The organism is Nocardioides sp. ChNu-99 (assembly GCF_029493445.1).
Taxonomy (GTDB): domain Bacteria; phylum Actinomycetota; class Actinomycetes; order Propionibacteriales; family Nocardioidaceae; genus Nocardioides.
This window is the reverse complement of sequence record NZ_JAHWBL010000024.1, coordinates 1-52659: the sequence shown is the minus strand read 5'-3', so window position 1 is coordinate 52659 and position 52659 is coordinate 1. Positions and strand designations below refer to the sequence as shown.

Sequence of the window (52659 nt, the reverse complement as noted above, 5' to 3'; positions counted from 1 at the left end):
CCCCCAACCGGTGGCGGTCGAGGTGCAGCGCTTTCACCCCTCGCGCGCCAACCGTCACGAACTCGAAGAGGAACTCACCTAGCCCGACCATGCTCACGCGAGCTGCAGGCTCCACAAACGGTCGTTTGTGAGCCTGCGGATGTGTCGACTGTGAACCTGGGGGTGTGTCGACGGGGCGGCCCCGCCGCCTGTGGTCTAGATGGCGGGGCCTAACGACCATCGATGTCCGGACACCGGGGCCACCTGTGGTGCTGGTACCCCTCTGCACACCTGGTGCTCAGCCTCGAGGTCGTACATCAGTGGGTCGGTCCGCCGGGCGGTGGTGGCAGGGGCTTGTCGGCGAGGACGTGCTCGGCGACCTCGCGCAGCTTGAGCTGGTGGGTGGAGGAGAGCCGGCGCAGGTACTCAAAGCTGCTGTGGGGGTCGAGTCCCAGGCGTTCGATGAGTCGCCCCTGGGCCATGCCGATGAGGTGGCGGCTGCTGAGGGCTGTGCGGAGCTCGCTAGTGAGTCGGGCACTGTTGAGGGCGGTGGAGGCGTGCATGGCGTAGATGCAAGCGGTGTCGATCAGCTCGCGGTCGGCGAAGTGCCCGGCCTGGTCGCTGAAGATGTTGATGGCGCCCGAGAGGTGGTCGCCGTGGGTCAGCTGTAGCGCGAGGATCGAGCGCACTCCGGCGCGCTGAGCGACCTGTGGTCCCCAGGTCGGCCACCGGGGATCGACGCCCACGTCGCCGCTGCGCACCCAGCCGGCCTCGTTGGTCGCTTCGAGGCAAGGGCCTTCGCGAAGCGCGTACTGCAGGGCGTCGGCCTGGCGGGCCGTTTCGTCGGTGAAGGCAAGGCTCTTGTAGCCGCCGCTGACCCGCAGGGTGAGGCTGACGTGCTCGGCGCCGGGGATCAAGCTCAATGCGCGCGCCACGATCGCTTCAGCTGTCGTGTCGGCCGTAGCGCCGACTGCCGTCGCACCCCGATCACGGTTACGGCCACCGACCGCCTCGGCGGTGTGGAGCTCTTGCGCGACCTTCGCGAACGTAGCCGGATCGGAAATCAGTTCGCTCACTGGTGCTTCTCCTGTCTCGACCACCGCGCAGCGTCGAGCAAGTCGACGAGCAGAAATGTAGCGGGCCAGACATGCGTTGGCGCGAAGTTGGACCGCCGCGGCCGTGGACAGCTGGTTCGGGCTACTGGCCCCCTTCCCCGCCTGCGCGGATCAGCCGACGCTAAGCACCGCCGAGACAGCAGTCGTGCCCGACGTGGGGTCCTGCTCGACGGCCCATCGCTCGCTGATGACATCGACCATCATCAGACCCCGTCCGCGGGCGGAGTCCAGGTCAAAGATGTCTCGCGCCTCGTGGGAGAACCCGGGGCCGCTGGTGGAGTCGACGACGCAGACCTCGACACGGGCGCCGTGCAGGCGCCAGCTGAACTGGATCGCCCCGAGTGCGCTGGGCTCGCCGTGGTCTACGGCGTTCTCCACCAGCTCGCCAGCCACGATCAGCACGTCAGCCAGCGCGTGGTCCGGCAGGGCTGCACCGTCGGGACCTAGTGCTGCGCGCAGGAGCCCACGCGCCTGGGGCCCCGCATCGCGGCCGTGGGGAAGGTCGACGCTGTGCCAGGACTGGTCACCCACGGGCGCCTCCCGCGCCGATCCGACGCGCTCGTGACGCGCCGGCCGCGCGGCACTGGGTCACAAGATGACCTCGTGGGGGATGCCGCACACCTCGAGTACACGCTTGGGCACGGTCGCTGCTCGAGCAGTGAACGTCACCGTGACCCCGTTCCGGACGGCGAGCATGCGCGCGCGGAGCAGAGTGCCGACGATCGAGCTGGGCAAGAACGTGACCGCGGTCAGGTCCAGCAGCAGGTCGTGACGATGGCCGTCGCTGTACCGGCTGATGAGGTCCGTGAGCTCACTGTCGTGGTGAGCTTCGATGTCCCCGACCAGCGCTAGCCGACCCAGCTCAGCGTCGAGGGCGATGGAGTCCGATTCCACTGCATCAGCCTATGCATCCTGCGCGCCCGGCCTGTCCCTGGACGGGTTGGCGGCCGAGGTGGAGGTCCAACTCGCACGGCGAAGATGCGCGGCAGAAGCACAGAACCGCGGCAGGGTCTCGGGTCCCCACCGCGGTTCAGATCCCATTATGCAGCCCCACGCACGACCCGACACCACCACTCCCGGTGGCCGGCTGGTGTTTCACGTGTTCGGCGCGCTGAGCGAGTTCGAGCGCGAGCTGATTGTGGAGCGCACGCGCGCCGGCCTGACGGCCGCCCGGGCGCGTGGTCGACGTGGCGGCCGGCCCCGGGTGATGACCCCGGAGCGGGTCACGACCGCTCGCCGGCTGCGCGACGAGGACCGTCTGACCCTGGACCAGGTCGCGGCCACCATCGGGGTCTCGCGGGCCAGCGTTGTGCGCGCGCTCAGCGCCAACTCGACGCCCCGGCCGGCGACGGCGACGGACACCACCGCGGCCGAGACCGCCGACCCAACCACGGACGCCAACTAGGACGACGAGAAGAAGAGTGGGAGTCATGGGGGAGACGTTGGACATTGAGGAGCGGTGGCCCGAGTTCTTCGAGCCCTTGACCGCTAGTCAGCGCAATGGGGTGCGCCAGGCGTTTGCCGCGTCGTGGCATGAGGGCCGCGTGATCGAGCGCGAGGACGTTGAGCTGCTGACCGCCTACGCGGGGGGCGCGATCGACTACGAGGAGTACCTACGCCGCGGTACCGCTCGCGCTGAGCAGTTGGGCGAGGGTCCACACCCGTAGGAGTGATTCCACGGAATCAGAAGAGCGCTCCCTGATCTTGATCGGGGTCTCCGGCCTGTAGGACCTCAGCGAGTGACCCTCCGCCGAGGATCACGGCCCGCGCCGCTCGTGCGCGCCCGGTTGCCCCTCGCACGTCACGCAGCGGACCTCCGGTGCGGTGGCGGCGGACGGACCATTCCCACGCGTTGCTGAACTCCGTCCCGGGTCGCAGGTGCTCGACGTTCTGGCACAGGGGGTTGTCGCACGAGTGGGTCAGCAGGGCTGCCTGGTCGAGGGCCTCGGGGCCGTAGGCGAACGCGTAGGCCACGCGGTGCGCGATGGCCACGACGTCGCGACGCCTCGCTGATGAGCCGAGCCAGAACCGGCCGTGCCCCCCGTCCGCGATCGCGCCGACCCACCACGCGCACGAGCTGCCGGGCACCAGGACGACCTTGCTCCAGAACCGCTGCCGCACCCCGGGCTGACCTAACACCGCTCGCAGGAACGTGTCCTCGGCGTCGACGTCACTCACTGTCTGACGGCGGGTCGGAGTGAAGGCTACCGCTGGACCGGGCCGCGGCTGCGGTGTCGGTGGTCGGCGCCAGCGAACTGACGTTCGGCGGCGCTGGTGTCCATCTGTGCGACCGCTGCGGAGGACAGTCGTTCGGCGACACGGTCGAGCCGGGTGGCGGTGTTGCGCATCCCCCTGGCGGTTGTGCGCACGGCAGAGACGAGCGCTGACCGGGCAGCGGCCCGCTGCCCGGGGTCGGAAGGGTCGGTGACGTGCTGGCGGTACACCGCGTCCGCCAGGTCGTCGGGCAACGCATCGAGGGCGCCGCCGTCCCTGTCCCCGTCCGGGCCCCCGTCCGGGCCCCCGTCCGGGCCCCCGTCCGGGCCCTCGTCGACAGCCACGTCTCGCGTGGCGGGTGCTGCGGACACGACTTCGACGATCTCGCCCTCGTCGTCGACGGGAGTCCTCACGGTGGGACGCAGCTGGGGCTCGCCCACGGGGAACGGAGTGCGCGCGGCCTCGTGCTCGTCGGGGCTCATGCCGGCACGCTCTCGGGGGCGTCCGGCGCTCCATGGTGCTCGGTGCTGTCTCCGTCGCCCTGTTGCGCCGTGGCCTCCGAGTCGTCCTTGCCCCCGCCGCCGCCAGCGCTGTTGTCGCTCTGACCGGACGCCGACGCGGGCGCTGCGTCCACCTCGCTCGCCACCGCCCGCTTGAGTCGGTTGACCTCGCGGACCTCGACGTCGAGCAGAGCCGCGACGTCGGCGGGCGACTCCCCGAGCTCGTCGATGAGGCGGGACACGGCCTCGCTCATCAGGCGCGTGCCTTCGTCGACCTTCTCTTCACCCGCGAAGTAGTTGGTGAGTTCCTGATGTACCTGGCGCTCGCGGGCCGCGCGCTCGGCCTCGCGGCGGCGGACCGCTTCGCGTGCGCGCTCACGGGCGGTGACCTGTGCTGACCGAGCCATAGCCGTTCTCCCCATCTCCCGAGTGATGTCGAGTTCTCACGCTACAACTCGACCGCCCCACGCCATAGCCCCACGCCGCCTCAAACACTTCGCAGCAAGCACCACATTCTGAAACCTTAAAGTCCTACACACCTCTTGCACTCTGCGAGACGCGGTACCGTCGTGCTCGTGATGTCGCTGCACAAGCTGTCTGCGGGGGACGGGTATCAGTACCTGGTCCGTCAGACCGCTGCGGCCGACCAGGACCTCACCGGGCGGCAGTCACTCAGCGACTACTACACCGAGAAGGGCGAACGGCCGGGCCACTGGTTCGGCCGTGGACTGTCGCACCTGGAGGGCGTGAACGCCGGCGCGACGGTCGACGGAGACCAGATGCGCTCCCTGTTCGGGGAGGGACGCCATCCCAACGCCGAGGCGCTGGAGCGTGCCGTGGTGCAGGCCGCGGTGGCGGCTGGACGGGAGCCGTCGGCAGCCGCCCGCCAGGCGAGCGCAGCGTCTGCGCTCGGCAGGAAGTTCGCTGCCCCGAGCCGTGAAGGTGCGCTCGCGATCGCCTGCTCGCGCGCCTACGAGGCCTACAACGTCGAGGCGGGGCAGCCGCGCAACGCCGCGGTCCCGGACGACGTCCGGACCGAGATCCGAACGACTGTTGCGCGGCAGCTGTTCGAGGAGAAGTACGGGCGCCCGCCCGCACCTGGTGGCCGCGAGCTGTCCGGCTTCATGGCCCGCGAGTCCCGCCCAGCCGAGCAGGCCTGCGCGGGCTACGACCTCACCTTCTCGCCGGTCAAGAGCGTCTCAACGCTGTGGGCCATCGCCGACAGGGGCACTGCTGCGGCGATCGAGGAGGCCCACCAGGCGGCCGTCAAGGACACGATCGAATGGCTGGAGAAAGAGGTCATCTACACCCGACGAGGGGCCGGTGGAGTCCGGACGGTCGACGTCGACGGCGTGATCGCCGCCGCGTTCCTGCACCGCGACGCAAGGTCCGGGGACCCCGACCTCCACACCCACGTGGCCATCGCCAACAAGGTCCGCGACCCCAGCGACGGAGCGTGGCTGGCCATCGACGGACAGGTCCTCTACAAGCACACCGTGGCCGCGTCCGAGCGCTACAACGCGCGACTGGAGGCCGAGCTGAGCACCCGTCTCGGCGTGCGGTGGGCCGAGGCCACCGAGGCGCGACGCGACGCCAAGCGGGCCGTGCGCGAGATCGTCGGGGTGCCCCGCGACCTGATGCAACGGTGGTCGCAACGACGCACCGCGATCGACGCGCAGCTCGCCGTGCTGACTGCGGACTTCCGCGCCGAGCACGGCCGCATCCCGAGCACGAAGGAGATGCTGGCCCTCGCCCAGGAAGCGAACCTGGCGACCCGTGAGGCCAAGCACGAGCACCGCTCCGAGGCCGAGCAGCGCGAGCAGTGGCGACGCGAGGCCGTCGACATGCTCGGTGCCGAGGAAGCCGTCGATGGCCTCGTAAGCAGCCTCGTGGAGCAGGGCCGGGGGCAGCGGGCCGCGCAACGCGACGTCGTCGACGACCAGCAGCTGCGGACGCTCGCGGCGTCGGTGTTGGCCCGGGTCATCGAGGATCGAGCGACGTTCCAGCGGCCGCACGTGACCGCCGAAGCGTTGCGACAGGTGCGGGCTCTGCAGGTGGCGCCGGCAGCGCTCGATCGCACCGTGCGCGCCGTCGTCGACCTCGCGCTGTCCGGTCAGCAGCTCGCCGGGACCGATGACTCCGGGACTCTCGGTGGCGTCGAGGCGGCCGTCGCGTTGGGAGTCGGCGCAGGAGGCTCGGAGAGCGGCGCGCCCGTGCCCGAGGCATTCGCTCGAGCCGACGGGACCTCGCAGTACTCGACCCCGGGCGCCGCGCTGTTCACGACCACCAGCGTGCTCGCCGCCGAGCAGACCGTGGTCGCTGCCGCGACCGAAGAGACAGATCTGCGGGTCCCGCGAACCGCGGTCGCGGTGGCCCTCATGGAAGAGGTCGCCAACGGCGGTGTCGACCTCAACGCGGGCCAACGGGCACTCGTCGACGACTTCGTCACCGGCGGAGCGCGCGTGCGTCTCGCGGTCGCTCCGGCCGGCACCGGCAAGACGACCGCCATGCGCGCCGCCGCCTCCGCGTGGCGTCACAACGGGGGCGGCGTCCTCGCGCTGGCGCCCTCCGCTGCCGCCGCAACGGTGCTCGGTGACTCCATCGGAGCCCGAGCCGACACCCTCGCCAAGCTGCGTTACGAGATCCTCAACGGCGCCTCGCCCGACGGGCCGCTGGCCCAGGTCCAGCCCGGCACGATGATCGTCGTCGACGAGGCCGGCATGGCCTGCGCCCGCGACCTCGCAGTCGTCGTGGAGGCCGCTCAACGCCGCGGCGCGGTGGTCCGACTGATCGGTGACGACCAGCAGCTCGCCGCCATCGGCGCAGGCGGAGTCCTACGCGACATCGAAGCCGCCGCGGGCGCGAACCGCACGCTCGTCGACGTCGTACGGTTCAAGACCGCGGGCGAGGCCGAGGCGTCCCTAGCGATGCGCGAGGGACACGCCGAAGAGGCGCTGGGGTGGCTCCTGGACAACGACCGCGTGCGCACCACCAGCACCACCACCGCCACCGACGACGTGTTCACCGCGTGGCGCCACGACGTCGACCAGGGCCTCGACGCGCTCATGATCGCGGCCACCAACGACGACGTGACCGCCCTCAACCGCCTCGCCCGGCTCCACCGCCTCACCGGCCCCGACAACGCACCCCACCAGGCGCACACCAGCCCTGCAGGGCCGCCTGCTGTCGCCCTCGCGGCTGGCCTCGAGGCCAGTGCCGGCGACACCATCGTCACGCGTCGCAACGAGCGCACCTTGACCGTCACCGCCACCGACTTCGTCAAGAACGGCGACCGATGGACGGTCCAGCGCGTCCTGTGCGACGGGGGCCTTCGGGCCCGCCACCACGGCACCGGACGCACCATCACGCTGCCCGCCGACTACGTCGCCCGCGACGTCGACCTCGGCTACGCCACCACCGTGTACGGCGCCCAGGGCCAGACCGTCGACACCACCCACGCCCTCATCGACGGCCGCGAGGACCGTCAGGCCGCCTACGTCGCACTGACCCGCGGCCGGGCCTGCAACACCGCGCACGTCGTGGCCAGCGGCGACGGCAACGAGCACAACATGCTGCGCCCCGAGAACCTCCAGCAGCGCTCGGCCGCCGAGACCCTCTACGCGGTACTGCGTCGCGACGGCTCCGCCACCTCAGCAACCAGCACCCACCGCGACGAGACCTCCGCGCCGAAGCGGCTCGCCGCGGCGGTTGCGGTCCACCTCGACGCGACCGCGCGCGCCGCCGAGCTCCAGCTCGGCGCCGACGCGATGACCCGCCTGGCCCAGCACGCAGACCAGGCCTACGCAGAAGCCAGCGGTGTTAGCCCCGACAGCCCGGAGGGCCGGGAGAGCGCCGTCGGGGCGCTCAGCGAGTCCCGGTCGTGGCAGCACCTAAGCGCGTGGCTCGCGCTACGCGACCTCGAGGACGGCCCCGGCGCAGGCCTCGCGCGACTCCGGCCCGCTCTCATCGACCTGCCCGCCGAGCTCGACGGCCGCCCCGTCGCCGATCCCGCGGCGCTCGTCCTGACCCGCCTGCAGCGCAGCATCCCCGCCGGCGGTCCGCTGCCCTGGCTGCCGCCAGTTCCCGAGGCCCTTCGCGACCGGCTCGAGCACAACGACCCGGTTACCGCCGCCTGGCTCGCACGCCGCGTCGATGACGTGCGCGAGCAAGCGGCCGACGTCGCCGGCGAGGCCGCCACGTGGACCCACGAGAACGCGCCCGCCTGGGCACAGCCCTACCTCCCACACTCCACTGCGGTCGACGGCGCAACGACCAAGGGCGGCGACCCCGCACGCGCGCTCGTAGCCGATCTAGCGGTCTGGCGAGCCGCCCACGACGTCCCCGAGGAGGACCTGCGCCCCGCAGGCCCCCGACCCACGGACCGCGCGGAACGGACCCACTACACGCGGCTCCTCACCCGCGCCACGCGACTGCAACCGCGCGCCGGAGGCCGCTCGGCCGACGCCTGGGCACGCCGCTTCGCACGTCTCAACGACGCGGGCCTGTTGCCCGCCCTCGGCGCCGGCACCGCACCCGCGTCGACCGCTGCGCTCGACGCCCTCGTTTCCGACCCGTGGTGGCCCGTCCTCGCCGCCCGCCTCGAGGACCTCGCCGGCGACGTCGACACCTGGGCAGGTGCAGCGCTACGGGACGCGGCTGCGGCCGCGGCACTGTCCCTCCAATTGGAGAACGCGGCCAGCGTGACCCAACCGACGACCGCCGCCGACGATGCGGTCCCTGAGGAGGTTCTCCCCGTCGCCCAGGCGGTCGTCGACCAGGCCGCGGTCGTCGACCAGCTCCTCATCGGCGCCCTCGCTGGGAGCCCTCTCCCCGACGAGCACGCCGCCGCAGCCCTCTGGACCCGCCTCTACGCCGCCCTCAACGGCGCACGCCGCAGCGCCGCCATGGCGGACCGTTTGCTCGTCGAGCGTCTCGGCCCCGAACGCGCGGTCGAGGTCGCCGCCACGCACGCGTGGGCTGCCCTCCGCGACCTCGCCCGCACCGACGCCGACGCGCTCGTCGACGCACTCGACGACGCACTCGACGTCGTCGCCGCACGATCCACCGACATTGGACCAGATGCGTACGCCGCCGCCATCCTGGCGGAGACCTCACCCGCCGGGGTGCGGCCAGCCGACGCCGGTCGGCGTCATTCCGCCCTGCCGTCGTCGAACGGCGCGGCCGACGCTGGGGCCGTTCGCGCCATCGACGACGCTCGTCGTGACCCGCGAAAGCCGATCCCAGATGACGAACAGCGTCCGCGGCGGCCTCGCGGCGGGCCACGGATGTAGCCCGCCGCGACACCAGGGCCTTGAACCGCCGGGGGAGGGGCCGAGCCGGGCGGCGGCACCCGCACGAGGATCATGGTCGAGGTGTCGACGCCCTCACAGGCGATGCTTTCGAACTTCCACCCCTCGTCGAGCCCAGCCATGTCGACGGCCACGAACGCCTGGGCGACGGCGGCCCCCACCGGCTGAGCGGACGCGATAGCGGCGTAGGACCGTACCGCGAAGAGGGGCCCCGCCAGATTTGTGATCGACGCGCCGGTGGCGATCGCGACGGCGGTGGATTCCAGCAGGACGTCAGCGCCGTCGGGGTGTCGCGCCCGTTCAAGACGACCAACGTCGGAGGCGTCCCGTGGCGCCTAGCTGTACCCGGCCAGGACGTTGGTAGCGGCGAGCCTGGCTGAACGAACGAGAACCTCCGGATGGGATGTGGCTTGTCTCGCTCGAGCGTTCATTCGGCAGCGAACTGTCGGAATCCCAGGCGTTCTGTCCCGGTTCACATCTTGCAAGTACACGGGGTCTAGGTATCTTTACAAGGGAGACAATAGAGGTTACTCGAGTGAGCGAGAGTCGTCTCGAATCTTCCTGACGGCCCACGGGCAGTTTGACGGCCGCAACCCTGGCATGCGCGGCACCAGCCGCGGCGCTGGCAGCACTGTCGTACTACGGGGATCCAACGGCTCTCAAGTAGCTTCGCGCAGGGCTGGAACGAGCAATATCTATGCGCGGCAACTCAAGGGGACTTCACGCCAAATTGACCTTCGATTCCAGATGCAGGGCCGTGACCCGTTCTGCACTCGAGTTACAGACGGTTCGATTCAAGCGGCATTTACGCTGAACGTGTATCGCGATGGGTGGTTCGCGATTCGATCCGGAAGCCACTCTGGAATGCCCGATTGGGAGGTCTACATTGGACGCACGTCTCGCGGGGTCGCACGAAACTACTCGACCGTCTATCGAAAGAGAGCACAAGACATCGGGTGCCTTGTTGCGGGCTGTCACTCGGCTATGGGTGGCCGAGAGGGTCAGTACTGAAGGGGGTATCATCTGAGCCACGAGAGTCAGCCTTGAGGCTGTGTGCTCGTCAGGCAATAAACACAGATTGCCACTGCCAATTCACGAAGGGGAGCGCAGATGAGCGGGCGTAACGGGCCGTTCCGGGCGGTCGGAGTCTTACTGTTGCTCATCGCAACAAGTTTCACAGTGCTGGCGCTCTTTGTGGGACTGGACGCGCTGTACATCATATTGGCCCAGCTGTCTTTTGGCGCCTGGATCCTGTCGTTCGCGGCAGTACCCATTGCAATCTTCGTAGGTGCTCTATGGGTTTGGCGTCGATCGGATCTACGCAACAATTAGCACTGAGCTCGCAGGGGCTCGTTTGGCTGCCGCGACGACAGTGAAGAGGGGGCGCCGCCTAGGCGCCCCCTCTTCACCGCCAGCGTTCGAACTCGTGGGCAGCGCGACAAAGTCCGGCACCCATCCGACACGGTCAGCAATCGCTTGACATAAGGTAACTTATCGGCGGCCTTCGTGGCGCTCGGCCATCGCTGTTGCCCAGCAACGAGCTCGTCGGCCGCAACGGTCTCAAGGACCGGTGCGAGGCGACGTCTTGGTCTCGAGTGGATCCCGGCGGGCCTCGGGAACGAGACCGTGCCGTAAGAGCGCTCTGCCTGCGGCCAGTGCGGCGTGCAGGGCGGGCACGCTCGTTGCTCGGCCTTCGTCGCCTCGTCGCTCGACGACGAGTATGTGAGAGGCGTGGGTCTGTCCGTCTATGACGACGCCGTGGACGAGGAAGGGCTGAAGTTCTCGCGGCTGCGGTGGGATGTCGATGAGGACCAGGTCGCCGGCACCGGCCGGCCCCTCCGCCTGCACAACTTCTACGGTCATGCCCTCGGGGGGTGGATAGAGGTGGTTCTGCAGGGCTTGGATGTATTTACGCCGGATCCCTGGATCTGGAGGGTTGGGGGTGACTGCGTTGATGGTGTCGATGCCACCAGTTTTTCTGGTGGCGAGACCGATTACGACGAGACCGCCGTCGCTGTTGGCGAACTGGGCCGCGGCCCTAGCAATCTTGATCTTCCCTGGGATGTTTCTGAGGTCGTAGTGTTCGCGTTTGACCTCGAGCCACGGACCCTCCTCCGTGCCTAGGAGTGCGGTGACGAAGCCTCCTCGGATGAGATCAGCGCAGGTCTGTCGGGTGAGACCTCCTTCGCTTGCGTTCAGCAGCTCGGCAACGGCGAGCCCGGTCTGGGCCAGGTCCGATGCCAGCTGGCCGCGAAGGTGGAATCCGACGGTCAGCCGTGTGTGCCACAGGTTGCCGCGGTACTGGGCGAAGTCTTCGTCGTCAGCCTCGATCCACATGTTCCGCCGGGCTAGCAAAGGCGCAGCTTGAGCAGAGCAACGCCCTGTCGGGCGCTCTTCCTCGGGCGCTACGCCGTAGACGTCGACGGTCAGGACGAGGGCACCGGATGGCGCAAGCGTGAAGCTGACGCTCGACGGCGGCTCGTACTCGAAGTCGATGTCGACATCCGTCTCGGCATAGACCTGCAGGTCGACGTCCCCAACGTGCGCCTCAGCCCTCCGCAGGGCGTGCTTGATATGAACGCCGCTGACTGTTCGGAGGTCTTCGATGTGCACGCCGACTCCGGCGTCGTCCAGATAGCGACGTCGACCATCGAACTCCCAGACGGACCCGTCATTCAGCACTCGAATCGGGCCTGAGGTGAACGCAACTCGATCGCTCACGGGCCAACCTCGCTATGCGATTCGACGAAGTTCTCCCACTCACCCGTCAAGACGGACACCTGGCCCCTCTTGATCATTGGCCTGGGCGCGGCGCGCGCTGTCGGCTGCCCACCTCCGCACGGGGCGCTACCCGCCGCGAGCCTAGGCCGCAGGCAGAGCGGCGGCGGCGGCGGCAATCTTCGCTGCAACGTTGTCTAGCGAGGATTCCTTGGTGCTCAGTCCCGCATGTGACGCCAGCATGGGGCTGACATTGTTGAGGTCGCCGAAGCTCACTCCGTGTAGGACGGGAACAACGCGGCGAGTCGACAAGAGCACGGCGAGTTCCTTCTCGGCTACTCCCTCGCTCTCGATGCTCTTGAGTAGTGCGGGTGTGACCAGAACGATCCCGACGCGGGAGTTTCGCAGACCCTTGTCGATCTCGCGGATCATGAGGGAACCAAGGGGAAGGTCGTCCTCGCTGAACCACACCGTTGCGCCGTTCGCTTTTAGGTGGCCGTGGAGCTCTCTCGCACTCCCTTCGCGGTCGTCCCAGGCATGACACAAGAAGAGGTCGCGACGTTCCGGGTGCTCTTGAGCCTGCTCGCTGGCCTTCTTGGCGAACGGCTCGACGGTGCGCCATTCGGTCGGGGTGTACGACACCGACCGCCCCGCCCTGGTTCGTCGCGAGCCTCCGCCACCGCCTCCAAACGAGCTGCCAGACCGCGATCCACTGCTGCTGCCGTACGACGGTCCGCCGACGGACGGGTAGGACGAAGACGAGGAGCGGTAGTAGCCACCTCTACCCCCGCATGCAGGACAGTTCGCCCGCCCACTCGCCGTGCGGTGACCTTGAGACGGTGCTGTGCATTGCGCCATAGAATGATGATATGCGGGACTGCTGACACTGGTAATGGCTGAGCGCAGCCGTCTAGATCGGACGGCGGTGAAAACGTGAAGTTCTGCCTCGCACTTACCGCCGTTTCGTCCGCTCGTGATTGCCGAGCATCTCTGCGAGTCAAGGGACACAACCGGGCTTGATCTAATGTCGGCACCGTTGTCGGTTCGGCAACCTAGTGTCGCGCGCATGACATCGGAAGCCTGGATTGGCGCACTAACTTCGTTGATCGCGGCAGTGATCGGTGCGGCCGCTGCGGTCTCGGCGATCATCTGGCAGGCCCGCCATCAGACCAGTGAAGATCACCGGCGTGAGGAGGACGGCGCCATCGAAGAAGTGCTGGTGAGGTCAAGCTCCGTGGTGTTGCGATCGAACCAACTCGCCGTCATCAGCCCAGCTGTCGGATCGATCCACGGGCTGCTCGCCCGACTCGCCCGCGTCATGGTGCCAGTGGACTTCGCTGGCCTGCTGAATCCGATGTACGAAGAGACCATCGCGCTCGAACGGGCAGCCGCGAGGGTGCGGCTCTCAAGCGATCCCGCAACCATCGCGAGCGCAGAAGCCGTGGTGTCCGCCGCGATGGCTCTCGTGGAAGCTCACGCCGGGGTGAAAACAGGGAAAGTGCGCTGGTTCGTGGTACTCGCTTTTCTTGGTCGCAGGCAGTTCGACACCGACGTCACCGAGCGCGCCACCGCCGATCTCGCTCAGCGACGTCAAGAACTCGTGAATCACGTCCGGACGCGCTAACCACCGGCAAGGAGGAGTGGCGGTCCGCTCTCCACCGTCCGGCAAGCGACTGTCCCCGGCGTCTGAGACCGTGCATCGTGACCGGCTCCCCTGGCTCGCTCCACGGACGCTGTGGAGAACGAGTAGCCGGGCCCTTCGGCTGCAGCAGACTGACGAGAACTAGAACGGCCCCGGGCGAGGAGAAGAGCCCCCGGAGGCGTGGACCTGATTGGAGCAGGACCATGAACAATTCCGCGATCGGACCTGGCGAGAACGCCGGCGAACATGAGATCAGCAGCGCCGGGAACGGTGGCCCGGCCGGCGCGCCGGTCCAGCTCGACCCGGCCGAGGTGCGACGCCGTGACTACGCCGCCCACCTGCAGGCGGCGATCGCGGCTCTCGCTGCCGGCGCGCGGCTGCGACGGCCCACAGTGGAGCGCAGCGTCGGCGTTGACGGTCAGGTCGAGTGGCGGTCCCATCCGTCGGAGACGGCGCCGTGCGACTGGGCGGAGTTCGTGACGCTCGCCGTTGCTGGCGCAGCTGCGGATGCCGGTGGCGTCGAGGCCGCGTTGGCCGTCCACCCGAGGTCGGGCGAAGCCGACAACGTGCGCCGCATGGTGGCCCGCCATCCGCGACCTCACCCGCAACGACCCCCGCCCGCTCGCGGCCGCGATCGCCAGCACCGACACCCACGACTTCGCGTCGGCCGAGGCATACGCCGCCGCGCTCCTCGACGCGGTCGCGCCCGGCAACGAGCCCGCCGGACCTGACGGCCGCGCGATCCTCCGCGAGGCCCGCGCACGCCAGCGACTCCGCGACCGCTCGGCGATCCCCAATCCCGAGCCCGCACCCGATGCTCAGCTCGACCCGGCGGTCGAGAGGCGGCCCCGTCCGATCGACCCTGACGCTCCACGCACCGCCCCCCGACGGTCTCCGCGGATGTGAAGCAGCCGCCAGCCCGCCGCTCCGCGTCCTAGAGTGTGCACGTGAGCGAGCTGGAGCGCCGAGCGCCGACGACGCCGGATGGACAGGCATCCGCGGCGGACATCGTCGCTGATTTGCAGAGGTTCGAAGCGACCATCCTCGAGCAACTCGACGCCGTCGGACTACCCACGAACGAGGTCCTCGTCGAGCTCGACGAACGCCACACTCTTCTCTCAAACGTAGGCGGCGCACTGCGGCGACTTCCCGACGAGGACCGGGACCGCTCCACCTACGTCAGCAAGATGATCGTTGCAGGAGCCGTTGGGCTATTCGACGCTGCCCTCAACTATCTGTGGGACGAAACCGTAAACGAGCTGCGCCGTCGCGTCATCGGATACGACATCGCTTACTTCTACGACATTGCCGTCCAAGGCGATATGCGCAAGCACTTCAAGGATGCCGATGACCTGCGCCGGGTGCAGGATGCTGACCTGCTCCGTGCTTCACGCGAGATCGGACTGCTCTCAGACGTCGGTTTCACGCAGGTCGACCACGTCCGTTACATGCGCAACCACGCCAGCGCCGCTCACCCCAACCAGGTCAACCTGACTGGACTCCAACTGGCCTCGTGGCTGGAGACGTGCATCAGGGAAGTCATCACCCTTCCTCAGGACCCGATCACCGCCACCACGGGCCGTCTTCTCAGCAACATCAAGCGCGATCGACTCGACGCCGCGCAGGTCGCATCTACCTCTGCCTTCTTCGAAGACCTCCCCCCCGACCGGGCCGACACCCTGGCCGCCGGGCTTTTCGGCCTGTACATCGACCCGAAACGCGTCGCCGTAGTTGCTGACAACGTCCGCCTCCTGTGGCCCGAACTGTGGGACTTCGTCAGCGATGACGCCCGTTACGGCTTTGGCACGCGCTACGGCCGCTTCCAGGCGAACGCCGAAATGGACCAGGCGACTGCTGCCCGAGAGCTGCTAGACCTGGTCGACGGAGCGGCATATCTTCCCGACCCGATCCGCGTGGTGGAGATCGACGCCGCGATCGATGCTCTGGTGGCCGCTCACAACGGATGGGACAACTTCTACAACGAGGTAGCTCCCGCCAAACGGCTGGCACAACTCATCGGCACCCATGGAGACGTACCCCAGTCCATCGAGAAGAAGTACCTCGGCGCCGTCGTCGGCGCCTACCTCGGCAACGGCAGCGGTGTATCCACCGGAGCAATCCCTTCTTACACGCAAATGCTCGGAGCGCTCGACCCAACACAGGCAGGCCGAGCCCTCCGAGCATTCACAGACCCCGGCATCGCAAGCCTCCTAGGAACCCAGGTCGGACGCCGACAGTGGACCACCCTCCTTGGACTGCTCGAGCCCAAACTGACACGCGCAGCCGACCGCGCTCTATACGACGCGATCAAGGTCTTCGCGGGGACTCCCGACCAGTTGCGCCTCGACAGCAAGATTCAGCGCATGGCAGACATTCGACGCTGACGAGGACCTGCAACTAGTTGAGCCCGAACTAACCCAAAGGCTGCTGAACGCGGGGGCGGCCGTACAGGCCACGGATCGAATCCGTCAATCAGTTGCCCGGTCGGGCTCGCTGGCCCCCTCGGGAGTCCTCTTCTGAGGCCCCGGCCGGCGTGTCGAGGAGCACCTCAACGCCGCCTGTTGCTCGCACTAGGGCGTTGCGTTCACTCGAGCAAGAGCTTTACTCGTCAGGCGCATCTCAGCCGCCACCGCAACACGCGCGGCAACCTGCGCGATCGCGGCTCCGTGGGCGCTGTCGGCGTCGAGGTGGTTCAGCGCTGCGGCGGCCACAACGAGGGCCGAGACACCGAAGTACTGCAACGTGTGGCTCGTTTCGTCGTCGCCCCGTGGGGTTCTTCGCAACTTGAGCGGCGGCATCTCCTTCTCGGTATAGCGGTCGATCACGTAGTTGGTGGGGTGACTGAACCAGCACAAAGTCCGGTAGTAGGTGTAGGCCTCGGAACCTCCTGGTTCGAGGTCGTCGCACATCTGCTCAAAGTTGCGGGCCTGCGCGTTGGAGTAAGACGCGTGGCCCTCGTCGCTTGGATCGGGCACCCGAAGACCGGATGCCGCCCAGAACTGTGACCGCTTGAGGGTGGCGGCCATCGTGCGCCGTGAGCGGTAGTCCTCGTTCAGGATGGCCTCCGCGCCATCTGGCACCAGCGCGGTCCACTGTGCGGTGATGGCGCACTCATAGGAAGTGCGGATGAGTGGGGCGCTCTCCAGCCACAGTCCTTCGCGGATGAGCCGGTCAGCGACCTCGCCGGTGCGGTAGGCGTGTGCCGCCAGGCCACTCACGGTATGCAGGCGAGCATCGTGGTAGCGATCGAGGTGTCGGTCTGGGTTGATCTCCGCTCGCGTGTGCCACAACCGCACGAGCTCAGCTGCAGCCTCGGCAAGTTCCTCGCTCGTCGGCTCTGTCGCAGTCATGCAGTCGAACGTAGGCGCTTCATGCCCTCACTCGCTCGAGCGCGCGGTAGACCGTCGAACGTCCGACGCCGAACAAGCCAGCGATCTCGGCGACGGTGTGCTCACCGGACTCGTGCAGCTTGACCAGGTGCTTTTCCTGCGCGGGGGTGAGCTTGGGCTGGCGGCCCTTCAGGCGCCCCTTCTGGCCGGCTATCGCCATGCCCGCACGGGTCCGGGCGGCCGCGAGATCGGCCTCGAACTCCGCGACCATCGCCAGCACGTTGAACAGCAGCCTGCCCACCGGGTCGGCGGGGTCATGGATCGACCCGCCGAGCGAGAGTCGGACGTTCTGCCGGGTGAGCTCGCTGGCGATGTCGCGGGCATCCGGGATCGACCTGGCCAGCCGGTCGAGCTTGGTCACCACCAGGGTGTCGCCGGCCCGGCAGGCCGCGAGTGCCGCGACGAGCCCGGGTCGCTCTCGGTTGCGGCCGGTGAGGCCGTGATCGACGTAGATCCGGGCCTCGTCGACGCCGAGGCCCTGGAGGGCGTCGCGTTGGGCGGTGAGGTCTTGGCCGCTGGTGGAGACCCGCGCGTATCCGATGAGCACGGGATCGACACTATTCCGTATAGGCCCCGCTCATCGGGATGCTCTCCGGACGGGTCATACGGGACGGCCGATGTGGCTCAAGCGCGCGACGTCGCTGCCTCGGCGGGAGTATCCCGGTAGGGGATCCCTCAATGGGGCACGGTACGGTGCTGAAAGTCGACGCATGCAGGATCGAGCCTGCGCGTGGCCGCCCTGTCCCTCGCCGGCGCCAGCGACGCCGGCGAGCATGTAGAGCTCGGCACGCTGGTGATCAACACCCTGGCGCTCGTCGGGGCCCTCAGCGCCCTACCGGCCAACCAGTGCTTGTGAACTGTGAACCAAGCGGCCCCGATCGTGACAGACTCCTGCGGTGCGGGATTGCCGGAAGGCCTACTACGGGGACCAAGCAGTCGCGCGTCTTGCTCTTCAACGAATCCTCGCCAAGCCGAGTTCGGACGACAAGCCAGGCCGCCAACCGGTTCGTGTCTATCCCTGCGACGTGTGCGACGGATGGCACCTCACCGCCAAGCCAAACAAGGGCCCAATGCCACCTTGGGACGTAGACCCAAATTGGGTGCGACCTGCAGGCACCTCACACTTGCAGCACCGAGCAGAGCGGGCGGCCGGCGCAAAGAGCCGGCACGAGTGGCGGACTACCTGATAGACGGACGCGGGGTGGTGGTCAGTCAGCGACTCTCCGGATGGCCCCGCTGTGCCGTCGCTGTGCGAGCCCACCCGCCACGTCTCGCACTGTAGGTTCGACTCACGTTGCGGGCCGGAGCCGCTGCCGTCCTACCGCCTGCGATATCGCGGCCGACCATGATCACAACGGGCACTGGTTGGGTGGTTGTCTGCGGGACAGTTGGGTGCCACACCAATCGAGATTGGCGGACGCCTGCACATCACGAGCTGGGTGGTCATGTGCCTCGGCGAGAGCCCTGTGGCACAGCTATTTGCCCCACCGCTTGTCGAAGATTGGCCTACCCTCGTTGCTGGACCCCCCGAACTTCTCGAGGATCAATGTTTAGCAGTCGCGTAACGGCAGTCGTCTTGACAGCGTGCATGCTCGCGTTAACCGCCTGTGGAGGGGAAGAGCCCGCAGGCCCCGACGTCGTTGGCATGAACCTGGTGGACGCCCGAGCCACACTTAAGGACGAGGCGATCGAGGTCACGATCGGCGAGACCGACGTTGCGTTCGGCGTGCTCGTCGAAGCCAACTTCGTCGTATGTGAGGTGCACGCCGTGAACGACAGGATGGTCAGGGTCGACGTGGCAAAACGAGGTTGCTAACGCCAGGCCGTGCGTCGTCAGCCCGAACAGTGGTCATCCAGACCACGGCGTCAACGGGTCTAACGCTCGCCGTTGGCGGGACGTCGCCTCAGCAAGCTAGAGGTGGAGCGCCACAATGTCGCGGGACCCTCAGCTGGTCCGTTCGGGACGCGCCCGAAATGTCTCTGGCTCTCCCCCGCAGAGGGGAGAGCCAGAGAAAGGTTGTACTCAGACGATCGTGCAGTTCTCGAGCTCGACGCCGAGGTCCCCGCCGTCCTCAAAATCGGCGACCACAGTGATGGGGTCGCCCGCGTTCAGAGACGCCACGTCGCCAGAAGACTGGTCGTCGCAGTTCACGGTCAGGAACTCGTAGTCGCTTCCGCTGCCGATGTTGACGATGTACTCGTCGGCGTCGAGCAGTTCGGTGTCAACCGTGGAGACGACGCCAGTGATCCTCAGCGTCTTGCCGCTGTACTTGCCGTCGGCAGCGGCCTCGTTGTTCTCGAAATCGGCCAGCATGACCGCGGCCTCGACCGGAACCGCCTCGGGCTCCGGCTCGGGCTCCGGCTCGGGCTCCGGCTCGGGCTCCGGCGAGGTGGTCTCAGACGTCTCGGGGCTAGGAGTGTTGTTGTCGCTGTCCTGGGAGGTGGAGTCGTCAGCCTCGTCAGAGCTGGTGTCCTCGGTGGCGCCGCCGCCGGCCGCACCGCCGATGATCGCGATGAGCAGCACGCCAGCCACCCACCACCGCTTCTTCTTGTACCAAGGACGGGAGGCTTTCGCGTACGCCTTGTCCGCCTTGGCCCGGGCCTTGGGATCCCTCGGGTCGGGACCGTTCTCTACGTTGTTCGCCATACCCCGAACCTTATGAGACCGCGAGATGCTCCGGGCACGTTCTGGGTCAGACCACCTAGATGGGCGATGGCGTCCGGCCCGCAGTAGTGCAGATCGGCCTGAGCAGCGGTCTACCAGGGAGGAGGAAGCAGCACAGTCCAGGCCGGACTCCTGCGCTTGACATAAGGCAACTATTGGCGCATCTGCCGAGGCGGGAGAAGGGGGCCATTGCGGCCGGAACGTAGGACGACTCGGCCTGGATCGGTCACGCTATCTGAATGCGCTCACGCCGACTCCACGTCCAGTCTCGCAGCCGGTCGATTGCGACCGCGGTGACCGGCGTCGCTCTGGGCCTCGCCGTCGTCGTGGAAGGTTGCTCCCCGCCGACAGACAACTCCGAAACCGCGCACACGGACGACCCGGAGACCCGCCCCGCCGAGCCCTCGTCGACCCCGCCCAACGCATCGTCTCCTGCAACTACCAGCCCCACGCCGGGCGCAGCGCTCAGCTCTGAAGCCTCCCCGACGAGTCCTGCTTCCGAGACGCCCTCTGCGCAGAGCCGGTTCGAGTACTTCGCGGGCACGATGCAAACGCGCATCGCGTCCTCGTTCCTTCCCCCGCTCCCAGCGCATCTCGGCGCCCGCGCCCAGGTACGAGGCCCGTGGGAGGCGGACCTCGTCGTACCCATCGGACTGGCCGAGTCCCACACCGAGTGTGCGCAGTACACCGGTGACTCACGCGGCTACCGGCTGTGGCACTTCCGCGCCACGTCCGGAGAGATCGAGGCGAAGCGCGCGGGCGTCGATGGTGAGCAGGTGTACGTCGGTGTATCCGTCAGCAGCCAGGACGACGGCCGCGGCCCCATCGTCGAGGTCGAGTTTTCGTCCACAGACGACGGCGACCTGTTCGAGGGTCACGGCAGCAATGCTCATGACACCCGCCCGCCGGTCGACGGGATCGCCAAGGAACTCAAGTGGGGGTGGTCGGAAGACCAGTCGGAGATCTGGTTCAGCGCACAGGTCATCGTCCAGCCCGTCTGGGCTCTCGACAGGCACGCTGAGATCGCTGAGTCCACCATCTCTGGCGCCATCCGCTGCCCCGGCTGACCGGGCCGGTGACATTCACCCCGACCCCCGCCGGTCGGCGTAAGACGTCCAGGTGAAGCCCGGTCGACGGGTCACGTCACGCCGGACCTTACCCACCTGTCAGCTTGAACGCGTCAAGGTCAAGCTGCCCCCTGGTTCCGACCCGCGCCCGCCGACCGCTCGGTGCCCAGCCGGCTCGGCCGTGCGCGGTGGACGCGAAGCCATTCAGTCCACAGTTAGTCGGGGGTGTCGCCCGGCTGGACCCTTTCTGCACTCGGCGCCGGAACCTGGCCAGAGCCACCCGGAACACCTGGCCCGCGCCATCGGCTCGGGCTGCCGAACCTGTCTAGGCGCACGTCACCGAGGGGGACGGCGACCCAGGTGTCACCGGAATGGTCGCGCAGAACGCGTCGGCCCGATGACTCGGCAATCACCTCCATCATCGTCGGCCATCCCTCGATGACAGGAATGACCCCGTACAGGAGGGTGGAAGCGTTCACTAAGTCGCCTTCACGCGTCAGGGCGTCGGCGAGCAGGCGAATCTGTTCGATGCGTTCCTCGGGCCAACGACACGCGTCGGCGCGCATCTTCGGTACGCCCTGGTCGTCGTTCTCAATGTCGGTCACGCCTGTCCCCTCGATAGTTCACACCGGTCGTGCGTCACGTCGAATGGATTTCAGCGTCGGCGACTTCCCAAGGCAGCCCCACCCCCCCGGTCCGCAGCGGTCGCGTCGGGGGAACGCGGACACCGGCTACCGGGGGGCAGCTCGACGAGTCGGGCGCCGCCTCACCGCTGGATCTGCAGGGTTACCTCGGCGCTGCCGCATGCGCGGCAACCCATTGCTTGGTAGAGCGTAATGAGTTCATTGTCCCGCGCTGCGCGATGTGAATGCGCCGCTTGAGTTTTGCTGCCACCGAGCGGGGTCATGGAGCCGCCAATGCCCTGGGCAGCCGTGCCGAAATCAATCATGCGATTGGAAAGACCCTGCGAGCGGGCAATGGTGTTCGCAAGTGCAGGGTCCTGGTCTACTCGCGTAGCCTTGCACCGCTGACAACGTACGATCACAGGACTTTTGGTGTATCGAAGGATTCCTCGCCATTTGGTGACGGAAACCTCGTCGTATGGCGGTTCAACCTTCGCAGGCGGCTTGGGGAGATTCAAAGCGATGCGTTTCTGCTCCTCTGCGTTTGCGGAAGCAAGGCCGCCGCCAAACAGCAGGAAGACGCCTAGAAAGACAAAGCCGAAGAAAGCACCGTTGTCTGTGTTGAAGGCTAGGACGAAACCGGCAATCGTGCTAACGAGTCCGACGAGAGCCGCCAGACACCCCCAGTTTGCGACACGATCGTGATGGGCCGCGGTTCGGCCCACTCCAGCTCGCGCTGGGAGAGGCGGCAGCGGTCGGGCGCCGTGATCTTCCTCGTTCACGCTGGGAGCATACGGGGAGAAATGTTCAGCATGTCAGCCTCTCTTTGAGAGCTTGGGAGCGGGCGCATCGCGGTCCTGGTCCTGGTCCTGGTTCTGCCGTGCTACTTGGGTCCTGGCCACGTGTGTTCGGGCGAACTCGGCTGGCTCAGGAGCGTGGCTTCGGCCTTCGTCGAATTCGTCATCCGTGAGAGCGCCCTCAGCGCGCAAGTCGGACAGGGCTGAAGCTGCCCAGCAAGGTCCTGAGCAGCGGCCTGTCCGCTCACGCCAGCGGCGAGGACGCCACCGTGACGTGGTCGCGGGTCCACGACATCGTGGCGATCACGGGGCCGGGATCCTGCATGAACGAGGAGACCCGGTCGCGCTCGAGCGTTGGCTCGCTGATGGAGGTCGGCCGGGTGACGGCGGTCGGAGCGCGTGAGACCTCGTGGTCGGACCGGCGCCGCATCGACGCGGCCCATCTCGACGCGTACGTACCGCCCGGCTGGCTGACGGCCGTTCGGCCTGGCTCTCTCTCCGGTAGGTGATGACAGCACGGGGGCGCCGATATGGCGCCCCCGTTGCTCGTTCAAGGTGTAAAAGGTCATGGGGTGAGGGTGCGGCCGGCGTTGTTGCGCAGCCAGGTCGAGGGGTTGATGTTGTCGGCGTAGATGGAGCCGTTGGTGGGGTGGACCTCGAAGTGGAGGTGGCAGCCGGTGCTGTTGCCGAGGGAGCCGACGTAGCCGACGATCTGCCCGGATCGGACCTGGTCGCCGTCGGCGACGTTGGCGGCGGCCATGTGGGAGTACCAGGTGGTGAGGGAGTCGGGTCCGGTCTCGATCTTGATGAAGTTCGGGCCGGCCCAGCCGCTCTGTGAGGGGTCGGTGCGCACGACGCCGGCGTGGGCGGCGTAGACCGGCTCACCGCAGGGCAGGGAGAAGTCGGTGCCGGTGTGGGCGCGGGCCCAGTTGCCGCCGGAGTTGCCCCAGTTCTGTCGATCGATCGAGACCCCGTTGGCGACCGGGTAGGTCACCTGCCCGGGTGCGACGTTGAGCCCGGAGCAGGGCTGGCCGGCCTCGAGGACCTCGACGCCGGCGTCGGTCATCTGGGTGATGAGGTCGACCGCGTCGTCCCACAGCGGGGCGTAGTGGAAGGGGTCGGCGTTGCGTTGTGTCTTGTGCGCGGCGAGCGTGGGTTCCATGGTCTCCCAGTCCTCGACGCGCAGCAGGGCCTCGTAGAAGTTGATCGAGGACATGCGGGGGTCCATCCGCTCCTCGTAGCTGCCCCAGGCGCCGTTGGCGCGCTGCTGGAACAGCCCGCGGGAGTCCGGGCCGGCGTTGTCGCCGTAGTCGATGACCTTCAGGCTGGACTCGCCCATCGCGGTCATCACCGCGATGGCCTGGGCACGCGCCGGTACGGGGATCTCCTCACCGGCGGCGATGATCGCCGCGGCGTTGGCGACCTGCTCGGGGTCCCATCGCCCGATCCCGCCGGCCGGGACGTTGCTGACGCTCACTGCGGAGTCGGCCGCACCGACCCCGCACGCGTTCGAGGCCGTGGAGAAGTCGGGGCGGCTGATGCCGACGATGAGGACCACGAAGAACCCGGCGACGCCGAGCGCGAGGATCGTGCCGCCCGCGAGCGCCCACTTGAACAGGCCTCCGGTCGCCTTGCTCTTGGCTGCGGTCTTCGCGGCCGCCGCGACAGCGGCCAGGGGTGCAGGCACGGGCCGCTACTCCCTCGGGCTGCCGGGGAAGTAGAACCGGTCCACGGCCCACCCGTCACCAACCCACACCATCTGCACGCCGAAGACGCCCTGGCTGGTCGTCACGTCGACGACCGTCTGCCCGGACTCGTCCGGCGGCGCCAGCCGCGCCGGCCCGGCGACCTGCAGCGCCGGGATCACGGTCGGATCGGTGGCCTCGTACGCGGCCACGCCGCGCTCGCTCAGGTACGGCGAGAATCCGGCCCACCACTGGCTGTGCGGGAGGTCGGGTCGAGCCCACGCGGCCAGGGCCGCCCGGGCGGGCTCGACAGCGGCCTGCGGGTCCGCCGCGGCGGGCAGGACGCCGTCCAGAGCTGGCGCTTCCTCACCCGCGTCACCGGTGCCGCCAGCGGGCCCGCTGGCCGTGTCTGAGGGGCGCCACGACGTGCCCACCGAGCGCGAGTCCGACGCGGTCGTGGCGGGTGATTCCGCGGAATCACCCGCCTGGTCCTGCGCCCCGCACCCGCCGAAGACGAGCACAGGGAACAGCACCACCGCGGCGGTAGCACCCCCACGAGACGCGCGGAACGCCAGCGAGCGGCGCGTCGTGCTCTGCTCGGTGCGCCGGTTGATGAGTCGGCTGGTGAGTGGTTCCCGAGACCACCAGTTCATGTCGACGTTCCCCCTAGAAGTCGTGCGGTCGGTTCAGGTGGACAGGTGAGAGCGGTCGGTCGCCCGGGCCGGGGGCTGGTCTTGGTGGCCGTCTTTGCAGTAGCGCGTGGACCACCACGCGAACCGCTCGACGAGCGGCACGAGGGTCCGGTCGATCCACGTGCTCAGCTCGTCGGCCTCGACGGCGCGCTCCCATGCGCCGCGGGCGGCGGCGAGGTCCTCGACCGCGCCGGGGTGCTGGGGCCAGCACGGGACCAGGGCCGGGGTGATGCCGGGCAGGAGCACGGTGACTAGGTGGTCGACCCAGTCGGCCAGGTCGCTCCAGTCCTGGCCGTCGGCATGGTCCGACCACCAGCCAGCGACAGCGTCACCGTCGTCACCGTCCACCCCGTTGTCGTCGACGGCGCGGCCGGAGGCCCGCGCCGCGCCCGTGGTGGCGCCGCCGTTCTCCAGCACCGTGGCGAGGCGGGACACGCTGCCCTCAAGCACACCGTTGGCCGCCATCAGGTCCGCGGTGGCCTGGTGCAACTGCTCGACGTCTTCCTCAAGGGCGTCGAGGCGGTCGCCGGCGGGGACCTCGCTCATGCGGGCCTGCTCTTCTGCTGGCCGGTGCGTTGGCGGTCCTTCTCCTGGTGGTGGTGCTGCTGGCGACGCCGTGCTGTCGCGGCCGCGTCGGCCTTGACCTGCGCGGCGTCGTCGCGCTCGTACCAGGGCGTCATCTCGACGATCGCCGGCGCTGCGTTGCGCCAGACCAGCAGCGCGGTGCCGTCGCGCAGTCGGCGGATCTCGTCGGCGCGCAGCGCCTGGCGCTCCTGCTCGGAGTACGAGCCGCCTGAGCCGGTCTGGCCCGCGCTGAACGTGCTGGTGAACGAGGCGACGTCGACGCGGCCGACGAGGGATTCGTAGCGGTTGAGGCCGTCGACGTCCTTCAAGCCGGGGAGCACGAGCTCGACGGCCATGTTCTCCAGCAGCGCCGGGCCACGATCGGGGCCCCAGCGCATCCGCAGCTGCCGCAGCGACTGGAAGGCCAGGATCATCTGCACGCCGAGCTTGCGGACCTCCGAGGACATCTCGGGGGCCTTCTCGATCGGTGCGACGTTGGCGAACTCGTCGCCCACGATCCGCATCGGCGGGTCGAGCTTGCCGTGCTCGGCGAGCGGTGCGTACTCCTTGACCGCGTCGACGACCTCCTGGAAGAGCATGGTGCACAGCGGGCCGACGTTGGTCGAGGAGGAGTCGTCAGAGATCAGCACCAGAGTGTCGGTGGAGGTCACGAAGGCGGCGGGGTCGAACACCGGGACGCCCGGGGCGGGCGTCACCCAGCGGCTGACCTCGCGCAGCGTCAGCGGGTCGACCGCCTGCTGCAGGGTCTGGCGCGACGAGGCGACCGTCTCGTCGGCGCCGCTGGAGACGCTGTCGAGGGCTGAGGCCCAGCCCCGCTCGACACGCTCGTCGTCGCTGCCACGGATGATCTCGGAGGCGATCCGGGCCTGGGTGTCGAGGTTGACCGCCCACGTGAGGACGTCGCTCATCTCGCGGCCGCCCAGCGCTGCGGCGTGCAGCATCGCCTTCAGCGCGATCGCGGCGTTGGCCTTGAAGAAGCCCGCGTTCGTCGAGGCGCTCCCATCGGCGCCGATGCCGGCAGCGAACGCTTGGGCGCGCTCGAGTGCCTTGCGGCCGTCCTCGCACCCGGCGACGGGGTCCCACGTCATCGGCTCGGGCCAGTGCGTGCGGTTGAGCGGGTCGAAGACCCACACCCGCCCACGCGCGGCGCGGCTGGTGGCGATGAGGTCGAGCAGCCCGACCTCGTTCGCGGTCACGACCAGCGCCCCGGGCGCGGTCATGGCGGCGCGGACCATCAGCCGCGACGTCTTCCCGCCGCCGGTCGGGGCGATCACGGCCACGTGGTCACCGAACCCGACCAACGCCCGCGCACCGGTGCGGACGTCACGGCCCAGCTCGAGCGCCAGGTCGGCCACGTCCGTGCGGCGCCGCTGCCCGGCGTCGAGGGTCGGGCGGGTGAAGGCCGCGTCGCTGCGCGCCTTGCGCTCGCCCAGGTCACGCTCGATCTCGTGGCGCTGCGCGAACCCGGCCCCGTCGCGACGCCGCCGCCACCGCGACGTCGCCCGCCACGCCCACACGAGCAGCACGAGCGCCAGCACCAGGTACGCGCCGAACGTCACGAGCGGCCACATCGGGCCGGGTGCCTCGCCCTCGAGGGTGCGGATGCCGGCGAGAGGCTGCGCCCTCACCAGCGCTCGCAGCGTCTCCAAGAAGTCGAGGTAGCCCCACCCCACGCCGGCCACCGTGGTGGCCACAGCCGCGTACCAGCAGCCCAGCACGACGGCCACGAACCCGCCGCAGGCGAGCCCCAGCCGGGTGTTGACCTCCTCCGGGGTCAGCGGTCGCCGGGTCGAGCGACCGACCGGTGCCCCGCGGCCCCCGCGGCCGCTCACGCGTCAGCCCCCGCGGCGTCCCCAGCGTCGGACCCGGCGTCTGCGTCAGGCAGGCCGGCCTGGCGGCTGGTCATCAGCATCGCGCCGTCGGTGTCGGTCAGCCGCTCCTCGAGGGTGGAGCGGACGTGGTCGACGTGAACGGGCTGGCGGTTGCCGATCTTGAGCAGGTGCGTGCCCTGCTCCAGCTGCGGAAGCATCTGGCGCGCGGACTCGTCGAGGTCGAAAACGCGCGCGCAGGCGGCGATGTCGTCGGCGCGGTCCTGTCGGTAGATGTGGACCGTCTCGGGCTCCTTCACCAGCGACAGCGCCTTGGAACCCTCCGGGATCTGAGAGAGGTGGTGCAGCGCCGCGACGTTGCACAGCCCCAGGCCGCGGGCGAGCATCTGCCTGGCGTTCATGTGCTCAGCGATCGGGCCCGCAACCATGTCCCAGCCCTCCTCAGCGACGAAGTTCGTGGCCATCCCGCGCTCCTTGCGCAAGGTGCCGAGCGTCCAGGAGTGCGCCACCGCGAGCACCAGGCCCATCGCCGGACCGTCTTGGGGCAACTGGCTGATGTCGAACGTCGTCAGCCGCGAGTCCAGCGACACGTTCGACGACGTCGGGCCATCGAAGAGCCCCTGCAGCTGGTCGGCCAGCGTCGCCTCGAGAAGGTGGCGCATGCCCAGGCCCGCCTGGTGCATCCGCTCCCGCGCGGCCGGCGAGTAGTCCCGCCACGCCCCCACGCCGTCGATCACCCCGAGGAACCCGATCACGTCGGAGATCACCGGGTCGCGCCCCTCGGCCTCGGCCAGCCCCAGGGCGCGGCGGTGCGCGACGCGCAGCGCCGGCGCCTCCCAGCGGTGGTCGAGGGCCTCCCCGCCGTTGGCGCGCGTGGCCATGGCGAGCAGCAACTCGTACTGCCCGGCCGCGCCCAGCACCTCGCGGATGTGCGGGTCGAGCGGGTTCAGCCGCGTCCCGCCCTCACCCACGCGCATCTGGAACAGGCTGCCGCCGTAGGCGCGGGTGAGCGCGGAGTACTCCCCTTCACCGTCCTGGTCCTTGCGGTCCAGCACGATCGCGCGGCGCTGCTTCAGGGTGATCGCCCGCACCACGTACACGGTCTTGATGAGGCTCGACTTGCCCGAGCCGATCGCCCCGAGGACGACCACAGACGGGCTGGTGATCCGCTTGAGGCGGTACGCGGTGAACGGGTCGTGGGCCACCGGGCTGCCCGAGAGCAGGTCGCTGCCGATCGGGATGCCCTCCTCGTCGGTGGGCGACCCGATCAGTGCGGGGTTGAGGATCTCGCCCTGCCGGGTGGTCGACGGGGCGGGATCGACGAGCGGGGCGTACCAGCCCGTCCCCGCTCGCCGCCCCCGCCGGACCTGCGGCCCCTCAAGAGCGGGCGGGTCCAGCCGGCCCACGTTGCTGTCGTCCTCGGTGTCCACCTCGCTGCCGGGCGTCGGTGCACCCGTCGAGCGACGCAGCCGAGTCGGCCACAGCGTGCGCCGTCTCGGCTCGCCGCTGCGACCATCGCCGCGGGACACGGCGCCGTCCGCCGCGGCGCCGCGTCCCCCGCCCGCAGTCGCGGTCGTGGCCGCCCGGCTACGCGCACGGGTGGGTGATTCCGTGGAATCACCCACCGTCCGCGGCTGCGGGCGGCTCCCTGGCCGGGTGGGAAGGTCGGTGCTCACAGCGGCTGCTCCTGTCCCTTGTTGTCGCCCCCGAGCAGGCCGCGGAGGAACCCCCCGGCGCCGTTGGGTCGCATCCCGCGGGCCAGCGGCCACGTGCAGGCCTGCGCTGCAGCGTGCTGAGTGTCGAGCCACTGGAGGCTGTCGATGCCAGAGCGGCGGGCCGCCGACTCCATGTGCGCGCACGAGGCGCGCAGAGCGTCCACCGACTCGGCCGACACGGTGATGTGCATCGCCCAGCCCAGACCCTCGGTGCCGCGACCCGGCTCAAGGTCACGCAGACGGGCGTTCGACGCCTCGGCCGCCACCCCCAGGCGGCCGTCATCGAGCTTCCCGGCCTGCTGCCGCGAGATGTCGTCGGCCAAGTCGCTGGACAGGTCCTCACTGGCGCGCTTGCGGGCGACTTCCTGCGGGACTCCCTCGAGCTGGACCGAGATCGTGCGGACCACGTGCTCCTGCATCCGCACCAGCATCGGCAACATCCACAGCGCGTCCCTCGAGGCGGTGTCGATCGAGTCGATCGGCACCACCGCGGTGCGGTGCAGCCACGTCCGCTCACGGCCCTCGGGGTCGTTGTCGGTGACCGCGACGTACGTGCGCTGCATCCGGCTCGGCATCCACATGTCGAACGGGTTGACGTCGCCGGCCTGGTCGACGGGCCACGACGGGTGCTGCAGGTGGCGCAGCACCGCCGCGACCCGCGCCGCCGACAACGCTGAGCTGGGCCCCAGACCCGCGTCCGCCAGCTGGCGCCACACCAGATCGATCTGCTCGCGCATGAGCCACAGCCAGCCCTGCTGGTTCGGACCGTAGGACCGACCAGCCGCCAAAAAGTCCGGGGTCAGCGGCCAGCGCACCACCGCGTAGTGGCGCTGACGAAGCCCACCGGTGCCCAGCCGCGAGAGGACCTCGGCGTAGGACTCCAGCAGCTCGCGGGGGGCGTCGGGGTCGATCTCGTTCGCGGCCCACGCCTCGTACACCGCGGTGTCGACAGGGTGCAGGCGCGTGATGATCTGCAGCCGCCGCGCGAGGGCGGTGCCTGGCCCGAACTGCGCCTGCAGCCGGCCGAACGCGCGGGTGCGGGCGTTGAGGGTGTCGTTGCTCTGCAGTCCAGCGACCGCGCCGTCCAGCTCGAACACCACCGAGAGCCAGGCGTCCTCGCCGGTCGGGTAGTGCCACACGATGCCCGGCGCCCCCGGCCGTGCGTGCAGCCACGTCATCCCTTCCGCGCCGTCGGGGTTGTCCCGGTAGGCGTTGAACGTGCGGCGCTGTTCAGCGTCAGGCTTGCCCGCGCTGACCGCCTCCAAGACCCCGGCCGGGCGACGGATCACGGGGATGAACACGTCGGTCCCGCTACTGCACTGCTGACGCCAACGCCGCCAACTGCGGACCCGGTCGAGCCTGCTGCCCGTGCGCGAGCGCGCCGTCGCCGCAGCAGCGACAACCAGCAGCACCACGGTCAGCACCAGCCCCGTCGCACCGAGGTACATGGTCAGCACCAGGCCGATACCGCCCGCCCCGTAGAGCACCATCCGGCGCTCCCGGTTGACCCGCCCCGAGCCGAGCAGAGACCGGTGCCCGGCCTCGCCCCCCAGCCAACGACGGTCCAACTCGGCCGCCGGCCGCGTCCAGTCCGCCGCGCTCATCGCTGGCCGTCCTCACGGTTGCGAGGCGTCGGCAGCGGCGGAGCGCCCGGCGCTGCCGCCCTCCGAGCCGACCCGCCGTTCGCCGACGGCGCACCCGACGGTCGCGCCGCCGGAGCGGGCGCACTGTGGCGCCCCCCCGAACCGCTTAAACCGTTGGAGTTACCAGGGCTTCTCGAGCCCCCGGGGCCGGTCGAGACACCGACCAGACCCTGCTCGCCCTCACCTCGACCACCCTGGTCCGCGCCGCCGCTCTCGGGTCCCGGACCGCCCTGGGAGCCGGTACCTCCGCTCGACGAGCCGGGCTCCTTGCCCATGCTCCGAGTCCCCGACTCCGAGGACCCTCCACGGGACCCGCCGCCCTGACCGGTGTTGATCCCGCCCGGACCGGCGCTCGCGTCATCGCCGCGACCGGTTCCGCCTCCCGGGCCGTTGTCCGGGCCCGGCCCGCTTTGGTGCCCCGTGCTGCGCAGCGAGTTCTCTAAGGCCCGCCCGCCGCTCGGGTCGCCCTTGGTGCCGCCGAGCCCGCCGCCTCCACCGGACCGGCTTCCGCCTCCGCCACCCCTCAGCCGCCCGGAGGCCGATGCCAGCGAGCCCCCGAGGGCGCCCATCGCGGGCGCAAGATCGCGCATGCCGACGCCCTGGCCGCCGCTGTCCGAGGGTGTGAGCGGCGCGAACTTCATCAGCAGCGTCGGAGTCGCTGCGGCCATCCAGAGCGCCACAATGGCCACCAGGAGAGCCACCATGGTCGCCAGGCCATCCCCGTCATCGTCCGAGGTCCCGCCGATCTGGCCCTCCAGCAGCGCGCTCGAGGCCAGCCGGATCGCGCCGCCCAGCATCAAGAACAGCAGCGGCTGAGCCAGCAGGATGCCCGCCCACACGTGCACGACCTTCCAGCCCATCGCGGCGTGCTGAGGGTTCGTGACCCACGACCACACCAGCGGGAACGCGATCCCGGACAGGTACAGCGTCACGAGCATGATCGCCAACGTGAACATCACGAACAGCAGGCCCAGGGCCATCACTGAGAACAGGATCAGCGCCACGAAGTCCTTGCCTGGCATCTGGTCTGGGTCGGTCGACTGGATCAGCTCACCCAAGCCCGACGCCGACGCGCCGTCCGCGGTCCCGTCACCCAAGAAGATCTCGATGATCGAGCGCGTCAGCGCGCCCGTCACCTGCAACGCGAACACCCCGACAGCAGGTCCGAACAGCGCCCCGAGGAAGAACAGCGGCGTGCGCTCCCCGATCACGCCCGCCAGGCCGTCGGACCCCAGTTGTCCCCGGGCGGTCTGCGCGAACGCCCACAGCAACTGCATCAGCCACATCAAGATCGCCAGCGCGAACGTGACCATGTACGCGTCCGTCCACCACTCCAGCGACAAGTCGGGCTGCAGCGCCGACTGCATGGCCGGAAGCACCTCCGTGGCCAGGCTGTGCGCGCCGTCCTGAGCCGCCGACGCGAGGTAGTACAGCGGGTCCGACAAGAACTCCATCGTCTGCCCAACCGCGTCGCCGACCTCGCCGACCGTCTCCGCTACGTCAGCGCCACCGCCCGCCAAGTTGCCAGCCACCCCACCGACCGCGCCGGCGGCGTCATCGCAGAGGCCCCCCAGGCCGATGCCGCCGGCGATACCGCACACCCCGCTCCGGGGCTCGGCGGCCCGCTGAACAACCGCCTCTCCGGCGGCGCCCGGTGCGGCGCTCGCCGAGCCGGTCGCCGCCCAGGTCAAGAACAAGGTGGCAGTGAAGAGACTGAGGAATCGAGCGACGCCCCGCATCAGCAGACTCCTTCGTACGGGGTGCCCTCGGTGAACAGGTACTCCCTGTAGTCCTGCTGCTCGTCCTGACCGACGGGCAGGCCAGCTGCGTCCATCTCGCCGTCGGTGGGCCAGAAGTCGATCAACCACTTCCCCTGCTCGGCGACGAGCTCCACGAAGGCGACCGTTTCGCCCGGCTCCTCCAGACCGCTCTCGTCGACCAGGCGGATGGTTGTCGCAACGACGGCGCGATCGTCCTCAAGCACGACGACTTCGTAGCGCTGAGCGAGCGTGCTTGCTCGCACACGAGAGCCGTCCGCGACGGCACCCTCACTCGGGATGTTGGCAACGGCCGCCTGAATTTTTTCGAGCGCGTCCTCGGTGGCGATTCGGCCTCCGGTGCTTTCAACGTCGTCTGTAGGCCGGGGGTACTGGATCAGCCAACGCAGGAAGGTCGCGGTGAACGCGGCGGCGCCCTCGGCTGTGAGTGGCGCCTGTTCCTGGGCGGCGGTGACGGCCGTCGTGGGGTCCAGGCCGCCGAGGCACCCGTCTGCGGGCCCGGCGTCGTCGGAGACGGGCGCCTCTTCGGTGCTCTGCTCGGCCGCTGGCTCGGCCCCTCCCCCGCTCTGGGGCCGGGTGATCGCCCACACCGCCGTCGCGGTCGCAGCGATGAGCGCTACGACCAAGGCGACGATCAGCCAGCGAGCCTTGGAGGCCGGGGCGGTGGCGAAGGCTGGTGGGCCCTGGGTACGACGTGCCATGAGTTCTCCCGAGAGGGGTGGTGAGCCGGGGGTGATTCCGTGGAATCAGCCGACGACGAAGAGGATCGCGCCGACGATGGGCACGATGGCGGCGAGGCCGACGAGCGCGATTCCGGCTGTCTTGGCCTGTGCGCGGGCCTCGCTGACCTGCGTGGGGTGTCCGGTCGTCTGGGCGGTTGAGGACCGGGCGATGCCCATGACCAGGTAGAAGATGGCCACCAGGATGCAGAGCGCCCAGACGGCAAGAAAGAGCTTCTGCCACAGCTGGGTGAATTCGGCACCGAAGATCGAGAAGTCGGGCGCGAGTCCTTCGATGGGGTTTTCCATGGTCAGCCTCCGAGGTGGGTGGTGCGGTTGGTGGTCTCGCCGTTCTCGCTCGACGAGGGATTGATGATGAGCGGGTCGCCAGGGGCCGTGGAGAGCGCGTCGACCACCGCGGCGGCCACGGCGGTCCAGGCGTAGCGGGAGCGCTCGCTGAGGTCGCTCAGGGACAGCTCGCGGCTGTCGTCACGCAGCGCGGGGTCGAAAGGCACCTCGATAACGGGGTGCCCGAGCTGCTGCAGACGCGGGAGGAACTCCGCGCGCAGCGCCGGGTCCTCGGGCCCGCCGTCACGGGTCGCCACGATCACGACGCGCTGCTCGAGCGAGGACTGGCTGCGCCGCTCGTAGATCGCCTGCAGGGTGTTGTAGGCGCCTCGGATCGAGGCCAGCGAGCACGTCACGGGGATGACCACGGCGTCGGTGGAGCTCAGCGCGGCACCGAAGGCGTTCTCGCTGGTGGAGTTCGCGGTGTCGGTCACCGTGAGCGCGTAGTAGGTGTCCAGGAGCCGCCGCACCGCCACGATGTCGCCGGCCCGCAGCGGACCCCGCACGCTCGGGGAGCCGATCACTGTGGCGTGCGAGCTCTGTGGCGCTGTGAAGGCCGAGAGCTCGCCGATGCTCCGCACGTCGTGGATCACACGGACCAACTCGCCCAAGCCGAGGTCGGGGCACCCCTCGGCCCGCGCTGCGAGGTCGCCCGCCATCGGGGTGGCCTCGGTGACAGCGACCGACCCGCCGCGGATTGAGGCGAGGACACCGCCGAGCACGAGGCACGTGATGGTCTTGCCTGACGACTTGGTGTTTGCGATCAGCACGTTGCGTGACCGCGCCGAGGTCCACTGGCGCACCCGCATCTCGTGCGCCGCCAGCGCCGCGCGGTCGTCCGCGGTCGGGAACCGACGCCGCCGGAACATCGACGGTCGACGCGGCGCCGCCGGCACCCCGGTCGCCGCAATCGGCAGAGCCGCGACCTCGGGAAGCGACGGCTCGACCGGCGGCGATGCCAGTCTCAGCGGCCGGACGCTCGCAGGCGCTCCGTCCGTCGTGTCCTCGACGGGCCGGTGGCCCGGTGCCGGCAGACCCGCTGAGGGACTGTTCGGTTCACCGGCATTCTCGTGGTAGCTGCGGTATCGCTGCGCGCCGTCGAAAAGCGCGAAGGGATCTTCAGAACCTCTAGCCATTGCTGACTCTCTTCCCGAGTTGTTGCGAGTCGCTGCGTGCTGGACATGGCGCGGCCAGATGCGCTGACAGTGCCGGCGCAAGACGCAGAGTGGACCTGGGCCGGGGGCGGCCGCCGAGGTGGCGGCCGCGGTGGCTCAGGGCCTCAATGCCAGGCGGCTGGCGTCGTCGGCCAGCGGCTGACGGCGGGCGACGCGTCCATGCGGCCGCACCGCTCAGCGCCGCGGTGCCCACTACGGCGACGCGGTCGAGAACCGGGCCCGCCACCCGGACCACCGGTCGTGACGGCACCCGGACAGAGCCCGAGATCCTCATGCCCATCCTCCCCCGAGACGTTCGTATGGGCGGGCACACGCTAAACGACCCCAGGGACAGTTCGCCTCAACCGCGAGACGGATTTCTGATCGTGAACTGGGGACTGTCGACCGTGCGCCCAGTCGCTACGCTAGCAGAAGTGCACATTTAAGGGACTTAACTGCGGGGAGGGCGACGATGTCAACGTCGGGCAGAATGAGACCGTGCCCAAGGTCGTCGTCGTCACCGCCGCGGAGACGCCGGTGAACGTCGAGATCGCGACCCGGGTCTTCGGATCAGTCGTGAGGGCCCATCTCATCCGTCACTACCTCCAGCACCCCGGTCCGCAAGCGCACGCAGCGCAAGCGCTCGGTGTCACGCGGCGGGCGGCGTCGGTCAACACAAAGCTGCTCCACGACGCGGGAGTGCTAGTAGAGGAGCCCTCCCCCGCCGACGCGCGCCTGCTCATCTACCGCGTCGACGAACAGCGCGTAGCCGAGCTGCACGCAGCGCTGAAGGACTTCGTCACCGATCCCGCCTGAAGGCGGCGCCCCCGCAGGGCCGCCTGACCTCGGCGGCGGCGGGCGCCTTGGGTGTCGTCGACGCGTCGGGCAGCTGCCTCCGCGTCAGCAACTCGAGCCCACTCCTGGCCGTGACCTCGTCGTAGCCGGGGCGTAGGCGACACCCGGGCCCAGCGCGCCGCATCGCCGCCGCCCCGCCACGGTCACAGCGTCGTTGTCGCAGCGCGGCAGGTGGGAGGCCACACGCGGCACGCGACGCGCGCGCCGGCGCGTTGGGGAGCGCGTCGGTCACTCAGAAGTGTTTCAGAAATGGTGGCGGCGACACGCCGCACAAATGCGGCACCATTTCTGAAACGCCGATTGGATGGTGCTCATGGCAGGACGACGCAGCAAGGGCGATCGACACGCGTTCATGACACGTATCCCGCGCGCTGCCGCTGACCGCGTCCTGGAGGACGCGCAGCGACTGGGGATCTCCTACAGCGACTACATCGCCTACCTCGTTGCGAACGCGGTCGGTGTGGAGACGTCGCTGCCTGTGACTCCGAAGGAACGTCAGGAGGAGCTGCCTCTGCAGACCGCCTCATGAAATGACTCGAGGCCCGCCGCGTGAACGACGGGCCCCTTGAGCCACTCGGCCAGCCGAGGCACCACCCTCGCTGACCGCCACCGCACTAGACGGTGAATCTCAAACCAGAAAGCCCTTTGCCGGGGCTTTGTCATGTCTCCAAACGCTACGAAAGAGACATCAGGGATGCTAACAGCCCGTTTGCCGGGCGAGGCGCTTTTGCGACCCGCTTTTCCGCGTGTCGCAGATCCGGCTCGCGCGACCGTTGCGACCCGCGGCCCCCGCGAGACGGGGGGCGCGCCGCACGCGACCCCACGACCCGCCGGCACGAAGCGTCGCGACGACGCGCTGATCCCCATGCCCCCGAGACGGCCGCCAGCCCCGCGCACCAGGAACACGGCGGTGCCGTCCCCTGCTCAGTCGCGGCCGACAAAGCGCAGTGACGCCCCCCGGACGGCGGAACCACAGTGCGGACACACCTCCCACGACCAGTCCAGCAGCACACCGTCCCTCAGTGCTGCCCCGACGGGCCACACCCCTCTCCCCGCTCCCCCGCCGGCCGCTCCCCCGGCACGGCGGCTCGCGTCGCACGGTTCCGATTTCGCAATCGGAATCGCGCGACACGCAGCCGATGAACGCGACAGAAGCTCCAGCGGGCGGCAGGATCCGACCCGAACCGATTTCGCAATTGGAATCCCGCCGGACCCAAGAGGTGAGAACAGCATGGCTCGTCCGTACCGCCAGCGCGGCACCGTGCAGGACAAGGTCAACCTGTACGCCAAGGTCGACTCGCCTCTGAAGAAGAAGGTGGACTCCATCGCCGACTACATCGGCGTGAGCCAGGCACGAGCCCTGGAACTGATCCTCGAGCACACCGCGATCGACGCCAACGGTCGCCCCACGTGGTTCGACGGACCGGCACGCCCCAACGACGACGAGGAGCTGCCGCTGCAGAGCGCGTCCTGAAATGACTCGAGGCCACCGTGCGCCAACACGGTGACCTCGGAAGTCTTGAGTTACTCGGCTAGTTCGAGCGCCAACTCGTCCTAACCGCCACCGCCTAGACGGTGATCCTCGAGCTCTCCTGCCAGGGAGGGGCTCAGTTACGCCTTCAGATCAACGGGGCCAACCATCGATTAGTGAGGCAAGCGCGATGCTAGCAGCATGCCCGCGCGCAAAATCGGCATTGACCGACCCACCGCGCGTGTCGCGTGTTGCCCGACCCTGTCGGGCAACACCGGACAAGTTCACCGACCACGCCGCCGAAGCGGCCGAGGTCTGTGAACGCTGCCCCCACGCAACCGCCTGCCTCATCGAAGCGCTCCGACTCGACGCCGCTCACCGCCGCGGCGAGGACCCCTGGGGCCTCACCGGCGTCTGTGGCGGCATCGCCTTCTCCCCCACCCACCCGCCCCGCCGGGTCTCCCGCACCACGCCCACGCCCGACGCACCCGCGCGCCCCACCGCGGGGGGAACGCCCTGATGGCCACCACCACTCCCCCGCCCCGGCCTGCCTGGAGCCCCGCCACCTCGGCGATCGACGAGATCCTGTTCCGACCCGGCAACTGGTTCGCGATCGACGCACACAACCGCGCCGTGCCCGGCATCGTCATCGCCGACCTCCCCCACGGCCTCGAGCTCCTCGACGCCAGCCGCGCCGAACGCGGACCCATCGCCACCATCGTCGGGCGCCTGGTCGACCACGCCCGAGGCGTCGACATCGACGTCCACGGGCCCCACGGCTACCGCGTCCAGGACCAACTCACCGGATGGGCCACCGCGCACGGCATCTGGCACCTCACCCGCCCCTCCGGCGGCGCCAACGGCCGTGCCCACGTCTACCTCTTCGCCGCCCCCGACCAGCTCGACGACCTCACCCACGGCCTCCCCGACTACATCCGCGACCTGCGCACCGAACACGCCCTGCCCGCCAAGGCCCTCGAGGCCCGCACCGCCATCCGACCGCTCTCCGCGCCCCACCGCACCGGCCGCTACACCAAGCCGGAAGGCCCCCTGGCGCAACGACAGCAGCACCTGACGCAGATCAACGCCCGACTGCAGCCCGCACCACCGACCGAGGGCACTCGCGCGCGCACCGGCGCACACGCAAACCCCGCGGCACCCAGCACGGCACGAAACCCCGCCCGAAACCCGTTGCCAGACGTGGCACCGAACCCGGCAGCGAGAACCGGCGGTAGCGCTGGAACGGCCGGCGGCGTCCCTTCCTCGCGGCCGCGCGCGCGCCGCGGCTCCGTCGTCGCCCTGGCACCGTTGGCCCGACGACGCCGCGACCTGCCCGCCCTGTGGCGCGCCTACCTCACTCACGGTGTACGACCGATCGTCGGCGGCACCGACCAGTCAGCATCCGCGGTCGACCTCGTCGCCACCGCCGAGCTCCTGCGCGCCGGATACGACATCAACGAGGCCTGGAACACCATCGAAGCCGCCCACCCCGAAGCCATGACACACGCCCGCAGTCGCGGACGAGCATGGTGGACCCAGTTCCACTGGAATACCGCCGTCGCCACCGACACGACCTGGCGCACCAACCACGCACTCGCCACCAAGGGCCCTGCGGGAGTGCCGGCGCCGGACGCGGACACCCACAACGGCAACGGGCGCTCCCCCAGCGCCTCCCCCAGCGCCTCCCCCGACGATGCAGCGCAGACTCGCGCCGCTGTCGAACATGCCCGCGCCGCGCTCGGCGACCTGCAGTGGACCTGGGGCCCGCGCCAGCGCCACAGCACGCTCCTCGTCGCCCACACCCTGCTCGACCGCATGACACGCACCGGCACGCTGCGCGTGCCCTGCCCACAACGCGACCTTCAACTCGACACCGGGCTGTCTCGCCCCACCGTCGCAGCAGCACTGCGCACCCTCGGCGGCACCGCCGACACCAACTCCAGCGCCGTCGATGCCGCCTCGCTGCCCCACGGCGCTCAGCTGCTCGGGAGCGTCCACGCCGCCTTCGACCCCACACGTCGCGAGAGCTCATCCCACGAATTCAGCCTTGCAGCCCGGTTCCTGCAGATCGCCGCAACTTTAACAACGCGGGCACCTTCGACCGGGGCGTCGCAATCTTTACCACCTGTTTCTCACACCCCCCACCGCTCCGGCCTCTGGCACCACCTCAACCCCCCGGCGCACAGCCTGTGGCGGGCCCTCCTGGCCGCAGGGCCCGCTGGCCTGCCCCTCCAGGTGTTGGCCCAACAGGCAGGACTCACCGCCTCACGCAACGCGTCACCAACGACGAGTCAGGAACGGACAACCCGACGACACCTCGCAGCGTTGCTCCAGGTCGGACTGGCCCACAGCAGACCCGACGGCACCTACGTCGCCCGCCCGGCGTTGAGCCTCGACAACGCCTCGAGCGCGAGCGCGCGAACCCAACAAGCCGCCCGAGAGCGGCAGCGCATCGCCGAGGAGCGGATCGCGATCGAACGACACACCTACCGGACCGGTGCCGGCACCAGCTGGCGGCGAGCGCACAACGCGGCGTGCGCGACGGAGCTCAAGAAGGCTCGAACGCGCTACGACACGTGGATCAACTCGCTCTCCCCCACCGAGCGGCGCGAACGAGTTCGCCACCACGCAGCAACGTTCGCAGCATGCTCGAGCGATGAGCAGCGCCGTCTCAAGGAACGCTGGGCACGACACAGGAGCCGGCTTGGCCTCAACGAGCAGGAACGCCACGACCAGTGGTGCCTAGCCATCGGGCCGCAGGAATTTGAACGACGCTCCATCCAGCGAGCCGCCGCGTTCGCGTCCCTACCCGGCCCCGACAAGGCCGCCCGGGTCGAGGCGTGGTCCCAGCACCGCGCCCGATGGAACGTGAGTGTCGGTTGGCCCGCCTCCCCTTCGGCTGTCAGAGGCGAACAAGAGCGTTCGCCCCGCCGAACAGACGCACACGGCGGCGCGCCTACTTCTCAGCTCGATCACCAATGGACGCTCGCGCTGCAGGACGTCGCCGGCTGAGGCAACTCAGGCGACACAACGGTGACGGAGAAACCATGAGGTGCACCCTCGGCTATCGGGCCAGACGTGCGCCCATATGGCGGACCATACGGCACACTGCGGGTGGGGACGGTGTGGTCACCGTGCTGTAAGCCCACCAGGGCGATGGTCAACGGGCCTGTCTGGAGCGTGAAGGGGCCCGACTCCTGACCCAGCTAGACAGCGGGTAGTCGACCCTGGGGGCCGTCAGCGACCGGTGTGCGGGCGCCTGTGCCGAACGCTGATGGCCGGAAGGGAGTAGCGCGCTGACCGGGAGGCAGTTGATGTTTCCCCTGCTCGACACTTGCGAGGGCAGCCCGCGGGGGCATGAGGGCTCTCTGTCGCTTCAGTAGTCTCGACCCAGCGCTTCGGAGTGCCCAGAGTTCCTCACCGGGGCCCGCCGGGATGCGTGGTTCAGCCGTCGGGCCCCGGCTACCAACGTATGGTGGTACGTATGGACGGCAAGGGTGTTCCACGCATTGCTCCGTCCGCTTTACGGTGTATCCGGCACCAGGAACGCTGCCATATGGCAAGTCGTATGGGTGGCCCTCTGGCTTAGCCCGCACAGCCGTGTCGGCGCGCAACCCATACGGCACCCTAAGGGTGGTGTCACAGTTGATAACCCAATCAGGCCATCCCGACGGCGTTGCGATAAGGACGAGCCCGGCGCGTGACGCCATGCCGTTGACCTGTAGGTGTGCCACCACGTTGGCGCGCGGTCGGTACACCGAACGGAGCACCTCGCCGGACACGCCCAATGCAACGACCCGCGTGTCGTGCTGCACGGCACGCAGCACCAGGTGGCACGATGGTGCGGGTCCGTCCGGCGTGCACGACGCCGAGCCTGGATGTGCCGACCAGTCGTGTTTGAGTTGTGGGGGAGTACAGGGATGCCGGACTACGTACAGCTGGCCCGCGTCGTGTGCGTGGCAACCGGCAAAGGCGGTGTCTCGAAAACCAGCCTCACCGCGAACGCCGCAGGACTAGCGGCCGCCGCCGGCCACCGAACCCTGCTGATCGACCTCGACCCCCAGGGCGACCTGTCCGACGACTTGGGCTACTTCAACCACCCGGCCCTCGACGAAGGCCGCCACCTCGCCAACGCCATGCTCAGCGGCACCCCACTGCAGACCGTCATCACCAACGTCCGAGCCAACCTCGACGTCATCCCCGGGGGAGAGCACCTCTCGGACGTCAGCGGAGCCCTGTTGGCACGTCAAGCCCGCGGCCGAGCCAGCTTCGACCTCCTCGCCGAATGCCTGGCGCCCCTCGCCGGCGACTACGACCTCATCTTCATCGACACGCCCCCCACCGACGACACCCTGCAGCTGCTCGCGCTCAGCGCGTCACGCTGGCTACTCATCCCCACCAAGGCCGACACGAGCTCCATCCGCGCCATCCAGCGCATCGCGGCCCGCGTCGCGGAGGCACGCTCTGCCGACCACGCCCTCGACATCCTGGGCGTCGTCCTCGTCGGTGTGCCCACAGCTGCTACCCGCGTCCGCAGCGCCGCCGAGCAGGACATCCACCAACTCCTCGGCGACGTGGCCCCGCTCTTCGACCGCGGCATCCGCGACAGCGCCGCCGTCGCTCGCGAGACCCGCAGCCAAGGAGTCCTCGTGCACGAGCTGGCCGAGAAAGTGGAAGGAGCCGAGCCGTTCTGGAAATCCCTGCGATCCGGCACCACACCCTCACAACGTCTCCCCGGCAGTGCGCCGGCGCTGGCCGACGACTATGTCCGCGTCACCGAACAAATCCTTCTCCGCATCGACGAACTCGAGAACGCAGCGACGGGAGCGGCATGAGCACTGACAACCGGCTGGGCAGCCTGCGCAACATCCTCGACACCCCGCCGCGCACCCGCCGCACAACAGACACCGACAGCCGCCCCAACCGCGACACATCCGAAAGCCAGACCGAGGGTCCGGCCCAGGCCCAGGGCCCCGGCGAGACGGGTCATGGCGTGGGGCAATCCGGTGCCGACGACAACGCCGCGCCGGAAATCAGCCGACCGTCATCGATTTCTGTCGATGCGCCCGCCCCCGACGCAGACGTACCAGCGGGCGCACCCCGCCCACGTCACGGCCGGCCCGGCGAGCAGCGTGGCCCCGCGCCCGAGCCGGCCAGGAAGCCCACTAGCCGCACGAGCGCGCCCCGCCGCATCAACGCGACCTCAGCGACGCGTGCGCGCGTCGTACTGCGCATGCCCGAGCACGTCCACCGGTTCATGGTCGACGCAGCACGCCAGGACCAGCTCACCCACGCAGCCGTCGTTCTCCAAGCCGTGGAACACACCTACGTCGACGGCCGCCTCGCCGAGCGGCTCACCGAACTGCGCCGCGCCGAGCAGCCGGTCCGCACCGGATTGTTCACCACGCAACCGGCCCGCGCCACCCCCGAACCCAAGGTGCTCGTCGAGCTGCGGCTGCGTCACGAGGACCTCGAGGTCCTGGACGGGCTCATCACCGAGGTCGGCGCCAACGACCGCAGCGAGCTGATCAACACCAGCCTCGCTCTCTACCTCGCCTGAGGTCCTCACACCACCGACAGCGGGGGAGTGACACCCCTGGCGCCCGGCAACAGACCGGCGCAGCCAGCGGGGCCCAGCTCGGCCAGCGTCACCGGAAGCGCTACCGGAACGGCGCACGGCACCGCGCAGTATCAGTTGCAAGATCGCCGGTGCGATGACACATCGCGGGTGCGCCAGACAGCGGGTTCCAACGCCAACGAAGAAGGATGCAGAATTCAGCGCGTTTCTACGTCCTTCTGTCACAGTGGGCTCATAGAGAGCAACGTCTACCGACCCGGCGCCGGCAAGGTCCCGCCGCTGCTTGTCGGCCGCGACCGGCTCGTGCGCGATCGGACCCTGCAACTGCACGAGGTCGCCGCGCGCGGCGACCTCGCCGCCACAAGTGCGTGACGCACCCGTAGCGTCGTAATCTCCCGACGCGACCCCCGACCAGGCCCCGGAGGCCGCCCGACCAGGGCGACCCCCTGCCCGATGTCGACGACTAGGAGTTGGTCGTCATCCCGTGGCGCGGCGACAACGGGACGACACATGTCGTCGCCACCTCGGTACGCGCCCGCGTGTGGACCGCAAGCTGCATCAGTAAGTGTTCATACTGCAAAAGTCTCGCGGTGCGGTATTATTGCAGTACCGGATGGGAGTGTTGATGTCTCTTGTACTTGACCTTGCTGACCTTGCTGTCGAACAGTGGGGCCTCCTGACAACCGCGCAGGCCCGATCGGTCGGTGCGTCTCCCCAGGCAGTCGCTCGCCTTGCTAATGAGGGTGTGCTCGAGCGCGTGACACACGGCGTGTACCGAGTCATCGGTACACCGCCGTCCCCGATCGATGACCTGCGTGCAGCTTGGCTTGCCCTCGATCCCGCCCGCCGTGCCAACGAGCGACGTCGAGGTCAAGCGCCAGTGGTGGTGTCCTACCGGTCCGCGGCCGCGATCCATGGGCTGGGAGATCTTGAGGCTGATGAGCTCGAGTTCACCAGCGCACAGCGCAAGCAGACTCGGAGGCCGGACGTTCACATCCACCGCGGCCAGGTCGACGCAGGGGAGTGGACGGTGGTTGATGGGCTGCCGGTAACGACCGTAGTCCGGACCGTGAGTGACCTCGCCGCTGCGCGCCTCGACGGCGGCCACCTCGCCACCGTCGTGCGGGACGCGATCACGCTGCGACAGACCGACGACCGACAGCTCGTCGATGTGCTCCGGCCACACGCTCACCGCTACAACGCCCCGATGGGGGACGGCGAAGCGCTCCTCTCTCGCCTTCTCCAAGAGTCCGGGATCTCGGAGCCGATCGAACGGGCAGTTGAGCGCGTGAGCGCATCCGCCCGTCAGGAGTTTCGGCCTCCTTGGAACACTGAACAACCGGCTCATGTCCAGCAACTGAGCGAGCAGTTCGCGTCTATCCAGCGGGCGCTCGCGCCAGCAGCCAGAGTTGGCGAGCAACTGGCGAACTCGCCAGCGATGCAAGCCCTTGCGGCGATGGCCGAACGCGTGAGCAACTCGGCAGCGCTCGCGGAACTCGCTAGTCAACATGCCGCTCTCGTTGACTCGCCCGCGATGAAGGCCATAACCGAGCTCGCGAAGTCGCCAGCGATGCAAGAGCTCGCAAAGCAGTTCGTGGATGTCGCCGAGCTGACGCGTGCCGCCCGCTCCGCAACGGAGGGCCTCGCTGTCCCCGAGATTGAGGGACCGAAGGTCGCAAAGCGCGACGAGATCGAGCAGGGTGAGTGAGCATGGTCAACGGGTCGCCCGAGTTCGCGACCGCGAACGCGTTCCGCCGGTCGTTGGAGGATCGGCTGAAGAAGGAAGCGAAGCTCCGCGGTCGGCCCCTAGAAGAGCTCCGGCGAGAGTTCCTCTTCCAGCGGTTCCTTGCGTTGCTCTTCTCTAGCCCCGAAGCACGATGGGTACTCAAGGGCGGGGCGAGTCTGCTGATGCGGCTTGCAGACGCCCGATCGTCGAAGGACCTGGATCTGCTTCGTCTAGACGAGGTGGACTCCGAGGATGCGGTCGCTGAACTGCGGGAACTTACAGCACCGCGCGAGGACGACCATCTCACCTTCGTCATCGGGGGCAAGGTCTCCTACAGCGGGGCGAACCCGGTGGTCACGATCTCCGTCACCGCCTACATCGGCGCCCAGTACGGTAGTTTCCCGATCGACCTGGCGACCGAGCTACACCTGCTCTCTGCCCCTGAGCGGATCCGACCCACGCCGGCCGTCGAAGTCCCCGGCCTGTCGGAGCTCCCGGAAATCGTCGTGTACCCGCTCAGCGACCAAGTGGCCGACAAGGTGTGTGCGATGTACGAGCTTTACGGCGACCGTCAGAGCCCCTCGTCGCGGTACCGCGACCTGATCGACCTCGTGCTCATCGTGACGACCTGCGAGATCGAGGCGGAGCCAGTCGTACGGGCCCTGAATTCAGAAAGCAAACGGCGAAAGATGCAGCTGCCGGACGAGATGCAGTCGCCGGCGCCTAGTTGGCACGAGGGATATCGGGCCTACGCCAGAAAAACCAAGATCGACGAGACGTTCCACGACTTGGAGGCGGCACTCCAGCGCGTGGGCGGCTGTCTCAACCCGCTCCTGGCAGGGTTGCGGCGAGAGGGGCACTGGCTGCCCGGCACCGGCTGGACGGGCTGACGGCTCGTCGGGCCCGATCGTTGGCCGAACTTGTTGACGTGAGCGCGGCATCTGCTTCGAGCGGCCAGCGAGCGAGGAAAGACCCTCGGGACCCGAAAGCTGAGCTCGCTCCGCGAGCCCAAGTTTCCCATGTCAGAGGCCTTCGATCTGGGCCCACATGTTGAGCGGAGACCGCCGACCCGGAGGTGTTCTTCCCGGAGGAGGGCGGCTCCAGCGGCCAGCTAAGAAAGTCTGCTTTACCTGTGACGTGCGCGAGCAGTGCCTGCAGTGGGCCCTCGACAACGACGAGCGCAGCGGCGTGTGCGGAGGCCTGACCGAGAGGAAGAGCGCCACGCGCTTAAGCGCGGGTCCAGACCCGTCACGAGCTCCGGCAGTGCGGCATAAGCGCCGCCGTCGTGCTCAAGGCTCCGGTGATCGGGTGTGAGAGTTGCTCGAGGCCCAGTGCGGTCCTTCATGCTTGCCCTCGAGGGGGCCACCTTCCGGGTGTTCCAGGCCTGCATCTTCCCGGAGGACGTGCGTAACGCAGATTCGTTGTCGGAGCGTACGGACCAGCACCTGGACTTCGGGCCGGCCTGGGTCTGCGCGACCGCTATCGCCGCCGGGCGTCCTCGTTCGAGGTCACCGCCGAGCAAGTGATCACGGCCGGTCGGATTCGCAGGGTCGCCGACGCCAGGATCGTGGCAATGGCCGCAGCCCGGGCCGCCGGCGCCACGCCTCGGGTCATCGCCGACGCATTCGAGCGTGACAACAGCACGGTCTCAAAAACTCTGGTGCGGGCTGGCACAACCTGACTTGCGGCGCTGTCTCCCCGCTCATGACCGTCTGCGTCGGTCACACGGGAGTGGAGGCGCACCGCAGCTCGTGGTCGATCTGCGCGATCACGAGCACCCGCCTGTGGCGGGCGCCCGCGACGATCTGCGCGTCAACGGGGTGCCCGCCACAGTGCTTCCCTCGACCCCGCTTCACGCGACCAGCCGGGGGAGTGTCGGTGGGGGCTCCTACGCTCCCCGGCACCAGCGCGGCTCCGGGGGGACTCACATGGCCAACACGAGCGTCAGGTACGCCGTCACCGACGGCCCTGGCGGACACCAGTCACTCGCCATGCCAGACGACCACGTTGCAGCTGCGGAGCTGAGAGCTCGCTACAAGGAACTGTGGTGCTCCACGGCCGCCAACGGCTGCGGACAACTGCTCTCAGCCAGCGTCGGCAAGAAGAACCGGCCGCACTTCCGCCACCAGTCGCACGAAGCGCACAAGTGCGCGCTGGTTGACGGCACCGAAGAGTTCCAGGAACGGTCCTACCTCCACCTGGCGCTGCAGCTCACCTTGGAGGGATGGCTGACCGGGCAGGGCCTCGAGCCCCGTCTCGAGTACCAGTTCGACGACCGCTCGCGCGCCGATATTCGCGTCGAGGTCGACGAGCTCGAGCACACCATCGAGGTCCAGCTCTCGCCACTGCCGGCCGACGAGTGGGCACGACGCGACGAGCGCTACCGCAGCCACATCACCGGCCAGGTGAGCTGGCTCTTCGGCTCCAACATCAGCCCCGACGTCCGCCACCCAACCATCGTCAGCAACGGCGTTGCTTTCGGCATCGCGTTGCAGTCTCCGTCCCAGGCGCCGGCCGACTCCTCAGCCGACTCCCCGGCTGGCCCGATCGCACCGGCGGACCTGTTAGATCCCGCCCACGTCTTCGTTGTCACCTACGGCCCCAGGGGCTTCAGCGCCAACAGCTCCCTGAGCGACTGCAGGCTCATCCGGGATGGTCTGTGGACCCCTCACCGCGACCGACTGATCGAGGAGCACCGCGAACGGGCGCGCGCGGAGGATCCTCGCGCCGTGCAACGTCGGCACAGCAGCGACGGAGGCGGCAGCGGAGGACGCGAACGGTCGCCCGTCGAGCTCCCGCCCGAGAACCCGGGCGCGACAGACGCCAAGCGCGCGGCGATTCCACCGATCCCGCCGCCCCCTGCGCCCGACGATCGCCTCGTCGACAAGCCGGCCCCTGCCCTGACCGCCGACGAGCTCAGCGCCCACCCGCGGCGGCCCCGGGGCCAGAACCGCCAGCCGCTCGCCACGGGGCACCTGCTGCACGCCGGCGAGCACCAGGCGCCGCCCGAGTTGTACACGCACCTGCCCGAGTCGCTGCACGACGCCGCGCAGACGATGGCCTACATCGTCACCACCATCGAGCTCAACGGCCCCGAAACGGCGCTGTCGTTTCCCGACGTCGACGACGGCACCGCGATCCAAGACGCACTCCTGGCCGTCGGCCTGATCGAGCTCTACGCCGCACGCGACGTCGTGCGGTGGCGACGACCACTCGGGAGCGCCTAGGCGCGCGCACGCCCCGGAGGACCTCGAGCTGTGCTCTCGAAGCGGGCCGGCCCTGGCGGGCCGGACAGCGCTAGCCACCCCTGCGGGGTGTTCCCCCTCCCCGGGCTACCGATCGTGGGCCGCCGCCGACCTACGACAAGGGGGAGGTGCACCCGCCCCGAGACACCGGCTCGCTGCGCTCGCCGGCTGGGCGGCCCCTCGCTGCTCTCCGCGATCGCGCCCCCGCGCCCCTCAATCCAACGGACCGGGCTGCCGTCTCCAGCAAATGCGCCGCGCATCAAGGCGCCGACCGATGAGGTCGTCCGTCGTCCAGAGACAGAGACGGGATGGACCAGCGACGCGACGTCCGCCGTGGGCCGCAGCGCGGCCCTCGTCAATGAGGGACCGCCCAGCCGAACCGCATGCGAGCGGACACCTTCATGTCGGCGCAGACGCCCTGCCCCGCCGCGACCGCTACGAATGGGACAGCGACGTCAACCTCACCGGACGTTCGAGCCGCAGCGCGCCCGCTCTACACCGGTTGAAGATCGAGCCCGCTGCGGCGATGTCGGGATACGATCCTTGCCCTATCCGCTGCCGAGAATCCGGTGTGCGAGCCACCCGCCGCCGACGAGGAGCGTCGGTGCGAGGGCCAGGAAGACGAGCAGGACGCAGGCTCGCCAGGTCCGGTGCCAGGACGTGGTGACGTCGCTCATCAAGAGCCGGTTCAAGGGTGACGTGTCCGTCGAGACCCTCGTAGAGGTCGAAGTTGCGTTCGCCGATCAGCGCTACAAGGGTGTCGAATGCGTCGGAGAGGGGGACTGCTGCACGATCAGGTGACAGGTTGGGTCACGCTGCCTGAGTGGCTGGCGTGGGGTGGCGGGTGGTCATGATGGTCTCGTACTCGATGGGGGTCAATCGTCCGAGTGCGGCCTGTCGACGGCGTCGGTGGTAGGTCCGCTCGATCCAGCGCACGACCGCGATCCGCAGCTCCTCGCGAGTCGCCCAGGTCTGGCGGTCGAGGACGTTCTTCTGCAGCAGAGCGAAGAACGACTCCATGGCCGCGTTGTCCCCGGCAGCGCCGACTCGGCCCATGGATCCGACCATGCAGTGGCGGTTGAGCGCGTGGACGAATTTGCGGCTGCGGAACTGACTGCCGCGGTCGCGTGCACGATGCAGCCGGCGACGTCACCGCGCCTGGCGACGGCGTTGTTGAGCGCCGCCACGGCCAGCCGTGACTTCATGCGGGAGTCGATGGAGTAGCCGACGATGCGGTTGGAGTAGACGTCCTTGATGGCGCAGACGTGCTCACTGGCCTCAATCCGTGTGGGCCTCGAACAGAGCGTTGGCGCGGTAGGCATGCTCGAGCTCGGTGTCGGCGACCGGGCGCTGGAGCCAGCGGTAGTAGGGCTGACGCGCGATCTTGAGCACCCGGCACGTCACCGTCACGGGCACCCGGATAGGGGCGTCCTTGGCGGCCAGCTCGCGGACGAGCGGGTACATCATTTTCCCGGCAGACCGTTACGAATGTTCGCCTGCGAAAGGTAGGCAGCCGCGCGGCGCAGGACCTCGTTCTCCTGCTCCAGCAGCCGGATCCGCTTCCGCGCTTCACGTAGTTCGGCGTTCTCCGTCGCGGTGGTCCCGGGCTTGGCGCCGTGCTCGACGTCGGCCTTCGCAAGCCAGTTCGTCAGGCACGACTCGCTGATCCCGAAGTCGGCGGCAATCTGCTTCAGGTGGACACCCGGCTCACGGTTCCTCGCGACACGGACCACGTCGTCGCGGAACTCCTTCGGGTAGGGCTTCGGCACAGTGCACATCCTTCCAGCGGCACCCCTCGGCACCACAGATCAGATGTCACCTATCCGTGCAGCAGTTCCCCACCGGCTTCCAGTAGTCGCTGGTGGCTTCCATCACGACCCGCTCGATGCGCAGGTCGACCAACCTGTTGGCCAGCTCGGTGACCGCCCTGGTCATCGTCGTATGGGTGCTGACTTCCTGCACCCGTCGTAAGCCGGGCGACCCGCTCTTGCCGGGCAATCGCACACAGCACACCAGCTCGGCCTTGCCGAGATCCAAAGCCGCGACCCGCTCGATGATCTGCTCATCATCGACGGACTCAGCGAACATCGCTGTTCATCTCCCACCTCCACACCAACAGGAACCGGACCGTCCGGAACCGGGTGTGCGACCGGCCGGAAGGGGCCATCGGGACAGGAAAAGCGAATCTAGTTCTCGTGCTCACCAACGATGGCGGCAACACTGAAGAGCCCAACACGTGACCCCCGCGCCCGGCTAGGGCACGGCCTCAACGAACCATAGGAACAACGACGTCAACCCGACCGGCCGCACCCCCACATTTCACTCCGGAACGGAGCGTCTGACCAGACACCCTGGCTAGGGCTGGAAGACCACCTTCACCATGCCCTCCTCCTTCTTCTGGAAGTGCTCGTAGGCGCTCGGCGCCTCGCTCAGCGGCAGGTGGTGGGTGGCGAACGCGTCGACGCCGAACGGGTCGTCGTCGGTGAGCATCGGCAGCAGCTCGTCGGTCCAGGCCCGCACGTTGGCCTGGCCCATCCGCAGCTGCACCTGCTTGTCGAACATCTGCATCATCGGCATCGGGTCGGCAGCACCGCCGTAGACGCCGGAGATGGACACCGTGCCGCCGCGGCGTACGGCGTCGAGCGCGGTGTGCAGGGCCGCCAACCGGTCGAGACCCGCCTTCTTCATCATCGGCTCCGACAGGGCGTCCGGCATCATCCCGGCGACCTTCTGCACGATGCTGGCCGTGGGTGAGCCGTGAGCCTCCATGCCGACCGCGTCCACGACGGAGTCGGGGCCTCGGCCACCGGTGGCCTCGCGGACCACCTCGCCCACGCCGCCCACCTTCTCGGCCTCGTCGAGGTCGAGGACCTCGGCTCCGAAGGCCTTGACGCGTGCGAGCCGCTCCGGCACCCGGTCGACGCTGATCACCCGGTGGCCGGCCTTGACGGCCATCCGTGCAGTCATGTCACCGATGGGGCCGGCGCCCATGACGAGCAGCGTGCCGCCGTCGGGCACGTCGGCGTACTTGAGGGCCTGCCAGGCGGTGGGCAGCACGTCGGAGAGGAACAGGAAACGGTCGTCGGAAGGGCCTTCGGGGACCTTCATCGACATGAAGTCCGCGAACGGCACCCGGAGGTACTCCGCCTGGCCGCCGGGCACCTGCCCGTAGAGCTTGCTGTAGCCGAAGAAGCTCGCACCGGTGCCGTGCTCGTGGTTCTGGGTGGTCTCGCACTGGCTGTAGAGCTGCCGGTCGCACATCCAGCAGGACCCGCAGGAGACGTTGAACGGAATGACGACGCGGTCGCCGACCTTGAGCTGAGTGACCGCGCTGCCTATCTCCTGGACGATGCCCATCGACTCGTGACCGACGACGTCGCCGGCCTCCATGAACGGCGCCAGGGTCTCGTAGAGGTGCAGATCAGAGCCGCACAGCCCCGTCGAGGTCACCTTGATGATGATGTCGGTCGGCTCCTCGATGCGCGGGTCGGGCACCTCGATGACACGCATGTCGTGCACTCCCTGCCAGGTCACTGCCAACATCTCGGTCCGCCTTCGTCTCGTCCGGTCTCGCGTACGCCGGCCGGTACCCGCCGCGTGGCCGTCCATGCCCGCTGGTCCTGGCTCGCAAGCGCGTCAGCCCTCCCGGGCGGCCCGCAGGGCGGCCTTGACCATCGGCCACTGGAGCGGCAGCCGGCCGAAGGCCGCGGCCTTCAGGCCGGTGTTCCTGGTCCGGGTCGAGTCGACGGCCATCTTCACGTTGGCCGGGTAGACGCCGACCAGCAGCGCAAGGCTCCCCCAGCCGGCGACGCGGCGGGTCTGCGGCGCGAGCAGGCCGACGGCGAGCGCGAGCTCGGCCACGCCGCTGCCCAGGATCACCTCACGGTGCGCGGGCACCCAGCTCGGCATGATCTGGGTGTAGAACTCCGGCTTGACCAGGTGGACGGTGCCGCTGACGGCGAAGATGCCGGCCAGGACCTTGGTGCTCGGGGTGAGGGCCACGGGCCAGAGCCTAGTTCGAAATTGACCTCAGCCAGGCAGGCGGCAGCACCCGGCGGAGCCGGGTATGGGTGATCGCTCTCAGGCTGCGGGTTCGATGGTGACGGTGTATCCGAGGGCTTGGAGCTGTCGGATGTGGTTGCGCTTCTTGGTCTCGGTGTTCACCGATCGGGTGTAGTGCTCGGGTCCGAGGTCGATGTAGCGGGCGTCAGGGTTGGCGAGCAGGTGCCAGATGATGACGAGCATCGAGCGGCCGATCGCGACCTGGGCTCGCTTCTTCCCGCGCCGTCGGGCGATGCGTCGATAGCGTTCACCGAGGAACGTGTCGCCGCGTCCGGCACTCACGGCGGCTTCACCGAGGATCCGGGCCAAGTACCGATTGCCGTGTCCCGTCGATCCGCGGCCCTTGGTCTTGCCGGCCGAGGAGTTGATCCCGGGCGCGAACTTCGCCCACGAGCACAGATGCCCCGCGGTCGGGAACCGGGTCATGTCGACCCCGATCTCAGCGATGATCACAGCGGCAGCGGTGGGACCGATCCCGGGATCTCATCGAGGCGCTCCACCGCGTCAGCGAAAGGGACCAGGTGGGCCTCGATCCGCTCATCGAGCAGGCCGATGTCGGCATCGATCCCGTCGACCCTGCCCAGCATCTGCTTGAGCAGCAGGGCATGGTGCTCGGTGAAGAACCCGGTGAAGGCCTCCCTGAGCTCGGGGATCTTGGTACGCATCCGGGTGCGCGCCATCTCCGCGAGCCGAGCCGGGTCGCGCTCACCGGCGACCATGGCATCCATCATCTCCCGGCCCGAGACCCCGAAGATGCCGCTGGCGACGACCGAGAGCTTGATGCAGGCGTCCTCCAAGAGCTTCTCGACCCGGTTCTTCTCCGCACCCCGGGTCGCGACCAGGCTCATCCGGTACCGGGTCAGGTCCCGCAACTGCCGGATCTCGGCCGGCGGAACGAAACTGGGGCGCAGCATCTGCCGCTCGGCGACCTTGCACAACCAGACCGCGTCCAACACGTCAGTCTTGGGTCGTCATGGCAGATGCTTGACGTCGCGGGCGTTGACCAGCCACGGCTGAAGACCGTGGGCCTCCAGGAGGTAGAACACCGGCTTCCAGTAGTCGCTGGTGGCTTCCATCACGACCCGCTCGATGCGCAGGTCGACCAACCTGTTGGCCAGCTCGGTGACCGCCCTGGTCATCGTCGTATGGGTGCTGACTTCCTGCACCCGTCGTAAGCCGGGCGACCCGCTCTTGCCGGGCAATCGCACACAGCACACCAGCTCGGCCTTGCCGAGATCCAAAGCCGCGACCCGCTCGATGATCTGCTCATCATCGACGGACTCAGCGAACATCGCTGTTCATCTCCCACCTCCACACCAACAGGAACCGGACCGTCCGGAACCGGGTGTGCGACCGGCCGGAAGGGGCCATCGGGACAGGAAAAGCGAATCTAGTTCTCGTGCTCACCAACGATGGCGGCAACACTGAAGAGCCCAACACGTGACCCCCGCGCCCGGCTAGGGCACGGCCTCAACGAACCATAGGAACAACGACGTCAACCCGACCGGCCGCACCCCCACATTTCACTCCGGAACGGAGCGTCTGACCAGACACCC

Annotated in this window: 47 protein-coding genes and 2 pseudogenes; 18 read left to right on the top strand and 31 right to left on the bottom strand. The window is 68.9% G+C overall.

Translation table 11 applies throughout. The features are described from left to right. Positions 1-296 precede the first annotated feature (296 nt). The 3 genes from KK617_RS10110 to KK617_RS10100 form a co-directional block, all read right to left on the bottom strand. Positions 297-1055 (bottom strand): GAF and ANTAR domain-containing protein, encoded by a 759-nt coding sequence (locus KK617_RS10110; RefSeq protein ID WP_277499867.1) that lies wholly within the window; start codon positions 1053-1055, stop codon positions 297-299. A 150-nt stretch (positions 1056-1205) separates the two neighbouring features. Next, positions 1206-1625: an ATP-binding protein gene (locus KK617_RS10105; protein WP_277499866.1), complete on the bottom strand. Its 420-nt coding sequence runs from the start codon at positions 1623-1625 to the stop codon at positions 1206-1208. A gap of 57 nt (positions 1626-1682) precedes the next feature. Further along, entirely contained in the window at positions 1683-1988 is a 306-nt protein-coding gene (locus tag KK617_RS10100; RefSeq protein ID WP_277499865.1) for an STAS domain-containing protein, read from the bottom strand. On the opposite strand from KK617_RS10100, the gene KK617_RS18680 reads away from it, so the two are divergent. Together KK617_RS18680 and KK617_RS10090 are read left to right on the top strand one after the other, a co-directional pair. Beyond that, positions 1927-2499 carry a recombinase family protein gene (locus tag KK617_RS18680; RefSeq protein WP_346812965.1) on the top strand — a complete coding sequence of 191 codons (573 nt, stop codon included), beginning with the start codon at positions 1927-1929 and terminating at the stop codon, positions 2497-2499. The two genes, KK617_RS10100 and KK617_RS18680, sit on opposite strands and share 62 nt — an antisense overlap. A gap of 25 nt (positions 2500-2524) precedes the next feature. After that, a complete protein-coding gene (locus KK617_RS10090; RefSeq protein ID WP_277499864.1) occupies positions 2525-2761 on the top strand; it encodes a hypothetical protein in 237 nt (78 codons plus the stop codon). Between the two features lie 16 nt (positions 2762-2777). Here KK617_RS10090 and KK617_RS10085 read toward each other — a convergent pair whose 3' ends face one another. From KK617_RS10085 to KK617_RS10075, 3 genes are read right to left on the bottom strand one after another with little or no spacing between them, the layout of a single operon-like run. Further along, a complete protein-coding gene (locus KK617_RS10085; protein ID WP_277499863.1) occupies positions 2778-3272 on the bottom strand; it encodes a hypothetical protein in 495 nt (164 codons plus the stop codon). A gap of 26 nt (positions 3273-3298) precedes the next feature. After that, the gene (locus KK617_RS10080) at positions 3299-3790 is read right to left on the bottom strand and encodes a hypothetical protein (protein WP_277499862.1); all 492 of its coding nucleotides are present in this window, start codon (positions 3788-3790) and stop codon (positions 3299-3301) included. Beyond that, complete coding sequence (locus tag KK617_RS10075; RefSeq protein WP_277499861.1) at positions 3787-4215, bottom strand: hypothetical protein; 429 nt, start codon at positions 4213-4215, stop codon at positions 3787-3789. Before KK617_RS10075 ends, KK617_RS10080 begins: the two co-directional genes overlap by 4 nt. A 171-nt stretch (positions 4216-4386) precedes the next feature. Here KK617_RS10075 and mobF point away from each other — a divergent pair, with 171 nt between their 5' ends. Beyond that, positions 4387-9099 carry a MobF family relaxase gene (mobF, locus tag KK617_RS10070; RefSeq protein ID WP_277499869.1) on the top strand — a complete coding sequence of 1571 codons (4713 nt, stop codon included), beginning with the start codon at positions 4387-4389 and terminating at the stop codon, positions 9097-9099. A gap of 1578 nt (positions 9100-10677) precedes the next feature. On the opposite strand, the gene KK617_RS10065 is transcribed toward mobF, so the two are convergent. Both KK617_RS10065 and KK617_RS10060 read right to left on the bottom strand, forming a co-directional pair. After that, on the bottom strand, positions 10678-11838 hold the full coding sequence (locus KK617_RS10065) for an ATP-binding protein (RefSeq protein ID WP_277499860.1): 1161 nt from the start codon (positions 11836-11838) through the stop codon (positions 10678-10680). Between the two features lie 141 nt (positions 11839-11979). Next, entirely contained in the window at positions 11980-12477 is a 498-nt protein-coding gene (locus KK617_RS10060) for a toll/interleukin-1 receptor domain-containing protein (RefSeq protein ID WP_277499859.1), read from the bottom strand. A 424-nt stretch (positions 12478-12901) separates the two neighbouring features. On the opposite strand from KK617_RS10060, the gene KK617_RS10055 reads away from it, so the two are divergent. Both KK617_RS10055 and KK617_RS10050 read left to right on the top strand, forming a co-directional pair. Then, positions 12902-13459 (top strand): hypothetical protein, encoded by a 558-nt coding sequence (locus KK617_RS10055; protein ID WP_277499858.1) that lies wholly within the window; start codon positions 12902-12904, stop codon positions 13457-13459. 965 nt (positions 13460-14424) lie between these two features. Beyond that, positions 14425-15861: a hypothetical protein gene (locus KK617_RS10050; RefSeq protein ID WP_277499857.1), complete on the top strand. Its 1437-nt coding sequence runs from the start codon at positions 14425-14427 to the stop codon at positions 15859-15861. Between the two features lie 186 nt (positions 15862-16047). Here KK617_RS10050 and KK617_RS10045 read toward each other — a convergent pair whose 3' ends face one another. Continuing rightward, positions 16048-16827, bottom strand: coding sequence for a DUF5677 domain-containing protein (locus KK617_RS10045; protein ID WP_277499856.1), 780 nt, complete (start codon positions 16825-16827; stop codon positions 16048-16050). A gap of 19 nt (positions 16828-16846) precedes the next feature. After that, positions 16847-17413, bottom strand: a complete 567-nt coding sequence (locus KK617_RS10040; protein ID WP_277499855.1) for a recombinase family protein — start codon at positions 17411-17413, stop codon at positions 16847-16849. Between the two features lie 183 nt (positions 17414-17596). Here KK617_RS10040 and KK617_RS10035 point away from each other — a divergent pair, with 183 nt between their 5' ends. After that, entirely contained in the window at positions 17597-17722 is a 126-nt protein-coding gene (locus KK617_RS10035) for a hypothetical protein (protein WP_277499854.1), read from the top strand. 789 nt (positions 17723-18511) lie between these two features. Further along, the gene (locus KK617_RS10030; RefSeq protein ID WP_277499853.1) at positions 18512-18682 is read left to right on the top strand and encodes a hypothetical protein; all 171 of its coding nucleotides are present in this window, start codon (positions 18512-18514) and stop codon (positions 18680-18682) included. Positions 18683-18889: 207 nt separating this feature from the next. Here KK617_RS10030 and KK617_RS10025 read toward each other — a convergent pair whose 3' ends face one another. After that, on the bottom strand, positions 18890-19513 hold the full coding sequence (locus KK617_RS10025) for a hypothetical protein (RefSeq protein WP_277499852.1): 624 nt from the start codon (positions 19511-19513) through the stop codon (positions 18890-18892). A 311-nt stretch (positions 19514-19824) separates the two neighbouring features. On the opposite strand from KK617_RS10025, the gene KK617_RS10020 reads away from it, so the two are divergent. Then, positions 19825-20598 (top strand): hypothetical protein, encoded by a 774-nt coding sequence (locus tag KK617_RS10020; protein WP_277499851.1) that lies wholly within the window; start codon positions 19825-19827, stop codon positions 20596-20598. A gap of 215 nt (positions 20599-20813) precedes the next feature. Here KK617_RS10020 and KK617_RS10015 read toward each other — a convergent pair whose 3' ends face one another. The 13 genes from KK617_RS10015 to KK617_RS09955 form a co-directional block, all read right to left on the bottom strand. Then, positions 20814-21203: a hypothetical protein gene (locus tag KK617_RS10015; protein WP_277499849.1), complete on the bottom strand. Its 390-nt coding sequence runs from the start codon at positions 21201-21203 to the stop codon at positions 20814-20816. A 161-nt stretch (positions 21204-21364) separates the two neighbouring features. After that, complete coding sequence (locus KK617_RS10010; protein WP_277499848.1) at positions 21365-22003, bottom strand: hypothetical protein; 639 nt, start codon at positions 22001-22003, stop codon at positions 21365-21367. A gap of 259 nt (positions 22004-22262) precedes the next feature. Further along, the gene (locus KK617_RS10005) at positions 22263-22448 is read right to left on the bottom strand and encodes a hypothetical protein (protein ID WP_277499847.1); all 186 of its coding nucleotides are present in this window, start codon (positions 22446-22448) and stop codon (positions 22263-22265) included. A 135-nt stretch (positions 22449-22583) separates the two neighbouring features. Beyond that, a complete protein-coding gene (locus tag KK617_RS10000; protein ID WP_277499846.1) occupies positions 22584-23705 on the bottom strand; it encodes a M23 family metallopeptidase in 1122 nt (373 codons plus the stop codon). A 6-nt stretch (positions 23706-23711) separates the two neighbouring features. Beyond that, the gene (locus KK617_RS09995; RefSeq protein ID WP_277499845.1) at positions 23712-24356 is read right to left on the bottom strand and encodes a hypothetical protein; all 645 of its coding nucleotides are present in this window, start codon (positions 24354-24356) and stop codon (positions 23712-23714) included. Between the two features lie 33 nt (positions 24357-24389). Then, positions 24390-24941, bottom strand: a complete 552-nt coding sequence (locus KK617_RS09990) for a hypothetical protein (RefSeq protein ID WP_277499843.1) — start codon at positions 24939-24941, stop codon at positions 24390-24392. Then, positions 24938-26812 carry a type IV secretory system conjugative DNA transfer family protein gene (locus KK617_RS09985; protein ID WP_277499842.1) on the bottom strand — a complete coding sequence of 625 codons (1875 nt, stop codon included), beginning with the start codon at positions 26810-26812 and terminating at the stop codon, positions 24938-24940. Before KK617_RS09985 ends, KK617_RS09990 begins: the two co-directional genes overlap by 4 nt. After that, positions 26809-28239 (bottom strand): hypothetical protein, encoded by a 1431-nt coding sequence (locus tag KK617_RS09980; RefSeq protein WP_277499841.1) that lies wholly within the window; start codon positions 28237-28239, stop codon positions 26809-26811. The genes KK617_RS09985 and KK617_RS09980 overlap by 4 nt, the downstream gene beginning before the upstream one ends. A gap of 242 nt (positions 28240-28481) precedes the next feature. Continuing rightward, positions 28482-30128 (bottom strand): hypothetical protein, encoded by a 1647-nt coding sequence (locus KK617_RS09975; RefSeq protein ID WP_277499840.1) that lies wholly within the window; start codon positions 30126-30128, stop codon positions 28482-28484. Continuing rightward, positions 30125-31906, bottom strand: a complete 1782-nt coding sequence (locus KK617_RS09970; RefSeq protein WP_277499839.1) for a hypothetical protein — start codon at positions 31904-31906, stop codon at positions 30125-30127. The genes KK617_RS09975 and KK617_RS09970 overlap by 4 nt, the downstream gene beginning before the upstream one ends. Beyond that, positions 31906-32646, bottom strand: a complete 741-nt coding sequence (locus tag KK617_RS09965) for a hypothetical protein (protein WP_277499838.1) — start codon at positions 32644-32646, stop codon at positions 31906-31908. The genes KK617_RS09970 and KK617_RS09965 overlap by 1 nt, the downstream gene beginning before the upstream one ends. Before the next feature lie 45 nt (positions 32647-32691). Further along, positions 32692-32973, bottom strand: coding sequence for a hypothetical protein (locus tag KK617_RS09960; RefSeq protein ID WP_277499837.1), 282 nt, complete (start codon positions 32971-32973; stop codon positions 32692-32694). 2 nt (positions 32974-32975) lie between these two features. Then, complete coding sequence (locus KK617_RS09955; protein WP_277499835.1) at positions 32976-34148, bottom strand: hypothetical protein; 1173 nt, start codon at positions 34146-34148, stop codon at positions 32976-32978. A gap of 516 nt (positions 34149-34664) precedes the next feature. Here KK617_RS09955 and KK617_RS09950 point away from each other — a divergent pair. From KK617_RS09950 to KK617_RS09905, 10 genes and pseudogenes are all read left to right on the top strand, one after another. Next, on the top strand, positions 34665-34982 hold the full coding sequence (locus KK617_RS09950; RefSeq protein ID WP_277499834.1) for a helix-turn-helix domain-containing protein: 318 nt from the start codon (positions 34665-34667) through the stop codon (positions 34980-34982). Positions 34983-35334: 352 nt separating this feature from the next. Then, positions 35335-35550 (top strand): hypothetical protein, encoded by a 216-nt coding sequence (locus KK617_RS09945; RefSeq protein ID WP_277499833.1) that lies wholly within the window; start codon positions 35335-35337, stop codon positions 35548-35550. A 702-nt stretch (positions 35551-36252) separates the two neighbouring features. Next, positions 36253-36495, top strand: a complete 243-nt coding sequence (locus KK617_RS09940; RefSeq protein ID WP_277499832.1) for a hypothetical protein — start codon at positions 36253-36255, stop codon at positions 36493-36495. A 516-nt stretch (positions 36496-37011) separates the two neighbouring features. Further along, positions 37012-39504, top strand: coding sequence for a hypothetical protein (locus tag KK617_RS09935; protein ID WP_277499831.1), 2493 nt, complete (start codon positions 37012-37014; stop codon positions 39502-39504). Positions 39505-40412: 908 nt separating this feature from the next. Further along, the gene (locus KK617_RS09930) at positions 40413-41327 is read left to right on the top strand and encodes a ParA family protein (RefSeq protein ID WP_277499830.1); all 915 of its coding nucleotides are present in this window, start codon (positions 40413-40415) and stop codon (positions 41325-41327) included. Next, a complete protein-coding gene (locus KK617_RS09925; protein ID WP_277499829.1) occupies positions 41324-42052 on the top strand; it encodes a hypothetical protein in 729 nt (242 codons plus the stop codon). Before KK617_RS09930 ends, KK617_RS09925 begins: the two co-directional genes overlap by 4 nt. 631 nt (positions 42053-42683) lie before the next feature. Continuing rightward, positions 42684-43778, top strand: coding sequence for a type IV toxin-antitoxin system AbiEi family antitoxin domain-containing protein (locus KK617_RS09920; protein WP_346812962.1), 1095 nt, complete (start codon positions 42684-42686; stop codon positions 43776-43778). Between the two features lie 2 nt (positions 43779-43780). Beyond that, positions 43781-44686: a nucleotidyl transferase AbiEii/AbiGii toxin family protein gene (locus tag KK617_RS09915; RefSeq protein ID WP_277499868.1), complete on the top strand. Its 906-nt coding sequence runs from the start codon at positions 43781-43783 to the stop codon at positions 44684-44686. A gap of 185 nt (positions 44687-44871) precedes the next feature. Then, positions 44872-45110, top strand: a pseudogene (locus KK617_RS09910) (WhiB family transcriptional regulator). Between the two features lie 614 nt (positions 45111-45724). Further along, positions 45725-47023 carry a competence protein CoiA family protein gene (locus tag KK617_RS09905; protein ID WP_277499827.1) on the top strand — a complete coding sequence of 433 codons (1299 nt, stop codon included), beginning with the start codon at positions 45725-45727 and terminating at the stop codon, positions 47021-47023. A gap of 828 nt (positions 47024-47851) precedes the next feature. Here KK617_RS09905 and KK617_RS09900 read toward each other — a convergent pair. From KK617_RS09900 to KK617_RS09870, 7 genes and pseudogenes are all read right to left on the bottom strand, one after another. Further along, a pseudogene (locus tag KK617_RS09900) lies at positions 47852-48810 on the bottom strand (IS3 family transposase). A gap of 46 nt (positions 48811-48856) precedes the next feature. Beyond that, positions 48857-49129 (bottom strand): hypothetical protein, encoded by a 273-nt coding sequence (locus KK617_RS09895; RefSeq protein ID WP_277499826.1) that lies wholly within the window; start codon positions 49127-49129, stop codon positions 48857-48859. A 267-nt stretch (positions 49130-49396) separates the two neighbouring features. Continuing rightward, positions 49397-50584 carry a zinc-dependent alcohol dehydrogenase gene (locus KK617_RS09890; protein WP_277499825.1) on the bottom strand — a complete coding sequence of 396 codons (1188 nt, stop codon included), beginning with the start codon at positions 50582-50584 and terminating at the stop codon, positions 49397-49399. A 93-nt stretch (positions 50585-50677) separates the two neighbouring features. Next, a complete protein-coding gene (locus KK617_RS09885) occupies positions 50678-51043 on the bottom strand; it encodes a DoxX family protein (RefSeq protein ID WP_277499824.1) in 366 nt (121 codons plus the stop codon). A 78-nt stretch (positions 51044-51121) separates the two neighbouring features. Further along, positions 51122-51556: a transposase gene (locus KK617_RS09880; RefSeq protein WP_277499823.1), complete on the bottom strand. Its 435-nt coding sequence runs from the start codon at positions 51554-51556 to the stop codon at positions 51122-51124. Continuing rightward, positions 51553-52056, bottom strand: a complete 504-nt coding sequence (locus tag KK617_RS09875; protein WP_277499822.1) for a transposase — start codon at positions 52054-52056, stop codon at positions 51553-51555. The genes KK617_RS09880 and KK617_RS09875 overlap by 4 nt, the downstream gene beginning before the upstream one ends. Positions 52057-52074: 18 nt before the next feature. Then, on the bottom strand, positions 52075-52395 hold the full coding sequence (locus tag KK617_RS09870; protein WP_277499821.1) for a hypothetical protein: 321 nt from the start codon (positions 52393-52395) through the stop codon (positions 52075-52077). Positions 52396-52659 lie beyond the last annotated feature (264 nt).

What these genes read in the sequence shown, in the direction of transcription:
- KK617_RS18680 (WP_346812965.1), top strand. Translation starts at nt 1,927, where the DNA reads ATGTCCCCGACCAGCGCTAGCCGACCCAGCTCAGCGTCGAGGGCGATG.
- KK617_RS10090 (WP_277499864.1), top strand. Translation starts at nt 2,525, where the DNA reads ATGGGGGAGACGTTGGACATTGAGGAGCGGTGGCCCGAGTTCTTCGAG.
- KK617_RS10080 (WP_277499862.1), bottom strand. Translation starts at nt 3,790, where the DNA reads ATGAGCCCCGACGAGCACGAGGCCGCGCGCACTCCGTTCCCCGTGGGC.
- KK617_RS10075 (WP_277499861.1), bottom strand. Translation starts at nt 4,215, where the DNA reads ATGGCTCGGTCAGCACAGGTCACCGCCCGTGAGCGCGCACGCGAAGCG.
- mobF (WP_277499869.1), top strand. Translation starts at nt 4,387, where the DNA reads ATGTCGCTGCACAAGCTGTCTGCGGGGGACGGGTATCAGTACCTGGTC.
- KK617_RS10055 (WP_277499858.1), top strand. Translation starts at nt 12,902, where the DNA reads ATGACATCGGAAGCCTGGATTGGCGCACTAACTTCGTTGATCGCGGCA.
- KK617_RS10045 (WP_277499856.1), bottom strand. Translation starts at nt 16,827, where the DNA reads ATGACTGCGACAGAGCCGACGAGCGAGGAACTTGCCGAGGCTGCAGCT.
- KK617_RS10030 (WP_277499853.1), top strand. Translation starts at nt 18,512, where the DNA reads ATGAACCTGGTGGACGCCCGAGCCACACTTAAGGACGAGGCGATCGAG.
- KK617_RS10025 (WP_277499852.1), bottom strand. Translation starts at nt 19,513, where the DNA reads ATGGCGAACAACGTAGAGAACGGTCCCGACCCGAGGGATCCCAAGGCC.
- KK617_RS10005 (WP_277499847.1), bottom strand. Translation starts at nt 22,448, where the DNA reads ATGCGGCGCCGGTCCGACCACGAGGTCTCACGCGCTCCGACCGCCGTC.
- KK617_RS09995 (WP_277499845.1), bottom strand. Translation starts at nt 24,356, where the DNA reads ATGAACTGGTGGTCTCGGGAACCACTCACCAGCCGACTCATCAACCGG.
- KK617_RS09990 (WP_277499843.1), bottom strand. Translation starts at nt 24,941, where the DNA reads ATGAGCGAGGTCCCCGCCGGCGACCGCCTCGACGCCCTTGAGGAAGAC.
- KK617_RS09975 (WP_277499840.1), bottom strand. Translation starts at nt 30,128, where the DNA reads ATGAGCGCGGCGGACTGGACGCGGCCGGCGGCCGAGTTGGACCGTCGT.
- KK617_RS09970 (WP_277499839.1), bottom strand. Translation starts at nt 31,906, where the DNA reads ATGCGGGGCGTCGCTCGATTCCTCAGTCTCTTCACTGCCACCTTGTTC.
- KK617_RS09965 (WP_277499838.1), bottom strand. Translation starts at nt 32,646, where the DNA reads ATGGCACGTCGTACCCAGGGCCCACCAGCCTTCGCCACCGCCCCGGCC.
- KK617_RS09960 (WP_277499837.1), bottom strand. Translation starts at nt 32,973, where the DNA reads ATGGAAAACCCCATCGAAGGACTCGCGCCCGACTTCTCGATCTTCGGT.
- KK617_RS09955 (WP_277499835.1), bottom strand. Translation starts at nt 34,148, where the DNA reads ATGGCTAGAGGTTCTGAAGATCCCTTCGCGCTTTTCGACGGCGCGCAG.
- KK617_RS09945 (WP_277499833.1), top strand. Translation starts at nt 35,335, where the DNA reads ATGGCAGGACGACGCAGCAAGGGCGATCGACACGCGTTCATGACACGT.
- KK617_RS09940 (WP_277499832.1), top strand. Translation starts at nt 36,253, where the DNA reads ATGGCTCGTCCGTACCGCCAGCGCGGCACCGTGCAGGACAAGGTCAAC.
- KK617_RS09935 (WP_277499831.1), top strand. Translation starts at nt 37,012, where the DNA reads ATGGCCACCACCACTCCCCCGCCCCGGCCTGCCTGGAGCCCCGCCACC.
- KK617_RS09930 (WP_277499830.1), top strand. Translation starts at nt 40,413, where the DNA reads ATGCCGGACTACGTACAGCTGGCCCGCGTCGTGTGCGTGGCAACCGGC.
- KK617_RS09925 (WP_277499829.1), top strand. Translation starts at nt 41,324, where the DNA reads ATGAGCACTGACAACCGGCTGGGCAGCCTGCGCAACATCCTCGACACC.
- KK617_RS09920 (WP_346812962.1), top strand. Translation starts at nt 42,684, where the DNA reads ATGGGAGTGTTGATGTCTCTTGTACTTGACCTTGCTGACCTTGCTGTC.
- KK617_RS09915 (WP_277499868.1), top strand. Translation starts at nt 43,781, where the DNA reads ATGGTCAACGGGTCGCCCGAGTTCGCGACCGCGAACGCGTTCCGCCGG.
- KK617_RS09905 (WP_277499827.1), top strand. Translation starts at nt 45,725, where the DNA reads ATGGCCAACACGAGCGTCAGGTACGCCGTCACCGACGGCCCTGGCGGA.
- KK617_RS09895 (WP_277499826.1), bottom strand. Translation starts at nt 49,129, where the DNA reads ATGTTCGCTGAGTCCGTCGATGATGAGCAGATCATCGAGCGGGTCGCG.
- KK617_RS09890 (WP_277499825.1), bottom strand. Translation starts at nt 50,584, where the DNA reads ATGTTGGCAGTGACCTGGCAGGGAGTGCACGACATGCGTGTCATCGAG.
- KK617_RS09870 (WP_277499821.1), bottom strand. Translation starts at nt 52,395, where the DNA reads ATGTTCGCTGAGTCCGTCGATGATGAGCAGATCATCGAGCGGGTCGCG.